The sequence below is a fragment of the Streptomyces sp. NPDC029164 genome (genome assembly GCF_055563995.1).
In genome coordinates this window covers 473,535-529,771 of record NZ_JBVHWW010000001.1, presented here as the reverse complement: position 1 = coordinate 529,771, position 56,237 = coordinate 473,535, and the positions used below count along the sequence as shown (strand labels likewise).

The 56,237-nt window shown below is 72.9% G+C and carries 48 protein-coding genes and 2 pseudogenes (2 of these 50 cut by a window edge); 20 read left to right on the top strand and 30 right to left on the bottom strand.

The annotated features are described in order from the left end of the window. Window positions 1–1,442: the 5' portion of a DNRLRE domain-containing protein gene (locus tag ACZ4VT_RS02360; protein WP_467945849.1), read on the bottom strand. It extends 1,291 nt beyond the left edge of the window; 1,442 of the gene's 2,733 nt are visible here — the first part of the coding sequence; the start codon lies at window positions 1,440–1,442; its stop codon lies off the left edge, out of view. A 181-nt stretch (window positions 1,443–1,623) separates the two neighbouring features. Continuing rightward, the gene (locus ACZ4VT_RS02355) at window positions 1,624–2,223 is read right to left on the bottom strand and encodes a helix-turn-helix domain-containing protein (protein ID WP_467945847.1); all 600 of its coding nucleotides are present in this window, start codon (window positions 2,221–2,223) and stop codon (window positions 1,624–1,626) included. 77 nt (window positions 2,224–2,300) lie between these two features. Between ACZ4VT_RS02355 and ACZ4VT_RS02350 the strand changes: the two are divergent. The 7 genes and pseudogenes from ACZ4VT_RS02350 to ACZ4VT_RS02320 all read left to right on the top strand — a co-directional run. Then, window positions 2,301–3,182, top strand: a pseudogene (locus ACZ4VT_RS02350) (MFS transporter); the annotation flags it as partial. 101 nt (window positions 3,183–3,283) lie between these two features. Beyond that, window positions 3,284–3,781 carry an MFS transporter gene (locus tag ACZ4VT_RS02345; RefSeq protein ID WP_467945845.1) on the top strand — a complete coding sequence of 166 codons (498 nt, stop codon included), beginning with the start codon at window positions 3,284–3,286 and terminating at the stop codon, window positions 3,779–3,781. A gap of 113 nt (window positions 3,782–3,894) precedes the next feature. Next, window positions 3,895–4,197 carry a hypothetical protein gene (locus tag ACZ4VT_RS02340; protein ID WP_362799906.1) on the top strand — a complete coding sequence of 101 codons (303 nt, stop codon included), beginning with the start codon at window positions 3,895–3,897 and terminating at the stop codon, window positions 4,195–4,197. 169 nt (window positions 4,198–4,366) lie between these two features. Then, on the top strand, window positions 4,367–4,828 hold the full coding sequence (locus tag ACZ4VT_RS02335) for a Crp/Fnr family transcriptional regulator (RefSeq protein WP_467945844.1): 462 nt from the start codon (window positions 4,367–4,369) through the stop codon (window positions 4,826–4,828). A gap of 113 nt (window positions 4,829–4,941) precedes the next feature. After that, window positions 4,942–5,739: a hypothetical protein gene (locus tag ACZ4VT_RS02330; protein ID WP_467945842.1), complete on the top strand. Its 798-nt coding sequence runs from the start codon at window positions 4,942–4,944 to the stop codon at window positions 5,737–5,739. Between the two features lie 200 nt (window positions 5,740–5,939). Beyond that, the gene (locus ACZ4VT_RS02325; RefSeq protein WP_467945840.1) at window positions 5,940–6,722 is read left to right on the top strand and encodes a DUF4190 domain-containing protein; all 783 of its coding nucleotides are present in this window, start codon (window positions 5,940–5,942) and stop codon (window positions 6,720–6,722) included. A 454-nt stretch (window positions 6,723–7,176) separates the two neighbouring features. Next, window positions 7,177–7,620 (top strand): SSI family serine proteinase inhibitor, encoded by a 444-nt coding sequence (locus tag ACZ4VT_RS02320; protein ID WP_467945839.1) that lies wholly within the window; start codon window positions 7,177–7,179, stop codon window positions 7,618–7,620. Window positions 7,621–7,723: 103 nt separating this feature from the next. Here the strand turns inward: ACZ4VT_RS02320 and ACZ4VT_RS02315 are convergent. From ACZ4VT_RS02315 to ACZ4VT_RS02305, 3 genes and pseudogenes are all read right to left on the bottom strand, one after another. Further along, a pseudogene (locus ACZ4VT_RS02315) lies at window positions 7,724–8,569 on the bottom strand (GNAT family N-acetyltransferase); the annotation flags it as partial. Then, complete coding sequence (locus tag ACZ4VT_RS02310; RefSeq protein ID WP_467945837.1) at window positions 8,566–9,513, bottom strand: ATP-grasp domain-containing protein; 948 nt, start codon at window positions 9,511–9,513, stop codon at window positions 8,566–8,568. The pseudogene ACZ4VT_RS02315 and the gene ACZ4VT_RS02310, both read right to left, overlap by 4 nt. Before the next feature lie 42 nt (window positions 9,514–9,555). Then, window positions 9,556–10,017: a hypothetical protein gene (locus tag ACZ4VT_RS02305; RefSeq protein WP_467945836.1), complete on the bottom strand. Its 462-nt coding sequence runs from the start codon at window positions 10,015–10,017 to the stop codon at window positions 9,556–9,558. Between the two features lie 251 nt (window positions 10,018–10,268). Between ACZ4VT_RS02305 and ACZ4VT_RS02300 the strand changes: the two genes are divergently transcribed. Then, the gene (locus ACZ4VT_RS02300; RefSeq protein ID WP_467945834.1) at window positions 10,269–10,997 is read left to right on the top strand and encodes an SIR2 family NAD-dependent protein deacylase; all 729 of its coding nucleotides are present in this window, start codon (window positions 10,269–10,271) and stop codon (window positions 10,995–10,997) included. Window positions 10,998–11,055: 58 nt separating this feature from the next. On the opposite strand, the gene ACZ4VT_RS02295 is transcribed toward ACZ4VT_RS02300, so the two are convergent. The 8 genes from ACZ4VT_RS02295 to ACZ4VT_RS02260 all read right to left on the bottom strand — a co-directional run bounded on the left by ACZ4VT_RS02295 (window position 11,056) and on the right by ACZ4VT_RS02260 (window position 18,674). After that, window positions 11,056–11,538 (bottom strand): VOC family protein, encoded by a 483-nt coding sequence (locus ACZ4VT_RS02295; protein ID WP_467945832.1) that lies wholly within the window; start codon window positions 11,536–11,538, stop codon window positions 11,056–11,058. Between the two features lie 126 nt (window positions 11,539–11,664). Continuing rightward, window positions 11,665–15,243, bottom strand: a complete 3,579-nt coding sequence (locus tag ACZ4VT_RS02290) for a bifunctional glycosyltransferase/CDP-glycerol:glycerophosphate glycerophosphotransferase (protein ID WP_467945831.1) — start codon at window positions 15,241–15,243, stop codon at window positions 11,665–11,667. Window positions 15,244–15,412: 169 nt separating this feature from the next. Continuing rightward, a complete protein-coding gene (locus ACZ4VT_RS02285) occupies window positions 15,413–15,787 on the bottom strand; it encodes a hypothetical protein (RefSeq protein WP_467945830.1) in 375 nt (124 codons plus the stop codon). A 105-nt stretch (window positions 15,788–15,892) separates the two neighbouring features. Beyond that, window positions 15,893–16,339: a roadblock/LC7 domain-containing protein gene (locus ACZ4VT_RS02280; protein WP_467945829.1), complete on the bottom strand. Its 447-nt coding sequence runs from the start codon at window positions 16,337–16,339 to the stop codon at window positions 15,893–15,895. Window positions 16,340–16,410: 71 nt separating this feature from the next. Next, window positions 16,411–17,202: a transcriptional regulator gene (locus ACZ4VT_RS02275; RefSeq protein ID WP_467945828.1), complete on the bottom strand. Its 792-nt coding sequence runs from the start codon at window positions 17,200–17,202 to the stop codon at window positions 16,411–16,413. Continuing rightward, a complete protein-coding gene (locus ACZ4VT_RS02270; RefSeq protein ID WP_362799953.1) occupies window positions 17,199–17,594 on the bottom strand; it encodes a hypothetical protein in 396 nt (131 codons plus the stop codon). Before ACZ4VT_RS02270 ends, ACZ4VT_RS02275 begins: the two co-directional genes overlap by 4 nt. Before the next feature lie 160 nt (window positions 17,595–17,754). Then, complete coding sequence (locus ACZ4VT_RS02265) at window positions 17,755–17,997, bottom strand: helix-turn-helix domain-containing protein (protein WP_467945826.1); 243 nt, start codon at window positions 17,995–17,997, stop codon at window positions 17,755–17,757. A gap of 113 nt (window positions 17,998–18,110) precedes the next feature. Further along, complete coding sequence (locus ACZ4VT_RS02260; protein ID WP_467945824.1) at window positions 18,111–18,674, bottom strand: TetR/AcrR family transcriptional regulator; 564 nt, start codon at window positions 18,672–18,674, stop codon at window positions 18,111–18,113. Window positions 18,675–18,816: 142 nt separating this feature from the next. Between ACZ4VT_RS02260 and ACZ4VT_RS02255 the strand changes: the two genes are divergently transcribed. Then, window positions 18,817–20,133, top strand: coding sequence for an RsbRD N-terminal domain-containing protein (locus tag ACZ4VT_RS02255; RefSeq protein WP_467945822.1), 1,317 nt, complete (start codon window positions 18,817–18,819; stop codon window positions 20,131–20,133). Here the strand turns inward: ACZ4VT_RS02255 and ACZ4VT_RS02250 are convergent. From ACZ4VT_RS02250 to ACZ4VT_RS02235, 4 genes are all read right to left on the bottom strand, one after another. Next, the gene (locus ACZ4VT_RS02250) at window positions 20,051–21,991 is read right to left on the bottom strand and encodes an APC family permease (RefSeq protein ID WP_467945821.1); all 1,941 of its coding nucleotides are present in this window, start codon (window positions 21,989–21,991) and stop codon (window positions 20,051–20,053) included. The two genes, ACZ4VT_RS02255 and ACZ4VT_RS02250, sit on opposite strands and share 83 nt — an antisense overlap. 51 nt (window positions 21,992–22,042) lie before the next feature. Continuing rightward, a complete protein-coding gene (locus ACZ4VT_RS02245) occupies window positions 22,043–23,464 on the bottom strand; it encodes a PucR family transcriptional regulator (RefSeq protein ID WP_467945819.1) in 1,422 nt (473 codons plus the stop codon). A gap of 160 nt (window positions 23,465–23,624) precedes the next feature. Next, a complete protein-coding gene (locus ACZ4VT_RS02240) occupies window positions 23,625–24,080 on the bottom strand; it encodes a (2Fe-2S)-binding protein (protein WP_467945817.1) in 456 nt (151 codons plus the stop codon). A 58-nt stretch (window positions 24,081–24,138) separates the two neighbouring features. Next, on the bottom strand, window positions 24,139–26,457 hold the full coding sequence (locus ACZ4VT_RS02235; protein ID WP_467945815.1) for a xanthine dehydrogenase family protein molybdopterin-binding subunit: 2,319 nt from the start codon (window positions 26,455–26,457) through the stop codon (window positions 24,139–24,141). A 485-nt stretch (window positions 26,458–26,942) separates the two neighbouring features. Here ACZ4VT_RS02235 and ACZ4VT_RS02230 point away from each other — a divergent pair, with 485 nt between their 5' ends. Then, a complete protein-coding gene (locus ACZ4VT_RS02230; protein WP_467945813.1) occupies window positions 26,943–28,364 on the top strand; it encodes a PP2C family protein-serine/threonine phosphatase in 1,422 nt (473 codons plus the stop codon). 140 nt (window positions 28,365–28,504) lie between these two features. On the opposite strand, the gene ACZ4VT_RS02225 is transcribed toward ACZ4VT_RS02230, so the two are convergent. Then, entirely contained in the window at window positions 28,505–29,992 is a 1,488-nt protein-coding gene (locus tag ACZ4VT_RS02225) for a DNA-binding protein NsdB (protein WP_467945812.1), read from the bottom strand. A 230-nt stretch (window positions 29,993–30,222) separates the two neighbouring features. Here ACZ4VT_RS02225 and ACZ4VT_RS02220 point away from each other — a divergent pair, with 230 nt between their 5' ends. The 3 genes from ACZ4VT_RS02220 to kstD all read left to right on the top strand — a co-directional run bounded on the left by ACZ4VT_RS02220 (window position 30,223) and on the right by kstD (window position 33,848). Next, window positions 30,223–31,347, top strand: coding sequence for an aminoglycoside phosphotransferase family protein (locus ACZ4VT_RS02220; protein WP_362854934.1), 1,125 nt, complete (start codon window positions 30,223–30,225; stop codon window positions 31,345–31,347). 190 nt (window positions 31,348–31,537) lie between these two features. Continuing rightward, complete coding sequence (locus ACZ4VT_RS02215) at window positions 31,538–31,930, top strand: MmcQ/YjbR family DNA-binding protein (RefSeq protein ID WP_467945810.1); 393 nt, start codon at window positions 31,538–31,540, stop codon at window positions 31,928–31,930. 127 nt (window positions 31,931–32,057) lie between these two features. Continuing rightward, complete coding sequence (kstD, locus tag ACZ4VT_RS02210) at window positions 32,058–33,848, top strand: 3-oxosteroid 1-dehydrogenase (protein WP_467945809.1); 1,791 nt, start codon at window positions 32,058–32,060, stop codon at window positions 33,846–33,848. Window positions 33,849–33,882: 34 nt separating this feature from the next. Here the strand turns inward: kstD and ACZ4VT_RS02205 are convergent, their stop codons facing one another. Both ACZ4VT_RS02205 and ACZ4VT_RS02200 read right to left on the bottom strand, forming a co-directional pair. Then, the gene (locus ACZ4VT_RS02205) at window positions 33,883–34,383 is read right to left on the bottom strand and encodes a hypothetical protein (protein WP_030714404.1); all 501 of its coding nucleotides are present in this window, start codon (window positions 34,381–34,383) and stop codon (window positions 33,883–33,885) included. A gap of 87 nt (window positions 34,384–34,470) precedes the next feature. After that, a complete protein-coding gene (locus ACZ4VT_RS02200; protein ID WP_467945807.1) occupies window positions 34,471–35,253 on the bottom strand; it encodes a maleylpyruvate isomerase family mycothiol-dependent enzyme in 783 nt (260 codons plus the stop codon). Between the two features lie 185 nt (window positions 35,254–35,438). Here ACZ4VT_RS02200 and ACZ4VT_RS02195 point away from each other — a divergent pair, with 185 nt between their 5' ends. Next, window positions 35,439–37,079 (top strand): PKD domain-containing protein, encoded by a 1,641-nt coding sequence (locus tag ACZ4VT_RS02195; RefSeq protein WP_467945806.1) that lies wholly within the window; start codon window positions 35,439–35,441, stop codon window positions 37,077–37,079. A 16-nt stretch (window positions 37,080–37,095) separates the two neighbouring features. On the opposite strand, the gene ACZ4VT_RS02190 is transcribed toward ACZ4VT_RS02195, so the two are convergent. The 8 genes from ACZ4VT_RS02190 to ACZ4VT_RS02155 all read right to left on the bottom strand — a co-directional run bounded on the left by ACZ4VT_RS02190 (window position 37,096) and on the right by ACZ4VT_RS02155 (window position 45,917). Further along, complete coding sequence (locus ACZ4VT_RS02190) at window positions 37,096–39,966, bottom strand: ATP-binding protein (RefSeq protein WP_467945804.1); 2,871 nt, start codon at window positions 39,964–39,966, stop codon at window positions 37,096–37,098. A gap of 90 nt (window positions 39,967–40,056) precedes the next feature. Continuing rightward, window positions 40,057–40,500, bottom strand: a complete 444-nt coding sequence (locus tag ACZ4VT_RS02185; RefSeq protein WP_467945802.1) for an ACT domain-containing protein — start codon at window positions 40,498–40,500, stop codon at window positions 40,057–40,059. A gap of 69 nt (window positions 40,501–40,569) precedes the next feature. After that, window positions 40,570–41,040: a hypothetical protein gene (locus ACZ4VT_RS02180; protein ID WP_467945801.1), complete on the bottom strand. Its 471-nt coding sequence runs from the start codon at window positions 41,038–41,040 to the stop codon at window positions 40,570–40,572. Window positions 41,041–41,350: 310 nt separating this feature from the next. Then, window positions 41,351–41,590 (bottom strand): DUF397 domain-containing protein, encoded by a 240-nt coding sequence (locus tag ACZ4VT_RS02175; protein WP_030714395.1) that lies wholly within the window; start codon window positions 41,588–41,590, stop codon window positions 41,351–41,353. Window positions 41,591–41,719: 129 nt separating this feature from the next. Continuing rightward, a complete protein-coding gene (locus tag ACZ4VT_RS02170; protein WP_467945799.1) occupies window positions 41,720–42,895 on the bottom strand; it encodes a thiolase domain-containing protein in 1,176 nt (391 codons plus the stop codon). Beyond that, window positions 42,892–43,950, bottom strand: a complete 1,059-nt coding sequence (locus ACZ4VT_RS02165; protein ID WP_467945797.1) for a thiolase domain-containing protein — start codon at window positions 43,948–43,950, stop codon at window positions 42,892–42,894. Before ACZ4VT_RS02165 ends, ACZ4VT_RS02170 begins: the two co-directional genes overlap by 4 nt. Continuing rightward, a complete protein-coding gene (locus tag ACZ4VT_RS02160; RefSeq protein ID WP_467945795.1) occupies window positions 43,950–44,909 on the bottom strand; it encodes a Zn-ribbon domain-containing OB-fold protein in 960 nt (319 codons plus the stop codon). Before ACZ4VT_RS02160 ends, ACZ4VT_RS02165 begins: the two co-directional genes overlap by 1 nt. Before the next feature lie 207 nt (window positions 44,910–45,116). After that, on the bottom strand, window positions 45,117–45,917 hold the full coding sequence (locus ACZ4VT_RS02155) for a crotonase/enoyl-CoA hydratase family protein (RefSeq protein WP_467945793.1): 801 nt from the start codon (window positions 45,915–45,917) through the stop codon (window positions 45,117–45,119). A 187-nt stretch (window positions 45,918–46,104) separates the two neighbouring features. On the opposite strand from ACZ4VT_RS02155, the gene ACZ4VT_RS02150 reads away from it, so the two are divergent. After that, window positions 46,105–47,742: an acyl-CoA synthetase gene (locus tag ACZ4VT_RS02150; RefSeq protein ID WP_467945791.1), complete on the top strand. Its 1,638-nt coding sequence runs from the start codon at window positions 46,105–46,107 to the stop codon at window positions 47,740–47,742. Window positions 47,743–47,838: 96 nt separating this feature from the next. After that, the gene (locus tag ACZ4VT_RS02145) at window positions 47,839–48,576 is read left to right on the top strand and encodes an SAM-dependent methyltransferase (protein WP_467945790.1); all 738 of its coding nucleotides are present in this window, start codon (window positions 47,839–47,841) and stop codon (window positions 48,574–48,576) included. 142 nt (window positions 48,577–48,718) lie between these two features. On the opposite strand, the gene ACZ4VT_RS02140 is transcribed toward ACZ4VT_RS02145, so the two are convergent. Beyond that, on the bottom strand, window positions 48,719–49,570 hold the full coding sequence (locus ACZ4VT_RS02140; protein ID WP_467945788.1) for an alpha/beta fold hydrolase: 852 nt from the start codon (window positions 49,568–49,570) through the stop codon (window positions 48,719–48,721). Window positions 49,571–49,676: 106 nt separating this feature from the next. Here ACZ4VT_RS02140 and paaK point away from each other — a divergent pair, with 106 nt between their 5' ends. The 3 genes from paaK to ACZ4VT_RS02125 all read left to right on the top strand — a co-directional run bounded on the left by paaK (window position 49,677) and on the right by ACZ4VT_RS02125 (window position 52,770). After that, window positions 49,677–51,005 carry a phenylacetate--CoA ligase PaaK gene (gene paaK / locus ACZ4VT_RS02135; RefSeq protein WP_467945786.1) on the top strand — a complete coding sequence of 443 codons (1,329 nt, stop codon included), beginning with the start codon at window positions 49,677–49,679 and terminating at the stop codon, window positions 51,003–51,005. A gap of 70 nt (window positions 51,006–51,075) precedes the next feature. Then, window positions 51,076–51,930, top strand: coding sequence for a YhjD/YihY/BrkB family envelope integrity protein (locus ACZ4VT_RS02130; protein WP_467945784.1), 855 nt, complete (start codon window positions 51,076–51,078; stop codon window positions 51,928–51,930). A gap of 99 nt (window positions 51,931–52,029) precedes the next feature. Then, window positions 52,030–52,770: a class I SAM-dependent DNA methyltransferase gene (locus ACZ4VT_RS02125; RefSeq protein WP_467945783.1), complete on the top strand. Its 741-nt coding sequence runs from the start codon at window positions 52,030–52,032 to the stop codon at window positions 52,768–52,770. A 17-nt stretch (window positions 52,771–52,787) separates the two neighbouring features. On the opposite strand, the gene ACZ4VT_RS02120 is transcribed toward ACZ4VT_RS02125, so the two are convergent. Beyond that, the gene (locus tag ACZ4VT_RS02120) at window positions 52,788–54,338 is read right to left on the bottom strand and encodes a fatty acyl-CoA synthetase (RefSeq protein WP_467945782.1); all 1,551 of its coding nucleotides are present in this window, start codon (window positions 54,336–54,338) and stop codon (window positions 52,788–52,790) included. Between the two features lie 157 nt (window positions 54,339–54,495). Between ACZ4VT_RS02120 and ACZ4VT_RS02115 the strand changes: the two genes are divergently transcribed. Beyond that, a protein-coding gene (locus ACZ4VT_RS02115; protein WP_467945780.1) for a penicillin acylase family protein crosses the window boundary here: on the top strand, window positions 54,496–56,237 show its 5' portion. Its footprint extends 718 nt past the window's final position; only the first 1,742 of its 2,460 coding nucleotides appear in the window; the start codon lies at window positions 54,496–54,498; the stop codon falls past the right edge of the window.

The window sequence follows — 56,237 nt, the reverse complement described above, 5'->3', positions numbered from 1 at the left end:
GCTGCCGCGGTGGTGTCGGTCCAGGAGGCCTGGGGGCGCTTGAAGAAGAGCGAGTCGGCGGTGACCGTGGCGATGGGCGCGGCCGCGCCGTTGCGGTAGATCTTGTAGGTCAGCGCGCTGTCGTCGAGGTCGAGGCTGGTGCGCCAGCGCACCTGGACCTCGCCGGGCTTGAAGCCGACCGCGCTCGCGACGGGCACGGTGGGCGCCCCGGTGTCCCCGGTGGAGGCGAAGCGCGTCAGGCTCTGCTGCGCCGCGCCGTTGACGGTGGTGAACTCCCCGCCGACCCACAGGTACTGCACGCCGCCCTTGGAGCCGACCGTCATCACGCGCGGGCCGATGCCCTCGCCGACGCCGTCGTTGGTGTCGGGGGCCCAGCCCAGCTTGCCGGTGCCGCTGGTGGGCTGGGCGAGCAGGTGGTGGCGCTGGCCGTCGGGGAACTCGCCGACGCTGGAGCAGTCGTGTGCGTGCGAGGCGCTGTAGAGCACGTCCTGGTACGGCAGCACGGCCTGGGTGGCGCCGAGGCAGGTGTCGCGCCAGCGCTGGCCGAAGTCACCGAGGTTGAGGGCGATCCGGCCGTCGAAGACCCCGCCGCCGGTGCCCTCGTTGGCGGTGTAGAAGCCGGTCGCGTCGGTGGCGATGTCCTTGACGACGGAGTTGGCCTCGATGAAACCGGCGTACGACGTGGTGAGCGCGCCGCTCGTCGCGTCGACGACGGCCAGCGCGTGCGTGTTCGTACCGTTGACGGTGAAGAAGTCACCGCCGAGGACCACGCTGTTGCCGTCCGGGGTGACCTCGACGGCGCGGCCGGGTTCGTCGGCGTTGGCGGTGAAGGGCTTGAGCGCGCCGTCGGCCGCGCCGACGGCGGCGAAGCGCTCGCGCGGCCGGCCGGCGACGCTGAGGAAGTCGCCGCCCGCGTAGACGGTGTCGTCGGTGACGGCGAGGGCGCGGACGGTGGCCGCGAAGGCCGGGCGGAAGCCGGTCTTCACCGTGCAGCTCGCCACGTCGATGGCGGCGAGGCTGGACACGGCCGTTCCGTTGACGGCGCCGAAGTAGCCGCCCGCGTACAGGGTCGTCTTGTCCGGGGAGAGGGCGAGCGCGCGGACCGTGGCGCTGCCGGAGGCGATGGTGAAGGACAGTTTGCAGGAGGTCGGGGCGCCGGTCGCGGCGTCGAGGGCCACGAAGTTCACGGCCGGCTGCTCGCTGCCGGCGCCGCCCGCGGGCGGACGGACGGTGGAGAAGGTGCCGCCGGCGAAGACCTGGCCGCCCGCCTCGGCGAGGGCCCAGACGACGCCGTCGGGCTGCCAGGTCGACAGCGGGTCGGCGGTGAAGGCGACGGGCGGGGTGACGGCCGCCGCCTGGGGGACGAGGCCGAGGCCCAGCCCTGCGCCGGTTCCGGCCAGGGACAGGGCGAGAGCGGCCGCCAGCTTTCTGGATCTACGCATGAACCCCCCAGTTCGGTGTGCTGTGCGGCCGTGTGGCGCGGCCGGGTGAGTCATGGCCGAAAACAGCCGAACAGCAGTCCGCGACCATGCGTACGGGCGCACCTTAGGGCGATTTTGCGCTCGGTTCATCCCACTTGACACATCGGATGCCAAATCGCGCCGGGCTGCGCGGGCGCCGCCGTCACGCGCGCGGTTTGGCGCGGAGGTGCATCCGCTCCCCCTGGCGCCCGAAAAGGCTCAGGATCTCCACGGGCCGCCCGTCCGCGCTGGTGAACCAGTGGGGCAGCCGGGTGTCGAACTCGGCGGCCTCGCCGGGGCCGAGCACCAGGTCGTGGTCCGCGAGGACGAGCCGCAGCCGGCCGTCGAGCACGTACAGCCACTCGTACCCCTCGTGCGTACGGGGGTCCGGTTCGGTGCCGCGGTCGGTGATGAGCATCTTGAAGGCCTGGAGGGGGCCCATGCTGCGGGTGAGCGGGACGGCCGTGCCGCCGTTGGGCATGGTGCGGGGCGTCAGCCGCACCCGCGGGTCCCCCACTTCGGGTGCGCCGACGAGGTCGTCCAGGGGCACGCGGTAGGCACTGGCGAGCGGCAGCAGCAGTTCCAGGCTGGGGCGGCGCTGTCCGGATTCGAGCCGGGAGAGGGTGCTCTTCGAGATGCCCGTCGTCTCGGAGAGCGCGGCCAGCGTGAGGCCACGCTGGGCGCGCAGCCGTCGCAGCCGGGGAGCGACCTCGTCGAGTACCGCCTGGTGGGGTGCCGGCTTGTCCGTGCGGTCGTTCGCCATGCCCCCATTCCATCGCGCCGTCCCGGAAACGGCAACAAGGTTTGCCGCTCGTGCGCCGAGGCGGACACGCTCCCGGCATGAGCCCACACAGTGATTCCAGACCCGCACAGGGACAGCCGTACGCCGCCACCACCGCCACTGCCACGGCGGGGCGGCAGGCACCGGCGGTGCGTGGGGTGCTGGCCGGCCTGTCGCTCTCGATGCTGCTGTCCTCGCTCGGCACCAGCATCGCGAACGTCGGCCTGCCGACCCTGGCGCAGGCGTTCTCCGCGTCCTTCCAGCAGGTCCAGTGGATCGTCCTCGCCTATCTGCTCGCCATCACCACCCTGATCGTGAGCGTCGGCCGCCTCGGTGACCTGATCGGCCGCCGCAGGCTGCTCCTGGGCGGGATCCTGCTGTTCACCGTGGCCTCGGTCGGGTGCGGCGCCGCGCCCACGCTCTGGCTGCTGATCGCCGCCCGGGCGGCGCAGGGGCTCGGCGCGGCCGTGATGATGGCCCTCACCATGGCGTTCGTCGGGGAGACCGTCCCGAAGGCGCGCACCGGCAGCGCCATGGGGCTGCTCGGCACGATGTCCGCGGTCGGCACCTCGCTGGGCCCTTCGCTGGGCGGCGCCCTGATCGCCGGGCCCGGCTGGCGGGCGATCTTCTTCGTCAACGTGCCGCTGGGCCTCCTGACGTTCCTCCTCGCCCACCGCCATCTGCCCGTCGACCGGCAGAGGACGGCGGGGGCCGGCCGGCCCCGTTTCGACCACCTCGGGACCCTGCTGTTCGCGCTCACGCTCGCCGCCTACGCGCTGGCCATGACCCTCGGCCACGGCCGCCTCGGCCCGGTCAACCTCGCCCTGCTGTCGGCCGCCGCCCTGGGCGTGGCCCTCTTCGTACGCACCGAGGCACGAGCGGCGGCACCGCTGATCCGGGGGACGGTGATCCGTGATCCCGTGCTGCGCGCGGGCCTCGCCACGAGCGCGCTCGTCTCGACGGTGGTGATGGCGACGCTGGTGGTCGGGCCGTTCTACCTCTCCCGCGCGCGCTCGGGCTCGACGAGGTCCTCGCAGGACTCGTGCTGTCGGCCGGTCCGCTGGTCGCCGCGCTCACCGGGGTACCGGCCGGCCGCGTCGTGGACCGGATCGGTGCCCCGCGGACGACCGCCGCCGGGCTCTGCGCGACGGCGCTCGGCGCCCTCGCCCTGTCCGTGGTGCCGGAGACCTCCGGCGTCCTCGGCTACGTCGTGCCCCTCACGGTCCTCACCGCCGGCTACGCGGTGTTCCAGACGGCGAACAACACCGCCGTCATGGCGGACGTCGGCCCCGATCGGCGGGGCGTCGTCTCGGGCATGCTCAACCTCTCGCGCAACCTCGGGCTCGTCACCGGTGCGTCCGTCATGGGCGCCGTGTTCGCGTTCGCGTCGGCGACGACCGACATCACGACGGCGGGCCCGCACGCCGTCGCGGTCGGCATGCGGGTCACGTTCGCGGTCGCGGCGGTACTGGTCCTCCTCGCACTCGCCATCACCCTGGCGGGGCGCTCGGGGAAGGACCGCCTGCGGCGCGGTCACTGAACGCCCGCCCGTTCGGGGGTCACGCAGGGTCACACCGCGGAAACGCCCCCGCGCGGGCCCGCGCGCCTCTACCGTGCCCTGAGGTGATGGGCACGGCACCGGAGGTGGGGCGGATGGACGAAGAAGAAGACATGCGGCTGGCGGGGATGACCCCGGAGATCTCCCGCCGTACCCTCACCATGCTGCGCGGCCTCGCGGGCCTGGAGCCGCCCGAGCAGGTTCCCGAGGACGCCATGGTCGTCGCCGACGCCATCCTGGCCGAGCACGGCACGGACGGGCTCCGGGTGCTGGTGATGACGCTGGCCGCCTGGGCGACGGCGCAGATCGAGAACGTCGCCGAGCTCAGCGGGCGCAGCCACGAAGCGGTGCTGGACGCGATGGAGCTGGCCTGCCTGGAGGCGAACGATGGGGAATAGGACCCGTCTGCGGGCCGACGTCGGGCAACGGGGCCCGCCCGGGTGGCCGGAGGAAAGGGTTCTGCGGCCGGTCCGGAAGAAAGACGGTCCGGGCCGGCCGGGATCGGGCGGGTGTCAGCGACACTGGGAGGGCAGGAGCGTCGCCGGGGGGTCGTGATCGGAGGCCGTCGTGAGCACACCTTCCCCCATCCGCATCGCTGCCGTCCTGTCCACGGAGCATCGTGGACGTCTGATGTCCCAGGCCCGCGAGGTCAATTTCCCGGAGAACGCGCGGATCTTCGACGAAGGAAACCGGGCGGAGTCCTTCTGGATCGTGCGCTCCGGCACGGTGACCCTGGAGATCCCCGTGGCCGGCCGCCGGCCCGCGGCCGTGGAGAACCTCGGCCCCGGTGAGCTGGTGGGCTGGTCCTGGTTGTTCCCGCCGTACGTGTGGCAGCTCGGCGCGGAGGCGATGACGCCGGTGCGCGCGTACGAGTTCGACGCGGCGGCCGTACGGATACTGATGGACGCCGATCCCGCGTTCGGGTCCGCGATCGGGCACTGGGTCGGGCGCGTGCTCGCGATGCGGCTCCAGCAGACCCGCACCCGGCTGCTGGATCTGTACGCCCCCCGCCTGAGCGCGGCGGGTTAGGGCCGTCTCGTTCGGATCTGGCCGCCGGGCCGGTGAAGCCGGCCGTACGGGTCCCGGATCGGCGGTCCGGTGCCCGAATGGCCGGTCGGCGGACGGCCGCGCACGATGGAGGGGTGCGAACCGAGGCTTACGGCACGGGCAGCGGACCGGTGTCCCGATTCCTGGAGAACCCGATCGTCGGGATGGCTCCCTGGATCCTCTTCTCCCTCCTGGTCGGACCGGGACGCTTCGAGATCTCGGTCGGGATCGCCCTGGCCGCCGCCGTGGCCCTGGTCGTCCTGAGCCGCGTGATCAACCGCGGCAGCTCCTGGAAGCTGCTGGAAGTGGCCGACGTGGTGTTCTTCGCCGCGCTGGCCGTGGTCGGCGCCCTCGCGAGCGAGGGCACGCTGCGGTGGTTGGAGACGTACGCGGGCGAGGTCGCGAACATCACCCTCGCCGTGATCGCCTTCGGCTCGATGGCCGTGGGGATGCCCTTCACCCTCCAGTACGCCCGCGAGCAGGTCGATCCGGCCCTGTGGCACACGCCCGGCTTCGTCCGCACCAACTACGTCATCACGGCGGTGTGGGGACTCGCCTTCCTGGTGGCGGCCATCGCGGGCGCGTACGGGGACCTGGTCCTGCACAACCCGAACAACATCTGGACCGGCTGGATCATCCAGATCCTGGCGATCGTCGCGGCGCTCCGCTTCACCGTCTGGTACCCGGACGTGGTCCGGGCCCGCGCCGCCCGCGAGGCGGCCGGCCAGGCGCCCGAACCGCTGCGCCTGGCGGGGCTGCTGCTGCCCCTGGCCGGGCTGTTGGTGCCGATCGGGATCGCCGTCCTCGTCTTCGACGGCACCGTGTGGTGGCTCGGTGTGGCCCTGATCGTCGGCGGCGGACTCCTGACGAAGGCACTCCAGTCGCAGAACTGAGCCCCGCCGCACGCCCCTGCGGGTTTCTTCATCCCGACCCCACGGCAACTCCCGCCGTCTCAGAGGGTAGCGTAGGCGCGACATAAAACCATGGGCAGCTATGTATCGGTATGGTCCGATCCGTGGTGCCCGTCGCCGGCCGCGACGTCACGCCTGGCTGGTGGTTGCGTCTCACCCTCTGAGCAAGGAGCTCCACACGCATGTCCATACCACCGCAGCCGCCGTCGTCCCCTCAGCCCTACCCGCAGTCGGGACCGTACGGTCAGCCGGGGCAACCGGGGCCGTACGGCGGCCCGCAGGGCTGGCAGGGGCAGCCGCCGGTATCGCAGAAGACCAACGCGCTGGCCATCGTCGCGTTCGTCATGTCGCTCGTCTGCGCGCTGCCGCTGGTTCCGCTGATCCTCGGCATCATCGCCCTCTCCCAGATCCGCACCCGGGGCGAGAAGGGCAAGGGTCTGGCCATCGCGGCCATCGTCGTCCACTGCGTGAGCATCGTGGGCGCCGTTCTGGTGCTGGTCTTCGGGCTGGCCGGGGCGCTGGACACCGGCCCCGCGCCGAAGCGCGACACCGGTGGCCAGGTCACCGGGTCGGGCTCCAGCAAGGTGCAGGACATCCGCAAGGGCGACTGCTTCACCACGGGCGGCGATCTGGCGGAGTACGAGGACGAGGACGGCGGCCAGGCCGGCTACTCGGTGAAGATCGTGCCCTGCGACCAGCCGCACGAGGGCGAGGCGTTCGCCGTCTTCAACCTGGACGACGGTGCGTACCCGGGCAAGGACAAGGTCGTCTCGATCGCCGAGGAGAAGTGCTCCGGTACGGCGCTGACCGATTACGTGGGCAAGAACGCGAACGTCTCGGACAAGCTCGGCGTGTTCTACTACTACCCGCAGCCCAGCACCTGGGCGTTCGGCGACCGCGAGGTCACCTGCTTCGTGGGCGACTCCAGCGGCACGAGCACCGGCTCGGTCCACTCCGCTTCCTGATCCGGCGTCTTCCGTCCGGACAACGCCTCGTTGAGGCGCGCCAAGGGGTGTCCTGCCGATCGGCAGGACACCCCTCAGTCGTGCACGCCGGCCCGTTCGGCCGGGCGGCGTCGCAGGACCTGCGCGGCCGGGGTGACGGCGGCGACCCCGCGAGGGCCGCGCAGGCCGCGACGGTCTCCCCGAGGACGTCCCACGGGTGGACTTGCCGGAGCCGGAGGGGCCCCGTCCGGGCCGATCACAGCCGGAAATTCAAAGGTTTCGGGGGGATTTCGTGTCGGTGTTCGGCCGATTCGGCGGGCTGCTCCCGCACAGGTCAGCTCGTTCACGCGGCTGCGGTCTGCGCTCATCCGTACACGATGGGTGACGAAAAATGGGGGTGCGAACGGGCGTTCGCGGCCCGCGTGGGCAAGACTCTGTCCGCTATCCGAAACGCCAACCCAAGGGAGTGTTCGAAATGCGGTCCATCGCAAGGGGTCTCGGGCTCGGTTCCGCCGCCATGGCGCTCACCGCGCTCACCGCACTGGCCTGGCCGGGTACGGCCGGAGCCGCGCCGACCGGTACGGAGAGCCTGTACGCGCCGTCCGCGCTCGTGCTCGGCGTGACGGCCGGTCAGGACGCCGGAAGCGGCACGGTGCTGCGTGCGGTGACTCTCGTCTGCTCGCCGACGCCGGGCGGGACGCACCCGAACCCGGTCGCCGCGTGCGCCGAGTTACGCGCGAACGGTTCCCGGCTGGACGCGCTCGCGGCCCCGGCCGCCGACGCGGTGTGTACCAGGGAGTGGAACCCGATGACGGTGACGGCTGACGGGGTGTGGCAGGGCCGCCGGCTCAACTACACGTACACCTTCGCCAATCCGTGCGGCTTCCGGAACACCACCGGCGTGCTGTTCGACTTCTGATCCTGCACGGCACGAAGGGCCGGGCGGCGCCGTGCGACCGCCGTCCGGCCCCAGGTGCCGTGCGCACCACACGGGTGACGCGGCCAGGCACCCTCCGTGCGCAGCCCAGTTCGAGGCTGGTCACCCCGAACAGCTCGGTCAGCGCGAGGTCCGGGACCGGGCCGGTGTACATCCGGGCGGTCTCGAAGACCGGGACCAGGCCCAGGCCGGCGGCTAGTTCCGTGGCCCGCGGGTTCACGTCCGGCACGTCCACGGAGACCAGACCACCGGGCGCGTGCTCGGCGAGCCGCCTCAGCAGCGCGGCCGCCACCGCCGGATCGGCCGCGTACAGCGGGCCGATCCGGTGGGCGGCGCTGCACGGGCGGATCACGCCGAGCCCCTCGATCCGGCCGTCGCGGACGGCGGCCAGTGCCGTCCGGCCGGGCAGCCCGGTCCAGGCGGACAGGAAGGCGGCGCGCGGTTCGGGGAAGAACCGCCGGTCGTAGGCGGCGAGCAGACCGAAGGACAGCGAGGCCGCGTCGACGATCGCGATCCCGGCCCTGCCGTCGTCGACCCCCTGCGGGACGCCCTCGTGGCGGGCGTTGTTCCAGGCGTGACGGAAGCCGGACTTGCGGTAGTTGTCCTGCTGGGCGACGACCCCGTCGAGTCCGACGAGCCGGCCGTCGAGGCGCCGCATCCCGGCGTCCCACAGCCGGATGCCGTAGCCCTGGCCGCGGAAGGCGGGGCGGGCGATGTAGAAGCCGATGAAGCCGAAGCCGGCGCCGTACCGGACGGCGGAGACGCAGGCCACCGGTTCGCCGTCGAGCCGGCCGACGAGGAAGCCCTCCGGGTCGGCTACCGCGAAGGCGAACCGGTCCGAGTCCCCCGGGTTCCAGCCCTCCTCGTCGGCCCAGCCGCGCATCAGTTCCATGTCGGCGGCGCTCGCGCCGGTGATCTCGAATCCCGTCATGCCGGTGTTGTACCAGATGCGGACGGTGTACGCAGGAGCGTCTGATCAGTCGTCAAGAGCCTGACGAAAGCGGTCCGATCGGCCTGCCGGTGAAGGTCGCTGACCTGTCCGTCACCCACTTCGACGACCCGCCAGACCCCGTCCGCGCGCAGCGCGAGATCGGTGGTCACGAAGGGGCAGTCCAGCGCCCCGACGGCCGCCCGGACCGGTGCGAGGTCCGGCTCGGGGAGCTCCGGGACCTCGGCGACCGGACTGTCGGGGTGGGCGGTGACCAGCCGGGGCACCCCGTCCCGCCACCAGACCCGCACCTCCGCGGCCTCCGCCGGCGGCGCGACGAAGGTCTCGAAGGCCCTCAGCACCACCCCGCCCGCGAGGAACTCGTCCTGGAGGGCGACGAAGCGTGCGACCACCCGGTGCAGGGCGGCCGGGTCGCCGAGGTCGGGCACGTAACAGGCTTCGCCCCACTCGTGCTTGCGGGACTTCACGTAGTCCTTGACGACGGCGGCGCCCGGCGGCAGGCCCGCGGCGAGAGCCGCGAGCCGCCGCGGGTCCGGGACCTCTCCGGGGGCGGCCGGCAGCCAGCCGCTGACGGGAGTGAGGCCGGTGAAGGTCCCGTACCAGCCGGGGAGTTCGTGCGCCCTGCGGTACGCCTCGGGAGTGACGACGAGTTCGGCGCCGCGCCGGCGCAGGGCCGCGTCCAGTGCGGCGTACCGCTCCGAGGGGACCATCCAGCCCCGGTACCAGACGGCACCCGCCCCCTCGGGCACCCGCGCCACCGCCCGTTCGGGGTCCCCGGCGAGCAGCGCGTCGTGGTCGACGAGCAGGACCGTGCCGCCGGCGGCGCGCAGCTGCCGGGCCTCCGCCGCGAAGTGGGCGTCGGCCCGGCGCTCGTTCATCGGGTCGCGGCAGTGGAGGACGGTGGCGGTCGCGGTCGTCGTCGGCATGCGCCCACCCTACGGAAGGCCCCGCGGCTCACCGTACGGGTGTCAGCCCGCGCAGATGACGTCGTCGAGCCGGATGGGCGTGGAGTCGAGGCGGACGTACGCGGTGAAGGTATCGGTGACCCCCTCGGCCCACTGGGTGGTGACGGTGGCCCAGCCGACCCCGGCCGCCTGGGCGACGGTGACCGGGCCGATACCGATGCTCTGCGGTTTGTTCTGGGAGCAGAGCAGGACGTCGGAATCGGTGTTCAGCTGCTGTCTGTCCTTGAGGGTCTGCGAGACGTTGTACTCGCGGTCGTGCGGGGAGGGGCCGTGCTGCCCGTAGAAGGTGGCGAGGAAACGGCTGATCTGATCGGCGGTATGCGCCTCCGCGATCGCGACGGGCGCGACGGGTGCGACGTGCGCGGGCGGCGCCGCGTGGGCGGGGGCGGACGGCAGGGCCGGCAGGGCCGGCAGCGCGAGCAGGGTCACCAGCAGGGCGCCAAGGCTGTGCGGCTTGAGCATCATGCCCGGTTTTGTACCCGGCTGGCCGCTGCACGGGGAGGGAGCCGCGCGGATCTCACTCCTGTGGGGGGCGGGATTCACCGCAGAAACGACCCTCCGGCCCGCTCGCGGCCTGCACTCGGTCCGCTCACGTCCTGCTCGCGGCGGGCGCGCGGTCGAGGCGTGACCGGGGTGCGACCGGCGTACGAACGGGGCGCGACCGGGGCGCGGAAATGCGGTCGCGGGCGCGAGGCGCCGGTACGTAGGGTCGGTGCATGGGGAAGCCGCTCGTCGCAGTGTTCAGTGGGGCCGGGATGTCCACCGACTCCGGGATTCCGGACTACCGGGGGCCACAGGGCCTGTGGCGCCGGGAGCCGGACGCCGAGAAGCTCGTGACGTACGCGTACTACATGGCCGATCCGCAGATCCGGCGCCGGTCCTGGCTGATGCGGGCCGAACTCGCCGCCCTCGGAGCACGGCCGAACGCCGCGCACCTGGCCGTGGCCGCACTCGAACGCGGCGGCACCCCGGTCCGGGTCGTCACCCAGAACGTGGACGGGCTGCACCAGCTCGCCGGGATGCCCGCGCGCAAGGTGTTCGAGCTGCACGGCACCGCCCGGTCGGTCGTGTGCACGGCCTGTCACGCCCGCTCGGGCATGGACGAGGCACTGGCCCGGGTCGCCGCCGGGGAACCGGATCCCGCCTGTACGGCGTGCGGGGGGATCCTGAAGGCGGCGACCGTGATGTTCGGGCAGCGGCTCGATCCGGTGGTGCTGGGGCAGGCCATGGCCGTGGCCAAGGGGTGCCAGGTCTTCATCGCCGTCGGTTCCACCCTCCAGGTGCAGCCGGCCGCCTCACTGGCCGGGATGGCCGCCGAGGCCGGAGCCCGGCTGATCATCGTGAACGCCGAGAAGACCCCGTACGACGCGCTGGCCGACGAGGTCGTCCGCGAGCCGATCGGCACCGCCCTGCCCGCGCTGCTGGCCCGGATCGCGGCGGGCTGAGCAGGATTCGGGACCGCGCCGACGACAAGACCACCGCATCGCCCCGGCGGTTGCGGTGCTACACCGCGTCGGCCGCCCGGCGCATTTCGGCCACGTCCAGCTTCTTCATCCGCATCATCGCGGCCATGGCCCGGGCGGCGCGCTCCGGGTCCGGGTCGCTGACCAGGTCGACGACACCGGGCGGGATGACCTGCCAGGACACCCCGAACCTGTCCTTGACCCAGCCGCAGGCGGACTCCTGGCCGCCGTCCTTGGTCAGCGTGTCGTAGTAGTAGTCGGCCTCGGGCTCGTCGGCGCAGTCGATCATGAAGGAGATCGCCTCGGTGAAGGAGAACTGGGGTCCGCCGTTGAGACCGACGAACCTCTGCCCGTTGATCTCGAACTCGACGGTCATGACCGATCCCGCCGCGTCGGGGTTCGCCTCCGTGTAGCGGGCGATCCGGCCGAGCCTGCCGTCCTTGAACACGGACACGTAGTACTCGGCGGCCGCTTCCGCGTCCCCGTCGAACCACAGACACGTGGTGAAACCGTTGCCGCTCATCTCTGCCTCCAGGCCGGTGTGTGGACGGTGGATACCGTTCCTCACATACAGACCGGCCCCGGGCCCGAAATTCATCGGTGGGCCCGGGGCCGGTTCGCGTTCAGCCGGGAATTTCGCCCGTACGGCCTACTTCGCGGGCGCCGCGCCCATGGCGAGCATGCGGTCGACCACGCGCTCGGCGGCGTTGCCCTCGTCCAGGTCGCAGAACTCCTCGCGGAACGCCGCCCGCGCCTCGGCGTACCGCGCCCCGACCTCGTCGGCGTTGCGCACGGCCTCGATCAGGCTCGCCGAGTCCGCCAGCAGCGGGCCGGGCGCCTTCTCCTCCAGGTCGAAGTTGAAGCCGCGCAGCGTGCCGCGGTAGTGCGCCAGGTCGTACGTGAAGAGCAGGATCGGCTTGTCGGTGTGCGCGAAGTCGAAGATCGCGGAGGAGTAGTCCGAGATCAGCACGTCGGCGACCAGCATCAGGTCGGTGGCGTCGGGCCAGCGGGACACGTCGACGACGAAGCCGTCGCGGACGCCCTCGCGGACCTGCTCGGTCACGTGGTGGTGGCCGCGGACCAGCAGGACGTGGTCCTCGCCCAGCTCACGGCGGGCCTGCTCCAGGTCGATCCGCAGGTCGAGCTTGTAGCCGCCCGACCAGCCCTCGCAGTTCTCCCGCCACGTCGGCATGTAGAGGACGACCTTCTTGCCCTCGGGCAGGCCGAGCCGCCTCCGGACCTCCGCGATCCGCTCGGCGTCGGGCCGTACGAGTGCGTCCGTACGCGGGCTGCCGGCCTCGATGACCTCGCCGTCGTAGCCGAGGGCACGCTTGAGGATCGGGGTGGCGTACGAGCTCGGGGAGGCCAGCAGGGTCCACTGGGCACTGTCGTGCTCCAGCCCCTCCAGGATCTCCGGGCTCGTGTAGTAGTCGTGCACGAAGTCGTGCCCGATCTGCTTGATCGGCGTGCCGTGCCAGGTCTGTACGACGACCTGGCCGGCGCGGCGCTGGAAGAGCTGCGGCACGTTGTCGTTGGTCACGACGTAGCGGGCGCGGGCCAGCACCTCCCACCACTCCACGCTGCCGTACTGCACGGCGCGGGCGGTCGACGGAACCTCGGTGCGGCCGTCACGGACCAGCCAGATGTGCTCCAGCTTCTCGCCGCGGCGCACGAGCTCCTCGTGGATGGCGCGCGGCGAGTCGCCGGCGCCGTGCCCCTGGAAGGTGTCATAGACCACGATGTCCTTGACCGGCAGGGCGCGCTGCGCCGGGTAGGTCTCGAACCGGGCGACGCGCTGGGCGAAGTGCGAACGGTCGTGCGGGCTCAGCAGCGGGTCGGCGACCAGCACCATGCGGTCGTGGAAGCGGGTCTCGATCCGCATCCGGCGGCCCTGCGTGCTGAAGGGGTGCGGGCCGGCGAAGAGCAGGCCCGGCCCCATCTGCACGGGGGCGCCGCGGTCGACGCCGAGCAGGCCCGCGGTGGTTCCGCCCTGGGCGGCCGGGCGCAGCGTGGGCCACCAGCGGCCCTCGGGGATCGTGGTCCGGCCTGCGTACGCCTCGGGGAGCACGGGCTGGAAGGTGGTCGTGAAGGCGTCGCCGTCACGGGTGACCGGGTAGCTGAACTCCACGCCGTGCGCGTTGTGCAGCACGAGCTCGTACGGCTCGTCGGCGGGCGCCACGAACCGGCCCCGCAGGGTCACGGTGCCGTCCTCGGCCGTGACCTCGTCGACGAGCGGCGGGGAGGGCTGGACGGAGAGGGTCAGGTGTCCGGTGTTGCCGCGCTTGGCGAAGAGGGCGCGGTCGCCGCTCTCGCCGGGCAGGGGCAGGACGAGGCCGTTGAAGCCGCCGCGCTCGTCGTGGACCAGGCGGTGCTCGGTGCCGTCGGCGCCGAGCACGGAGAGGCTCCAGGGCTCGGGGGCCCACTCGCCGGGCTCTACCTCGGCGTCCGCCACGGCGGCCAGGTCGGCCAGCGGGACGCGCGCGGTGAACGGGACGCGGCCGGAACGGGCCGCGGCGGTCTCCAGCGGGAAGCTGAGGACGGCGCCGGTGGTGACGTGGACGGCCCGCAGTGCGGACGCGGTGCCGGCCTCGGCGGAGAGCTCGCCGGTGATCTCGACGGCGTCGTCACCGGCGGGGTGGACGTCCAGGGCGCGGGCGCGGGCGATCTCCACCTGGATGGTGAGGGCGCCGGAGACGGCCGGGACGATCCGGACGTCGGGGGCCACCCAGTACGGGGGCGGGTTCTGGCCCGTGTCGTGCTCGCCGCCGCGCAGGCGGGCGCGGTGCAGGCCGCCGGCGCCGGTGACGGCGATGGACGTGGTCCATATCCCCTCGCGCCACTTGCCGCCCGACTGGAAGATCGAGGGGTCGACGGTGGCGGTGAAGCCGGCCCAGTCGGCGTGCCGCAGGGCGAGGTGCGGGGACTTCACGGTGGCCATCGGGGAGGCGACCGTACGGGTGCTGACGACGGAGCGGCGGCGCTTGCCCCCCTCGCGGAAGACCAGCATCTTGCGCGAGCCGAGGCGGCTCTCCGCGCCGAGGTGGCCGGGGAGGGCGTAGCCGCGCAGCTGCAGCTTGCCGTCGGCCCAGGCCGCCTGCTCCAGGCGGCTGACGACCCGGCGCTCGCGCGGGCCGAGGGTGAGGACCCTGGCGGGGACCGGCGGGCGGCCCTGCAGGAAGGGGTAGTCGGCCTGCGGGCGGGCGAGGCCCTTGACCGGCACGCTGTAGTGGTAGTCGCGCTGGTGGTGCAGGAGCGCGATGAAGTCCTCGACGCGGCCCTCGCCGGCCAGGTAGGCCTTGAGGCGGTCGGCGACGGTCAGGTCGGGCCAGGGGCCGGTGCCGATCTCGCGGACGAGGCCGCCGACCTCCTTGACGAAGGCGGCGCGGAAGTCGGCGCCGCCCTCGGCGACGTACTTGTAGATGAGCGGGAGTTCCTCGCTCAGCACGTTGTAGTCGTAGTCGCGCAGGTAACGGACGTACTTGGCACCCTGCTTGGCCTTGAGGGACTCGCGGACCAGGCGGACGGACTTCACGCGGTCGATCAGGGAGATCGGGTCGGTGGAGCGCTGGGTGATCGAGCGCTCGCCCGTCTCGCGGACGCGCCAGTGGTAGACGCAGTCGCTGATGATGTCGACGCTGGACGCGAAGTAGTGCGCGGGGATGCTGACCGGGGCGTCCTCGTAGAGGATGCCCTCCGGGTACTGGAAGCCGTGCTCGTCCCAGAAGGTGCGGCGGTAGACCTTGTTCCACGCGGTGCGGTCGGTGACCAGCGCCGGGAACTTGGAGATGTGGGTCTTCAGCTGGGTCTTGGCGAACGCCGCCCGGTGGCCCCAGGACTGCTGCATGCCGACGGAGCGGAAGCGCTTGACGTTGCCTCCGGCGAAGTCGGAGCCCGTCTCGTCGAGGGCGTCGATCATGCGCTGGTAGGCGTAGTCCGGCATGGTGTCGTCACTGTCGACGAACGCCAGGTACTCGCTGTCCGGGTGGGCGTGGCGGGCGCCGACGTTGCGTGCCGCGCCGAGGCCTGCGTTCTCCTGCATCACGACGCGGAACCGCTTGTCCCGGGCGGCGAAGGCCTTGGCTATGACGGCGCTGGTGTCCGTGGACCCGTCGTCCACGAGGATCGCCTCGAAGTCGCCGAAGGTCTGAGCGGCGATGGATTCCAGGCACTCGTCGAGGTAGAGCTCGACGTTGTAGACGGGGACGACGATGCTCAGGCGCGGGGGCATGGGTGGCGGGTTCTCCAGCGTTTTGTGCTTTATCGATGATCAGCTGCTCACAGCATCCTACTAGGTGGCAGAATCATGAACTCCTCCCTTATCGGGCATACCACGGCTGATCGCCGGGGCGGACGGCAAAGATTTAAGCCGCCCGCCACCTCGACGTCCCGGTTCCGGGTCAGACCTCCAGGTCTGCCTCGATGTTCTTCAGCTGGTGGCGGGCCATCGCGAGGTTGGCCCGCTTCTTGTCGAGGGCGAGGTAGAGGAAGAAGCCCGAGGTGCCCCGGCCCTTCAGCAGACGGATCAGGTGGTACTGGCTGCCCAGGGTGATGAGGATGTCCTCGATCTCGTCCTTGAGGCCGAGCATCTCCATCGTGCGGACCTTGGCCCGGACCACGTCGGTGTTGCCGGCGGCGGCGACCGCGAGGTCGAGGTCCTTTCCGCCTCCGACGGTCCCGAGGGCCATGCCGCTGCCGTAGTCGACCAGGGCCGCGCCGAGCGCGCCTTCGATCGTGGTGGTGGCTTCCTTGAGCGTGGTCTCGACGTTTGCCATGAGGGGTTCCTCTTTCCTCGTTCGTTGTGTCGTTCGTTGTGTCGTACGTCAGTCGTTCGCTGTCGTGGTGCAGGTTCCGGTTCGGTCCGGTGGATTCGTCCGGGGTCAGGTGGGAGGAGCGGGCGGCAGCGGGGGCAGCGGCGGGACGCCGGAGCCGCGCCGCCCGAGGGTGTGGTCGATCAGCTCGGCTATCCGGAGGCTGGAGCGGCGTGCCTCCAGGTGGAGGCGCCCGACGTTGACGCGGGGCTCCGCGGTCAGGGTGAGGACGGCCGCCGTGCCCGCCGCGTAGGTGGCCACGTATCCGTCCTCGCCGCGCACCAGCAGTTCGCGGAACGCACCCTGCCCGGTGCTGTCGCTCAGCCGCTGGGCCACCCCGAGGGCGGCCGCGGTCAGCGCCGCGACGGATTCGGCCTCGGCGGCGGCGCTGTCCTGGGCGAGGACGAAGCCGTCGGCGCTCGCCGCGAGCGCACCGGTGAGCTGGGGTACCCGGGCCCGCAGCCTGCGGAGCTCGGCGAGTATCTCGGCCTCCGCCTCGGGGGGCACCGTACTCATGTCGGCCTTTCTCCTTTCGGGCTGTCTCCGCTCGGAGCGGTCGGCGCGCAGGGCCGGTCGCAGCGGGAGCCTCACAGGCTTGCCTCCAGTGCGTCGCGTAACCGGCGGAGCAGCGCCACGTCCGGGGATTGGGCCTGGGTCATCCAGTCGGGCAGGGGTACCGCGACCGGCGGCGGAGCCGGGGTGTGCGGGGTTTCGACCAGTCCGGCCGCCGCGAGGCGGCGTACGTCGAGCAGCGTGTGGAAGGCGGGCCGGCCCAGCACCCACGCGAGGTCCGCCGGGGTGCGCACGCCGTCGGTCTCGCGCAGCAGGATCCGCTGCCGGGCGCTGACCGTCTGGCCGGGCGCGGCCGCCCGGGGCACCACGGGGGCGGTGTCGAGCAGCGGGTAGGGCCAGACCGCGTCGAGCAGTTCCCTGCGGCGGCGCGTCTCGCGTTCGACGGCGGCGGCGGGCACGGAGCGGACCGAGCCGATCCAGTGGGTGGCGCCGCGGCGGAACCGGGAGGGGCCGCTGCCGGGTGACAGGGCGAAGAACGCGGCGTCGAAGATGGCGGCGAGGTGGCAGATCTCCAGCTCGCCGCCGGCGAGCCCGCCGCTGTCGACGAGGAAGCGGGCGACCTGGCGGCGGGCGCCGGCCCGGTCGACCGCCTCGCGCCAGCGCTCGGGGGCGAGGCCGCCGCCGGTGGTGAGCAGGACGTCGAGGCCGGGGGTGGCCGGACTCTCCGCGTGCACGATGCGGCCGTCCTCCAGGAAGAGGGTGCCGCGGTCGCGGAGCAGGGCGCCGGTGGCGCGTTCCGCGGCGAGCCTGGTGAGGAGCGGGGAGACGGCCGCGAAGGTGTTCGCGGCCGGGGCCGGGGTGGTCATCTGAGCACCAGCCCTTCGGCCAGGGTCCTGAGTCTGTGGCGGGCGAGGGCGAGGTTGCCCTCGGTACGGTCGAGCCACAGGTGCAGGAAGACGCTGCTGTCGAAGCTCGTGTCGACGAAGCGCAGGACGTGGTACCCGGCGCGGGTCGTGACGATCAGGTCTTCGACGGGCGGTCCCGCCGTGTCATCGCCCGGCGCCGTCGAGGCGAAGGACTCGTACTCGGCGGCCGCCCGGGCCAGCTCGGCGGTCTCGGCGGCGGTGGTCTCGTGGTCGCCCACGGGCGACTCCCCGGCGGTGCCGAGGGCCAGTCCGCTGCTCCAGTCGACCAGCGCGGCCCCCCGCGCACCAGGCAGGGCCATGGCTTCGAGCAGGCATTCGTCGATCCCGGGCACGCGGGCTCCCCTCCCGGCCGGACGTGCTGTTTGCACGGTCGTACGGCGCGACAGGAGGGAACTTACTCAACTTCCACAGTACGAAAGGGCGTTCTGGCATTTTCCGCTGGAACATGCCATGAAGCGCGTGAGACCTTGGCCGGAACGCGTCGATATTTGATCACGAAGCGAGCGGGAGATCGTCCGCGAGGCGGAAAGAGCCGCCCTCGCGCTGGACGTAACCCTCGTGGCTGAGGGTGCGGAGCAGGTGGTAGACGGTGGGCAGGGGGATCCCGGTGACCCGGGCGAGCCGTTTGGCCGTCGCCCCGCCTTCGGCGTACATCGCTTCCACGAGGCGCAGTGCGCGCTGCACGGAACAGATCAGGGTGGGTGCGCTGTCCTTCTGCGTGTGGTCGGTACTCATGATGAGTCCCCCTGCTCGGTACGAGGCCTGGCGAACCCATCAAAGTCGCTCACCGGCCGCAAAACCAGCTGACTCGCGTATACCTGAGCATAAGATCACCGGATACCTCCCGGTCAGTCCGCGGACCGCTGCGGGAGGAGGCGCTCGACCATCGCCTCGATGAGCCCCTCCACCGGGTGGGCCTCCAGCATCGCCGGCGCGGTCAGGTCGTCCACGATCAGGCCCAGCATCGCGAGGTACAGCAGGACCACGCCCTGCCGGTCCCCGGGCAGCCCCGCCTCCAGGTGCCAGGCGATGTTCGCCTCCAGCTCCTCGCCCTGGAATCCGGCCAGCTCCGCCTGGAGTTCGGGGCGCCGGGTGCCCTCCAGCCTCAGCTCCAGCATCGCGATGTGCACGCTGCGCTCGCGCCGCATCCGCTCCAGCAGCCGGGTCAGCAGCACCTTGGTGTCCAGCGGGCCGGCCAGGTCCTCCGGCTCCGGCGTCAGCCGTTCCCGGGTGCGGTGCAGGATCTGTACGAGCAGCTGGGCCCGGTTGGCGAAGTAGTTCGAGGCGGTGCCCGTGGGCACACCGGCCTCGGCGTCCACCGCGCGCAGCGTCAGGCCGCGCGAGCCCTCGCGTGCCAGGACTTCGATGGCGGCGTCGAGCAGTGCGGCACGGCGCTGCGGATTCTGGCGCATGGGCGGTCCCTGGGGGTGGGTGCGGCACATCGCGTGAGGCACATCGGGGGATCACTGCAAGTGCAGTGCTTCGCCCACGGTAGCGGATGTGCCGTCTCCGCGCCCTCCCCACCGTCCCCTCCCCCGTGTCAGGCTGCCCGGCATGGAGCGGATCATCGAGGAGATACGCGAGGACCTGTCCCGCCGGCTCGCCGTCGCGGCGGACCGGCTCGCCGACCGGACGCTGACCGAGGATCCCGCCTACGCCGCCCTGCTCGGCCGGGCCGAGCTGCGCGAGCGGATCCACCACCACCTCCGCCAGGCCGTCGAGGGCCTGGTGCGCAGCTCGCGGGGGCTGCCCGTCGAGCTCGCCGACGCCCGGGCGACCGGCGCGCTGCGGGCCGAACAGGGGCTGCCGCTCGCCTCTCTGCTGCGCACCTACCGCCGTGGCGGCCGGCTGCTCTGGCAGACCCTCACCGAGGCGGTGGCCGCGCACGACCGGACGGCGCTGCCCCGGCTGCTGCCCGGTGCGCCCGCGTTATGGGACGTCCTGGACCAGCTGACGGACGCCCTCACCGAGTCGTACCACCGCACCGAGGCCGTACGCGCCGACCGCGACAGGGAACGCCGGGCGGCGCTGCTGGACGTCCTGCTCGACGGGGCGGCGGCCGACGGGGGGCCGACGGCCGCGGAGGCCGCGGCGCGGCTGGGCCTGCCGGAGCGGGGCCGCTTCGCGGTGGTCGTGGTGGGATCCGGCGGCGAGGGCCTGTCCGCCGGCCCGGCGGCCGCCAAGGCCGGGGCCGCCGCTCCGCGCGTGCTGTGGCGGATCCGCGGCGACGGGGAGATCGGCCTGGTGGAGCTGGGCCACCATCCGCTGGAGTCCGTACGGGAGCTGCTCGCGCCGCTCGGGCTGCGCGCCGGGGTCAGTCCGGTCGTCGGGGCGGCGGCCGAGCTGGCCGGGGCGCACCGGCTGGCGGTCCTGGCACTGCGCACGGCTCCAGAGTCCGGCGGTCCGCGCACGGCGCTGCTGGACGAACGGCTGCCGGCCGCGCTAATCGCCGCCCAGGCCGAACTCGCGGGCCGGCTGCGGCGGGTGGTGCTGGGCCCGGTGCTCGCGCTGCCCGCCGAGGACCGGCGGACGCTGCTGACCACCCTCGGGACCTGGCTCGCCTGCCAGGGCTCGACCACGTACTCCGCGCAGCGGCTGTACTGCCACCGCAACACCGTCTCCAACCGGCTGCGCCGCCTGGAGCAGCTCACCGGCCGCTCCCTCACCGACCCGCGGCACGTGGTGGAACTGGCGCTGGCGCACGCGGCGGTGGTCCAGCACACCGGGGCCCCGCAGGCGGCGGGCCCGCCCTCCGCGGTCCGGCAGGCCGCCGCGGCCGGGGAGGTGCCTACCCCTCCTGCCCCGCGGGCTGGGCGGACTTCGCCGACTCCAGCAGGTACGGGACGTCGATCACCGCGACGCCCGGCGTGAACAGCAGCCGCGCCTTCAGCCGCAGGGCGTTCTGGTTGTGCAGCGGCTGTTCCCACCAGTGCCCCACGACGTACTCGGGGATCACCACCGACAGCACGTCCGTGGCGTCGTCCGCGGCCAGTTCCTGGACGTGGGCCATGATCGGGCCCACCACCTCGCGGTAGGGCGAGTGCAGGATCTTCAGGGGCAGCCCCGGATCGTGCGCGGCCCAGGCCTCCCGCAGCCGGGCCGCCTCGCCCTCGTCCGCGGCGACGGTGACCGCCGTCAGGCTGTCGGGGCGCAGCCCTTGCGCGTAGCCGATGGCCTTGAGCGTCGGGGCCTGTACGGCGGCGACCAGTACGAGGACGTGGTGGCGGGCCGGCTCGCGCGGTTTGGCGCCGGGGGCCACGGCGACCTGCAGGGCGACCTGGTCGTAGTGGCGGCGTACGCCCTTCATGCCGAGGAAGAGCAGCGGCATGGCGATGACGACGAGCCATGCCCCGTGCGTGAACTTGGTGAGCAGGACGATGACCAGGACCAGCGCGGTCATGGAGGCGCCGACCGCGTTGATGGCGCGCCTGCGGTGGATGTGGACGCGCTCCTCGCGCGGGGTGGCGGGTGAGGCGAGCTGCTTGCCCCAGTGCCGGACCATGCCGGACTGGGAGAGGGTGAAGGAGACGAAGACGCCGATGATGTAGAGCTGGATGAGGCGGGTCAACTGGGCGTCGAAGGCCACGATGAGGGCGATCGCGGCGAGGGCGAGGAGTACGACGCCGTTGGAGTAGACGAGCCGGTCGCCGCGGTTGGAGAGCTGGCGGGGCGCGTACCGGTCCCTGGCCAGGATCGAGGCGAGCATCGGGAAGCCGTTGAAGGCGGTGTTCGCCGCGAGGATCAGCACGCCCGCGGTGACCGCCTGGAGCAGGTAGAAGAGGAAGTGCCAGCTGCCGAAGGTGGCACGGCCGATCTGGGCGAGGGCGGTGGAGGTCGCGGTGCCGGGCGGCAGGCCCAGTTCGGTGGGGTCGGCGGCGACGTGTACCTGGTACGACATGGCCAGGGCCGTGATGCCCGTGAACATCGTGGCCGAGAGCGCGCCCATCGCGGCGAGCGTGGTCGCCGCGTTCTTGGCCTTGGGCTTGCGGAAGGCGGGTACGCCGTTGCTGATCGCCTCGACGCCGGTGAGGGCGGTGCAGCCGGAGGCGAAGGCGCGCATCGCGAGGAAGACCAGGGCGATTCCGGTGTAGGTGCCTTCCGCGGTGATCGGCAGGTCGGCGGACTCGGCGCGGATGGTCTCGCCGGTCCCGAGGCGTACGGCGGCCACGGCGAACATCAGGTAGATGACGAGGACGAATCCGTAGGTGGGGATGGCGAAGATCCGGCCCGACTCCCGTACGCCGCGCAGGTTCATCAGGGTGAGCAGCACCACGGAGGCGACCGACAGGGCCACTTCGTGGTCGTTCAGCGCGGGAATGGCGGAGGTGATGGCGGAGACGCCGGAGACGACGGAGACCGCGACGGTCATCACGTAGTCGACGAGCAGTGCGCTCGCGGCGGTGAGCGCGGCGGTCTGGCCGAGGTTCTCCGCGCTGACGACGTACGCGCCGCCCCCGCCGGGATAGGCGTGGCAGGTCTGCCGGTAGGAGGCGACGACCACCAGGAGCAGGAAGACGATGGCGGCGGCCGCGTACCAGGTCAGGTGGAGCAGTGCGACGCCGCCGAGGGCCAGGATCAGCAGGATCTCCTCGGTGGCGTAGGCCACGGAGGAGAGCGGGTCGCTGCAGAAGATCGGCAGGGCGAGCCGTTTGGGCAGCAGGGTCTCGCCCAGGCGCGCGGTGTCCAGCGGTTCACCGACCAGCACGCGTTTCGCATGGATTCGCCTCATTCGGGCATGATCGTCGATTCCTTTCGCCGATCATCCCTTTTGCGGCTTGTGTCACCCTGCGAGCTCCTCCGCCCGGTGAGCCAGCCACAGGTCGTGCCGGGCGCTCGGGGACTGGAGCAGGGAGCGCTCCAGCAGCACCTCGATACGGGTCAGCCGCTTGCGGGCGCCCGGGACCGAGACGCCCAGCGCCGCGGCCGTCGCCGCGAGTTGCGCGTCGTGCGCCAGCCAGGCGCGGACCGTGGCACGGGCACCCGACGGGGCGTCCGGTCCGCTCAGCGCGCTCAGCTGGGCGCGGGCCCAGGCGGTCACGCGCGGATCGCCCAGCACCGCGTCGAGACCGGGCGCGGCCGCCGCCGCGTCCGCCCCCTTCCCCCGCCACGCCCCCGGGGTCAGCCGCAGCGCCAGCGAGAGCGCCGCCTGGTCCCCGAGCCGCGCGAGGTCCAGCCCGAGCAGCGCCTCGACCAGCCGGAGCCTGGCGGCGAGGGTGTTGCGGTGGATCTTCAGCAGCCGCGTGGCGTGCGAGGTGAAGTTCAGCCAGGCGTGGGCGGTGGCGCGCAGTTCCTGTCCGCCGGGGTCCTGGGGACGCCGGGGCTCGTACGCGTACAGGGGCGCGAGCAGAGCCTGCGCCCAGCCGGCCCCGGCCTCGTGCGCGGCGAGCACCAGCTCGGGGCCGGGCCCGAAGCGGGCGTGCCGCTCGCCCCGCTCCCGGGCCACGGCCAGGGCGTGGAAGGCCTGCTGGTAGGCGGCCGGGGCCTCGCGCAGGCGCAGCTCCCCGCTGACCCCGACCGTGCAGTCCGGGGCCACCGCCACCAGCGCCTCGGCGAGGGGATCGTGGCCGGCGGACACCGCGGCCGGCCCGGCCGGGACCAGCACGATGAGGTGGCGTACGTAGACCGGGCAGCGCACGATCCAGGCCCGGCCGTCCGTCAGCTCCTCGCACCGTCGCGCCACTTCGGCGCGCCGGCCGGTGCGGCATTCGACGACGTACATCCGCATCGGCTCGGGCAGCGAGGGCCCCAGCGCCTCGGCGATCTGGTGGGCGGTGGAGAGCCGCCCGTTCATCAGCAGGTGCAGGACCGCCTCGCGGGCCCGCGACTCGGCGAGCGCGGCCCGCTCCTCCCGCCGCGCGGCCTCCTCGGCGCGCAGGACGAGCGCCAGCGGTACGGCGGCGTCCGCGAGCAGGGCGGCGGCGTCGGGGTGGTGCGGCTGTTCGAGTACGGCGGCCAGCGCGCGCCCGCCGTCCAGCGCGAACAGCAGCGTCGCGGAGCCGGGGGCGTGCAGGACGGCCGACCGTACGCCGCGGGCGCTCAGCTCGGCGGCGCCCCGCACCGCGGTCTCCGGCCCCGGGCCCCGCCCGGCGTCCACGACCCCGGTCCATCCGCCGAGGCGGGCGCAGAGCCACTCCAGCAGCGCGGCCGATCCTCCGGCGTGGGCGAGCCGGTGCAGCTTGAGGACGTCGTCGGACCGGGGCACGGGCGCATTCAACCACCCGCCGCTCACTGTGCGCTGTGATACCCGTCTCGCCGGGTCACTGGGCACGGCGAACCCTGCCAACGGCCTTTCGGCCGCGTAGGTTTGGCCAGGAGCGGCCGGGTCCCGGCATTCACGGGGGAAGACCGGGATCCGCCGCCGCTCACATCGTGGCGGCCGCGCTGCGGATGGCCTCGCGGATGCGGAAGTACGTACCGCAACGGCAGATGTTGGCGATGGCGTCGATGTCCTCGTCCGTGGGCTCGCTGGTGCGCTGGAGCAGGGCGACGGCGGCCATGATCTGGCCGGGCTGGCAGAAGCCGCACTGGGCGACGTCCTGTTCGAGCCAGGCCTCCTGGACCGGGTGCAGGTCGTCCCCGTTCGCCAGCCCCTCGATGGTGGTCACCGACCTGCCCGCGCACGCGGAGACGGGCACCACGCACGGGCGGACGTCGACGCCGTCGAGGTGGCTCGTGCAGGCCTTGCAGACGTCCACCCCGCAGCCGTACTTGGGGCCGCGGACTCCCAGCATGTCGCGGAGCACCCACAGCAGGGGCAGATCGTCGGGCGCGTCCACGGTGACGCTCTGCCCGTTGACGGTGAAGGTGTGCGAGGGCACGGCGTACTCCTGGGTCCGGGGCCGGCGAGGGGAGTGGGGAACGGGCGGGGGAAGCGGGCTAGCGGGGGTAGGGGGTGAAGTCGACGTCGAAGTCGAGGGGGAAGCTGCGCGGCTTGGAACCGGTGGCCCGGGCCCACGCGTTGGCGATCGCGCCGACGGCGGCGGGCACGCCGAGCTCGCCCGCGCCGCCCGGCTCCTCACCGGTGGCCGGCAGCACGAAGACCCGTACGTCGCGCGGGGTGTCCCGCTGCTGCGCCCAGTGGAACTGGCTGTAACTGCCTTCCAGTGGGAGCCCCTTGTCCAGGTGCAGGCCCGCGCGCAGGGTGGTGGAGATGGCATCGGTGAGACCGCCGATCATCTGGGCCTCCAGTCCGCGCGGGTTGACCGGAAGGCCCACGTCCACGGCGATGACCGCCTTGGTGACGCGGACGTGTTCCGGGTCGCGGGTGTCGATCTCGACGAGGCACGCGGTGCGGGACTTGTACTCCTCGTGGAAGGCGATGCCCTGCGCGCGGCCCGCCTCCATCGGCCGCCCCCACTCCCCTTCCGCGGCCACCTTGTCGAGTACGGCGCGCTGGGCGTCGGTCTTCAGGAAGGTGCGGCGGAAGCGGTAGGGGTCCCGGCCCGTGCGCGCGGCGAGTTCGTCGACCACGATCTCCTCGGCGCCGCGCGTGTTGGCGGAGTACACCGAGCGCCAGGATCCGGTGGGGATGCCGGTGGGCACCTCCGTGAGCGCCTGGGTGGTGAGCCCGAAGTGGTAGGGGGACTTCACCGTGGTCAGGAACAGGGTCTGGGCCAGGGTGGCGTTGCCGATCCCCAGCGGCAGGTTCGCCGCGGTGGCGGTGATGATCTCGCCGAGCCCGTGCCGGAAGTCGGTCTCGGCGGCGGCGACCCGGTGCTCGAAGCTGAGGACCTCGCCCAGCAGGTGGGTGGCCCGGATCTTGTGGTGGGTGGCGGGGCGCATCCGGCCGTGCCGGGTGTCGTCCACGCGGGTCCACATCAGCCTGACCGGGCGGCGGCAGGCCTTGGAGACGCGGGCGGCCTCCAGGGCCGCGTCGAAGAAGAGCCGCCGGCCGAAGGAGCCGCCGGCCTGGACCACGTGCACCCGCACCTTGGACAGGGGCAGGCCGAGGTCGGCGGCGATGGTCTCGCGGGCCACGATCGGGGACTTGAGGCCGGACCAGATCTCGGCGCGGTCGTCGCGGACGTCGGCGATGGCGGAGTTGGTCTCCATCGGGGCGTGGCTGACGAAGGCGAAGTCGAACTCGGCGTCCACGTACGGGGTCAGCAGCGGCGGCACCAGCAGCGGCGGGGTGGCGGCGCGCAGCTTGGCGCGGATCTGGGTGTCGGACAGCTGGTCGGCGGGACCGGGTCCCCAGGTGACCTGGAGGGCCGACTTGGCGGTGATGGCCTGCCCGAAGGTCTCGGCGACGACGGCGACCCCGGTGGGGACGGTCACCACGTGCAGGACGCCCGGCATGGCCCGGACGGCGGCGAGGTTGGTGACGGTGCGGACGGTGCCGCCGAGGGTGGGCGGGCGGCGCACCACGCAGGGTTTGGCGCCGGGCACGTCGAGGTCGAGGGTGTACTGCTGGGCGCCGGTGACCATGGCGCGGGCGTCGACGCGGCTGGTGGGCCTGCCCACGAGCGTGTGCTTCGCGGTCTTCTTGGGGGTGGCGCCGAGGACGATCAGGCCGGGGTCGGCGGCGGCCGCGGCGAGGGAACCGTAGTCGGCGCTGCGGCCGTCGGGGGCGCGGACGGCGCCGTTCGCGGTGGTCAGTGACGCCGCGGAGAGGCCCCAGCGGCGGGCGGCGGCCGCGACGAGCCGGGCCCGGGCGGTGGCGGCGCACTGGCGGACGGGCCCGTAGAGGGAGCGGATCGAGTTGGAGGATCCGGTGAGCTGGTTGAAGAGCAGCTCGGGCCGCGCGTCGTCCAACTCCACGCGTACGCCGGCCAGGGGCGCGTCGAGTTCCTCCGCGACCAGCATGGCGACGGCGGTGGTGAGGCCCTGGCCGACCTCCTCGCGCGGCAGCCGGAAGCGGATGGTGCCGTCCGCCTCGACGGCGAGCGCCAGCAGGGCGGAGGTGGGCGCCCCGGCCAGGATGAACAGGTCACCGAGGTCGATCACGTCGGCGATGGCGGGCAGCGACGGCACCACGGCGTGGGCGGGCTGCGGGGCGAGCGCGTCGCCGCCGGCGCGGGTGACGAGGGCGAGGGTCGGCGCGGCCACGAGGTAGGTGAGGAAGGACCGGCGGCTCTGCCCGGCGCGACGGGTCTGCCCGGTGGTGCCGTCCTGACGCGTGGCCCGGTCTTGCCCGGGGGCGTGATCCTGCCCGGCGGCGTGGTCCTGCCCGGCGGCGTGGTCGTACCCGCTCATGTCCGTCGTCCCCACGCTGCCCGGGCCCGCCCGCGCGGACCTCCCCCGGTTCGTTACCGGCACGTAGAGTAGCGACCCGCCGGTGCGGTGGGAAGCCTCGGCTCCGCACCGACTCGCGGCAGGGGGTCCTCCGTTCGGGGGTATCTCGCCCAGGCTCGTTGATCCGGGCCCGGTACGAGTACGCCGCCCGGCCGGCCTCGCACGCCTCGGCCGTACGATCGAGCGACGGCCGGCGAGGGCCGGTTTCCGGCCGCCGCCACCGGCCCGCCCCGGCCCCCACCGGCAGGTGCCGGCCCCGTCCCGCCGAAGGGCGCTGACCGGATTCGTTCGCACACGAAACAGCCGCCGGAAGGCCTACGGCATATGCCAAAAGCAAGAACGTTGCGGATGTTGCCAAACGCCTTACACGCCGTCGCGCCCTGTGCAACAGTCATTACCGGTCCTTCCTTCAGACTTGGCCGTGCCGCGCCTGTATCGGAGTTCTCATGCCGTCCCACCTGTTCGCGGACCGTTCCGCGCAGCCGCCAGAGCCGGGGTCGGTGGACGCGCTGATCTCTCAGACCCGGCGGCTGCGGGGAGAAGTGGACGCGGTCCGCCGCGACACCGTCGTGGACGACGACGACGCCCAGGGCCGCTGGCAGCGCGCACTGTGCGATCTCGCCGTCCACCACCTCGACGACCTCCGCGAGCACCTCGGCCAGCTCAAGGAGGGCCTGCCGCCGGTGCCCGAGACCGTCGAGCTCCCCCAGGCGGCGCCCGAGGCGGGGCCCGAGGCCCAGACCCGCGTCGGCAGCGCCGAGTGGAACCTGCTGACGGACGAAGTCAGCTGGTCCGACGAGCTGTTCCAGATCTTCGGCCGCTCGCCCGAAACCGGCGCGCTCCCCCTCGACGAACTGGGCTCCACCCTGTTCTCCGAGGACCAGCCGCTGCTCACCGCGTGGGTCACCGCCTGCCTGGTGGACGGCAAACCGATCGACGGCGAGTTCCGCATCGTCCGGGCCGACGGCCGCGTCCGGACGCTGCACATGAGGGGCGAGCCGGTACTCGACTCCGACGGCTGCACGGCCTCCATGTGGGCCGTGCTCCGCGACGTGAGTGAACTGCGCCGGAGCCAGCGCGCGGTGCGCGAGTCCCGTGACTCGCTGCAGCGCCAGCGGGAGATCGCGCAGACCGAGCACCGGCTGGCGGTCGAGCTGCAGGAAGCCGTGCTCCCCCCGTGGCGCGGCTCCCTGCGGTTCCCGCACAGCAGCGCGGGCACTCTCGACGTGGCCGCCCACTACCTGCCGTCCGCGACCAGCGCGCTGATCGGCGGCGACTGGTACGACGCGCTCGAACTCCCCGACGGACGCTCGATGCTGACGGTCGGTGACCTGACCGGGCACGGGGTGACCGCCACCTCCGGGATGGCGATGATGCTGGGCGCCCTGCGCGGGATGGCCATGGCGGGGATCGAGCCCGGCCCGCTGATGGGCTGGCTCAACCAGCTCCTGGAGACCTCCGTGCAGCCGGCGCTCGGCTCGGCCGTGTGCTGCCGCTACGATCCCGCGCGCCGGGTGCTGTCCTGGGCTCAGGCGGGCCACCCGGCACCGCTGCTGTTCCGCCGCGGGGCGGGCCGGTCCCTGCTGCCGCCGGAGGGCGTCCTGCTGGGCGCGACCTCCGGAGCCTCGTACGGGCAGGCCGAGGAACGGCTGGAAGTCGGCGACCTGTTGGTGCTGCACACGGACGGACTGACCCCGCGCAGCATCGAGTTCAGCCGGGCCGACGGCACCGAACGGCTCCTGGCGCTCGCGCCGCGGTTCTCGGCGGCGCGGTCGGCGCAGGACTGCGTACGGCTCGTCATCGAGGAGTTCGGCGAGAGCGAGCGGGAGGACGACGCCTGCGTGCTCGTGGCCAGGGTGGGCGGGTAACGGGCGCGAACCGTCCGGGCTTCAGGGCCCACGGGTCGCCCACGGCTTCAGGGGCCGCGCCGGAAGGCGCGGCCTTTCTCGTCTCCGTACACGTACACGGTGTGGGGGGGCACTCGGGGCGGACGGGGGCCGGCGTGGGACTACACCCCCGTGGCGCGCGGCGCCGGGCTGTCCGGGAGGGCCAGCTTGATCTCCTGGCGCAGGTCCTCGATGCGCGCGGAGCCGGAGTACTGGGCGGTGAGCCGGTACATCTCGCGCAGCCGGTCCCAGGTCCGGTGCGAAGAGGTCTCGTTCATCGAGACCAGGGCGAGGCGCGCGTACCGGTCGGCCTGTTCCGGCTCGTCGGCGATGAAGCAGGCCGAGGCCATGGAGATGTAGTCGAAGATCTGCGAGCGCTGGTAGCCCTCGCCGCGCAGCCGCAGGGCCTCACGGGCGTGGCGCGCGGCGATCGGGGCCGCCGAGGCGTCGTGGTCGGCGAGGGTGCGGTAGGCGAGGGCCTGCATGCCGTGCAGGTCGGCCTCGTCGAAGTGCTGCATCCAGCTCGGCGGCGGTACGTCGCCCTTGTCGGAGACGAACAGCTCCTCCGCCTCGCCCAGGGTGCGGCGCATCGCCTGGCCCTTGCCCAGGGCGGCCTGCGCCCAGGCCTCGATGGTGTGCAGCATGGCGCGGGTGCGCGGCAGGGTCTGCTCGCCCGAGCCCGACTGGGCGAGCTTCATCAGGTCCAGGGCCTCGTTCGGCTTGCCCAGGTGGACCATCTGACGGGCGGCGCGGGACAGCGCCTCACCGGCGCGCGGCCGGTCGCCCCCCTCGCGGGCGGCGTGCGCCGCGATGACGAAGTACTTCTGCGCCGTGGGCTCCAGGCCCACGTCGTGGGACATCCAGCCCGCGAGCACGGCCAGGTTGGCCGCCACCCCCCACAGGCGCCGCTGGAGGTGGTCGGGGTGGTGGTAGGCGAGCATCCCGCCCACCTCGTTGAGCTGGCCGACGACGGCCTTGCGCTGGAGTCCGCCTCCTCTGGAGGCGTCCCAGGCGCGGAACACCTCGACGGAGCGCTCCAGCGCCTCGATCTCCTGGGAGCCGATCGGGGCCGCCTCGTAGCGGTCGTATCCCGCGGGATCGGCCTGGAAGGCCTCCCCGAAGTGCCGCGCCTCCTTCGCGAGGGCGGGGTCGGTGTGCAGCCAGTCGTACATGGCGTTGCTGAGGGCGGAGCCGGCGGTGAGCACGGCGCCCGCGCCCATCAGACCGCGACGGTTGAGCATGAGGTCCATTCCCGTGAATTCGGTGAGGACCGCGGCTGTGCGTTCGGGCGCCCACGGCATCCCGTCGGGGTTCTCTCGAGCCCCTTCCGGCTGCCGTCTGGAGGTGCGCCGCTGCCGTACGAACCCGAGGTCCTCGATGGTCACGACACGACCGAGCCGCTCGGTGAACAGTGCTGCCAGTACCGTGGGCACCGGTTCGCGCGGGGTCTCCCCCATGTCGATCCAGCGCCGCACCCGCGAGGTGTCGGTGGCCAGCTGGGGGTGGCCCATGGCCGCCGCCTGCCGATTGACCATCCTCGCCAGTTCGCCCTTCGACCAGCCGGCCAGGCCGAACAGGTCGTTCAAGCGGGTGTTTGGACCTTTGCTCACGTCAAGCCCCCAGGTTCTCGGCTGAGTTGACAGTAGCCCCCCGTCAGATGCCCAGCGACTATTCGCCAGGCTTCGCCAGGGCACGCCCGATGGTTCGCCACCTTGCGCCGGGTGTCAGGTAGGAATGCGCCTCCCCGACCCGGTCACCGGCGGAACTCCCCAGGGTGAAGCACGGGATCCGGCGGGGCGGCGTACGCAACTCGTCGGCGCACGAAGGGATCCGTATCACCATGTACGCAGCAACGTCCTCCGTGTCCGCACCGGTCCGGCCGCACCGCACGCTTCCGGCGGGCGGCGGCCCCTACCTCGAACCCGGCCGCCCGTCGGCACCGGTGCAGGGCACCGTCCGGGCGCGGCGCATGCCGGGTACCGGGTCACAGCCCGTCAGCGGCAGAATCGACCTCTCGGGGCCGCAGGGGGCGCAACTGCGCACCGCCCTCGCCTCGGTGCAGCGGATCTGTCCGGAGTTCGCGCCGGTGCAGGTGCTGCGGCGCAGCGGCCGCTCGGTCCTCCTGGTGGGCACCACAGGGCGGATGACCGCCGTCGCGAAGGTTTTACTGGACCACTCGCCGGAGTGGCGCGAGCGCTACCGGCACGAAATAGCGGCGTACCGGACGTTCGTCCGGCACCGCCCGCCGGTCCGGGTGCCGCGGCTGATCGCCGCCGACCCCGAGAACTGCACGCTGGTGGTGGAGCGGATGGCGGGCCGGGTCGCGGCCCTGCAGCGGCACCCGGTGGAGCCGCCGCCGCGGGTGGACCTGCGGGCGGCCCTGGGCGCGGTGTGCCGGGTCAACCAGTGGCGGCCGCCGGCCGAGCTGTTCGGCACCCCGATGAACTACGCGCGGCGGATCGCCCGCGACTACGAGTTGGGGCTGCTGACCGACCGGGACCTCGGCGACCTGCAGAAGCTGCTGCACGGCGTGAAGCTGTCGGGCACGGCGCTGCAGTTCAACCACGGTGACGCCCTGCTGTCGAACCTGCTGCTGTCCCCGGCCGGTCCGGTGCTGCTCGACTGGGAGCACGCCGGCTGGTACCTGCCGGGCTACGACCTCGCCACCCTGTGGACGGTCCTGGGCGACGCCCCGGCCGCCCGCGCCCAGATCAGCCGGCTCGCCCAGTCGGCGGGTCCGGCCGCGCGGGACGCCTTCCTGGTCAATCTGATGCTGGTGCTGACCCGGGAGATCCGGATGTCCGAGACGGCGGTGCAGCGTTCGATGCTGGCGACCGCCCCGACCCAGCCGCTGCCGGCGGGCTCCCTGTCCTCCGGGGAGGAGCAGCGGCTGCTGCTCCGCCGACTGCACGACGACGCCGGGATGGCGCGCAGAGCGGTCCGCGCGGCGGTCGGCACGCGCTGATCCGCCCGATGGGCCAGGCGTCCCCTGTACGCGAAGTCCCGTGGCCCCCACCGCCACGGGACTTCGCTCGTTCGCGGGTGCGCAGACGCCCGGGGGCGGGGCGGGCGGCTTCCCGGCCGCGCGGTGCGGTCGTGCCCCGGTGTCCCGTCGGGCTCCGTTAGCGTGGGGAGACCATCGACGGGAGGCGCTGATGAAGTCCGGAGTGCGCAAGTGGGAGGCGGTGCGGGAGTTCGCCCTCGGTCTTCCGGAGGCCGTGGAGGATCACCCGTGGGGTCCCGAGGACTGCGTGGTGAAGGTGAACAAGAAGATCTTCGTCTTCCTGGGCAGCACCGACGGGCCGGGGCAGCCCGGTCTGTCCGTCAAGCTCAAGGACGAGGCGCTGCACGGGCACGCGATGACGGCGCCGGGAGCGGAGCCCACCGGATACGGTCTGGGCCGCTCCGGCTGGGTGTCCGTTCCGCTGGCGGAGAAGGGGGCGCCCTCCGTGCAGGTGCTGTGCGAGTGGGTGGAGGAGAGCTACCGGACGGTGGCCCTGAAGCGGCACGTGAGGGAACTGGATACCCGGATCCAGGGGGAGGGCTGAGGTCTCGGTCTTGTGCTCGGGCGCCGGATGCCTTGACATCACATGATCCCCCGAAGACCTTTTCTGACTCAGCATCAGACGTGCTGGAGCCGAATCCCCGTCCTCCCCACACCGCTGGAGCCTGCCCATGTCCGCAAGCGCTTCACGCACCTCCCCCGAGACCCTCCCGTCGAGACGTACGGTCCTCGCCGGTACGGGGGCCGGGGTGCTCGCCGCCACCGTCCTGCCGTCCGCCGCGGCGCGGGCCGCCGCCCAGGACGGCCCCTCGCTGGGCGAGTTCGACGTCGTCGTGGTCGGGTCGGGGGCCGCCGGGATGACCGCCGCGCTCACCGCCGCCAAGCGGGGGCTGAGCGTGCTGGTCGTCGAGAAGGCCCCCACCTTCGGCGGTTCGGCCGCCCGTTCGGGGGCCGGCATCTGGCTGCCGAACAACTCGGTGATCCTGGGCGCCGGGGTGCCGGACACCCCGCAGAAGGCGGCGGAGTACCTCGCGGCCGTGGTCGGGCCGGAGGTGCCGGCCGACCGCCAGGCGGCCTTCCTCTCCAACGGTCCGCGGATGCTGGACTTCGTGATGGCCAACAGCCCGCTCACGTTCCGGTTCATGGAGGGGTACAGCGACTACTACCCCCATCTGCCGGGCGGCCTGCCGAACGGCCGGTCCATCGAGCCGGACCAGCTCGACGGCAACGTCCTCGGCGCCGAACTGGCCCGTCTGAACCCGGCGTACCTGCCCGTCCCCGCCGCGATGGTGGTCTTCAGCCAGGACTACAAGTGGCTGAACCTGGCGGCGGTGAGCGCCAAGGGGCTCGCGGTGTCCACCGAGTGCCTGGCGCGCGGCACGAAGGCGGCGCTGCGCGGGGAGAAGCCGCTGACGATGGGCCAGTCCCTGGCGGCCGGGCTGCGCGCGGGGCTCCAGCGGGCGGGGGTCCCGGTGTGGCTGAACAGCCCGCTGGTCGACCTGGTCCAGGAGGGCGGCGCGGTCACCGGCGTGGTGGTGGAGAAGGAGGGCGTACGGGGGACCGTACGGGCCCGGCGCGGGGTGATCGTCGGCTCGGGCGGCTTCGAGCACAACGCGGCAATGCGGGCGCAGTACCAGCAGCAGCCGATCGGCACCCAGTGGTCGGTGGGCGCGAAGGAGAACACCGGCGACGGGATCCGGGCGGGGCAGCGGGCCGGGGCGGCGCTGGCCCTGATGGAGGACGCGTGGTGGGGGCCGTCGATCCCGCTGCCGGGGGAGCCGTACTTCTGCCTCGCCGAACGGACTCTGCCGGGCGGGCTGATCGTGAACGCCAACGGGGCGCGGTTCGTCAATGAGGCGGCGCCGTACAGCGATGTGGTGCACGTGATGTACGAGAAGGACCGGGGCGCCACCGGTTCGCACATACCGGCGTGGCTGATCGTGGATCAGAACTACCGCAACAAGTACCTGTTCAAGGACATCCTGCCGACCCTCGCCTTCCCCGACGCCTGGTACCAGACGGGCGCGGCGAAGAAGGCGTGGACGTGGGACGCGCTGGCCGGCCAGATCGGGGTTCCGGCGGGCGCGCTGCGGGCGACGCTGAGCCGGTTCAACGCGCAGGCGTGGAGCGGTACCGACGCCGACTTCCACCGGGGCGACACGGCGTACGACCACTACTACACGGACCCGAACGTGCACCCGAACTCGTGCCTCGCGCCGATCTGGGCCCCGCCGTTCTACGCGTTCAAGATCGTGCCGGGGGACCTCGGGACGAAGGGCGGCATCGTGACGGACGCGCGGGCCCGGGCGCTGCGGCCGGACGGCTCGGTGATCCGGGGCCTGTACGCGGCGGGCAACGCGAGCGCGGCGGTGATGGGCCACAGCTACGCGGGGGCCGGGTCGACGATCGGGCCCGCGATGACGTTCGGCTACGTGGCGGCGAACGACATCGCGGACGCGTGACGTCCCGGCGGAGCGCTCAGCGCGCGGAGAAGGCCTAGCCCTGCTGGAAGAGCTCGGCGGGGAGCGGCTTCAGGAGGGCGTAGAGGTCATCGGTGATCGGGCGGTCCCAGCTGGCGATGGTCACCAGCACGTTGTCGCTGCGGTCGAACTGGACGCAGGAGATGCGGGACTCCGACAGCTTGATCTTCCGGACGATGAGGAGGTTGTCGCCCTGCATGACGGGGCAGTCCTCGACGCCGGTGACCTCGACGTCCTCGTCGTTCTCCAGGGCGTCGAGGAGCTGGGCCACCTCGAAGGGGACCTCGCCGTCGGAGAGCTCCCGGGCCGGGGAACCCTCGGGGAGGTTTCCGATGATCATCGCGGGGCCGCGTCCGCCGAACAGGTCGTAGCGGAGGAAGACACCCTGGCAGCTGCCGTCGGGCGCGGGCAGCAGCCCGGCCCCGAGATTGCCCGGCCAGTCCCCCGGGTCCATGGCCAGGACGTCGAAGTCCGGGCCGGCGGGTGTGGCGGCGCGGTGGCGGCGGAGGAAGGACATGCCGCCATGGTACGTGGCCGCACGGGTTTTCCGGCCCGGGGGCCCTGATCCCGGCGCCGTCCGGGCCGGGTGCGCCGGACCGGCCGGTCAGACCGGCGGAACCAGGGTGAACCAGCGCGGGAGCAGGGCGGCGTCACCACCCGTGACCCGCAGGGCGGTGGCGGGCAGCCGTCCCCAGAGGAAGAGGGCGAGGTCCGAGGCGGTCCCGGCGGCCTCGACGTCCGCCGGTGCGGTGGGGCCGGGCTCCGGGGCGGGGCCGCACTCCGGCAGGACCGCGTCCCCCTCGAAGACGACCGTCCAGTTTTCCGGTCCGTCGGTACTCCGGAAGCGGTACCGCTCCCCCGTTCCGGCGGGGGCCGCCTTCCACGAACGGCGCGCCGGGGCCATCACCTCGATGGTCTGGGTGACGGCGTCCGCCGCGACGGCCCGGTCGAGCGGGCCCGGGGTCCCCGTCGCGGACTGCGCGTCCCAGCGGTGGACGGCCAGCTCGATGAGCTGCATCCGCAGCCAGAAGCCCGAGGTCTGCTCGGCCGACCAGGTCCAGACCGGGGTGTCCGGCCCCAGCTCCCGGAGCAGCTCCGCCAGCTCCCGGGCGCCGTGAGCGAACCACTCCGTCAGCTCGTCCGGCGCGGCCGGGACCTGCGGGAGGTCGAGGCCGCCGGGGTCCGGCGGGGCCGCGAGCCGTTCCCGTAGGACGTGGGCCAGGTAGCGGTGCACGCCCCCCAGGTGGGCGACGAGGTCGGAGACCGTCCAGCCCGGGCACGAGGGGACCGTCGGCACCGGCTCGCCGGGGTCGAGGGCACGGCGGACGGCCTTCTCGAAGGCCATTGCCTCGCTCTGGAAGCGGGAGATGCGTTCACTGTGATCCATACGGTTGACCCTGCCCGCCGGACGGCGGAATCTCCCGCTTCGCGCTCCGGGGAAACATCTTCGGCGCGACACGCCGACCAGCCGGTACGAGCCAAGGCAACGGAAATCGGACGGCCCTGTAACCTGATCATGACCATCTGAACAAGTTCAACAACACTGGGGGGCCGGTGTACCGTCACCGCGTCATGATCTCCGCCGCCGTCGTCGCGGCAGCCGTCGGACTCGTCGTACCGAGCGCGGCCCACGCGGCCGGGCCGGCCGCGAACCACACGCAGGACGCGGGCAAGAAGCTCGCGGCAGCCGTGGAGGAGGCGACGAAGACCGCCACCTTCAGCAGCCCGCCCGAGCGGTCCGTCCGCACGACCCCGGCCACCGCGTCGGCCGCCAAGGGCGCTCCGGCCGCGGCCGCGGACCACTATGTCGGCCTGGTCACCACCGGCTCGGGTGCGCGCACCATGAAGCTCTCCACCTGGGTCGCGAGCGAGAAGCTCGACGTGTTCACGGTGACCGTCGACTGGGGCGACGGTCAGACGGCGACTCCCGGGTTCTCCGTCACGGACGAGTTCCTGCGCTTCCAGCACACGTACGCCAAGGTCGGCACCCACAAGATCACGGTGACGGCGACCGATTCGCTGACCAAGACGACCGTCACCAACAGCGTGGACATCGTCGTGGCCGGCTCCGACTTCACCCCGCACGCGCCCACCCGGCTGCTGGACACCCGCAACGGCACCGGGACCTCGTCGTCCCAGCCCGTCGCCCCGTACGGAACGACCCGGGTGAAGGTCGGCGGCAACAGCGGCATCCCCGAGGGGGTGACCGCCGTGGCCCTCAACATCACCGCGACCGGCGCCGCCGCCGACGGGCACATCGCCGCGTACGCGTCCGGCACCGAGCAGCCGACCACGTCGAACGTCAACTTCACCGCGGGCCGGTCCGTTCCGAACCTGGCGATCGTGCCGGTCGGCGCGGACGGCTACGTCGAACTGGTCAACCGCAGCCCCGGCCCGGTGAACCTGATCGCGGACGTCACGGGCTACTTCGCCCGCGCCGCCTCCAGCGGCTACACCCCCATGGACCCGTTCCGTCTCGTCGACACCCGGGACGGCAAGGGCGCCGCGAAGGGCCAGGTCGCCGGGCAGGGCTCCTTCGGTGTCCAGGTCGCGGGCCAGGGCGAGCTGCCGGCCGCGGGCATCACGGCCGTCGCCCTCAACGTCACGATCACCGCCCCCAAGGACTCCGGCCACCTGACCGTCTTCCCGAGCGGGCAGCAGGCTCCGATCACGTCGAACGTGAACTTCACCGCCGGCCAGACGGTCGCCAACTCGGTGATCGTGCCGGTGGGCCCGGACGGCAGGATCAACATACGCAACGGCTCCTGGAGCCCGACCGACGTGATCGTGGACGTGACCGGCTACTACAGCGCCGACGGCAAGGCCGCCTACCTGCCGCTCGCGCCGGAGCGCCTGCACGACTCGCGGAGGTTCTTCTGGCCGGTCGACGGCCAGGACTACCGGTACCAGACGCTCTTCGAGCCCGACGTCACGCTCGCGGGCGCGGTGATGAACGCCACCGTCACCAACACCGAGGGAAGCGGCCACCTCACGGTCGCCCCGGACCCGAACACCCGGGAGCAGTACGGCCGGAGCAAGGCCGTCAAGCCGACCCCACCGAACTCCTCCAACCTGAACTGGACGAAGGGCGAGACCGTCTCGAACCTGGTCCAGGCGAGCACCGGCAAGAACGACATCGTCGACTTCTGGAACCGGGGCTGGGAGCGCACCGACCTGATCATCGACCTGTTCGGCGTGTACGCCAAGAACTGACGCGCGTCCCGGAGGCCTACGGCGCGTAGGCCTTCAGGGCGGCCGGCAGTCCTGGGAGGTCGGTGCCGAGCTTGCGGCAGGCCGCGGACAGGGCCCATCGCGGGCCCTGTCCGGTGCGGCCGGAGCCGTCCGGGCCGGACGCGCCCGCCGCCCACCGCGCCGCCCGCAGCTCCTCCTCCTTGAGTCCTTCCGGCCCGGGGCCGTCCTCCCCCGCCTTCGCGTCCGGCCCGCACGGCACGGTGGCGCCCAGCCCGAGCAGGACGTCGGTCGCCCGGGCCACCAGCCCGTCGGCCCCGCATTCCCGGGCCGTCACCACCGCCCGCGCCAGCAGGTCCGCGTCCCGCAGCTCACTGCCCAGCGCCGCCAGGGCGCGGGCCAGTTCATAGCCCGCCGGTGACTGCGCGAGCAGGGCGACCGCCTCCCCCAGCAGCCCGGCCCGGTCCTCCGGCGCCGCGACCTCGGCCGCCACGCGCAGGGCCTGGCCTATGCCCGAAGGGGCTCCGAAGGCGCGGGCCCGCCGGACGGCGTCGCCCGCCAGGGCGCGCGCCCGGTCCGGATCGTCCGCGGCGACGGCGCGGGCCAGGTGCAGCTGCCACGGGCACCACGCCGGGTTCTGGATGCCGCGCGGGGTCAGCCGCCGGTCGGCCTCCTCCAGCTCGGCGACGGCCGCCCGTACCTGGCCCCGGGCGAGCAGCAGTTCGGCGTAGACGGTCTGGGAGTCGGGGAAGACCACGGCCGCCGGGAAGGGCCTGCCGTACTCGTGCTCCCGTGCCAGCTCCCAGGCCTCGTCGAGCCGGCCCCGCGCGAGCAGCGTGGTGAGGAGGATGGCTATGGCGTACCAGTGCACGGGGGTGCGCCGGCCCACGCGTTCGGCCAGCCGCAGGCCGGCCCGTGCGAGCTCCTCGGCCTCGGCGAGGCGCCCGCGCCGGTAGCGGATGTAGGCGCGCAGGCTGTACGCGAAGGACAGGTGCGCCCCGCGCCAGCCCTGCCGCTCGAACTCGGCGGTGCCCGCCTCGAACAGCTCCTCGGCCCGTCCCGGCCGGTCGGCGTACATGTGGGCCATCGCGACCAGGACCGGGACCTCGAAGCCGCGGTCCTCGTGGGCCCAGCTGAAGGGCCGCTCCAGCACCCGTCCGGCGTGGTGCAGCACCACGTCCACCGGCTCTCCCCGCAGGCAGGCGTCCCAGGCCCGCAGCGCGATGACGTACCGCTCGGTGAGGTCGCGGCCGGCCAGCCGGTCGGCGAGCCGGGCGAGGCGCCGCGAGCGGGCCGGGGAGTCCGTCTCGGCGGCGTTGAACGCGTCCCACATGAACTGCTCCGACTGCAGGCGCAGCCGGGCGCGGACGTCCTGGGTGTTCGGGATCTCCCGCGCGAGGGATGCGGAGGCCTCGGCGAGGCGGTCGCTGTGCGCGAGCACCTGGGCCAGCCGGATGACGATGCCCTGGCGCAGCGCCGGGTCGTCGAAGGGCTCGGCGAGGGCGGCCCGCAGATGGTTGACGGTGTTGGCGGGCTCGGTGAGCAGGGAGGCGCAGCCGAGTTCGTACAGCACGGCCGCGCGTTCGTCGAAGTCCGGGGGCTCGCGCAACGCACGGGCGAGCTGGCGGCGGGCGGCCTCGGGCGCGCCGGCGCGGATGTTCTCGCCGGCTGCCTCGCGCAGGACGCGCACCACCCAGGGGTCGTTCTCGGGGTGGGTCTCCAGCAGGTGGCGGGCGGCGGCGGAGGCGCCGAGTCCGGCGTCGACGACGGCCACGGCGGCCTTGCCGTGCAGGGCGACGCGGAGCGCGTCGGGGATGGCGCGGTAGATGCCGGTGGCGATGAGCGGGTGGACGAACTCCAGTCCCGCGTCGGGCTCTTCCGCGGCGGCGGACAGGATGCGCGCGTCGCGCAGCCGCCCGGTGGCGTCCACGGCCTCCTCGGCGCCGAGGGCGGCGACCCGGGCGGCGAGGTCCTGCGGGATCGCGGTGCCGAGTACGGCGCAGGCCCAGGCGAAGCGGACGGTGGAGGGGCCGAGGCGTTCGAGGCGGGCGGCGAGGCCACTGCCGCGCAGGGCGGCGACGAGGTCGCTCAGCAGCGGGGCGTTCGCCTCGACCGGGGGCAGGCCCTTGTCGCGGACCTTGGCGGCGAGTTCGACGGCCTCGAAGGGGTTGCCGGTGGTGACGGCCCAGGCCTCCTGGCAGAAGGCGTCGTCGGCGTGGTCGCCGAGCCATTCGCGGACGAGGGCGGCGACGGCGGCCGGGGTGAGCGGCGCGAGGGGCAGCGGGCGCTGACCCGCCCGGCCGGGCAGCGTACGGAAGGCCTCGGCGTCCGCGGGCAGTTCGTCGGGCCGGTAGGCGACGACGAGGAGGAGCGGGAGGTGTTCGGCGCGCGGGGCGAAGGCGGCGAGCCAGCCGAGGGACTCGGGGTCGGCCCAGTGGGCGTCGTCGAGGACGAGGGCGACGGGGGCGCGCTTGACGACGAGGTGGGTGAGGACCCAGTCGAGTCCGTCGCACAGGCCCTGGGGGTCGGGCGGGGCGCCCTGTTCGGGGGCGCACAGCCCGAGGGCCGGTCCGACGATGGAGTACCAACTCCCGAGGGCCGCGCGCAGTTCCTGCTCGGAGGTGCCGGCCAGCTGGGGCTGGATCAGCTGGCGGGCGACGTGGAAGGGCTGGGTCTGCTCCTGCTCCCCGCCGCGAGCGGCGAGGACGGTGCAGGAGCGTGCGTGGGCGCGGCGGCACAGTTCGGCGAGCAGGGTGGTCTTGCCGAGTCCGGCCGGGCCGGAGAAGGCGAGCAGCGCGCCGCCGGCGTCCGGCCCGGGACCGGTGAGCTGGTCCAGGGCCTCGTCGACGGTGGCGAGTTCGGCCTCGCGTTCGACCATCGTGCGCCGCATACGGGGGCGGCGGTCCGTCATGGCTGGTACCCCCCAGGCCTGTTCGGGAGATCAGCGTACGCCCGCGCACAGGGCGAGGTGCCCCACAGTCAGGAAAGAATCCGATCTTCTTTACAAGCGACCTTCCGGGGGGTATCCCGGGGCGTGTCGGTCCCGTGCCGAACGCGCCGCGAGCTCTTCCAGGACGGTCACCGCCTCGCCGGCCCGGTCCGCGGCCACGAAGAGGTGGTCGTGGTGGTAGCCGGCGATGACGTTGCAGCTCAGGCCGTGTGCGCCGAGTTCGGCGGCGAAGGCCGCGGTGAGGCCGACGGCGTCGAGGGCGGAGTGGATCCGCAGGGTGATCCAGCCCGCGGTGTAGTCGTAGGCGAGACCGGCGGCGTCGGCGTCCTCCTGGCGCAGGACCAGGGTGAGCCCCTCCCGCTCCAGAACGGTGGCGACGGGCGCGGTGCCGGCGGGCACCGCGCCTCCGGGCACGGTGCAGAACACGTACCGCCCCTCGTTCAACTCGGGTCGCATACCGCTCAGGAGCTTGCGCAGATCGTTCTCTCCGCTCATGCCCCCACCCTACCCATCATCCCGATATGCCCGATTGGGCACCGCCGGCCGGGCGTCCCGGCCGCCGGCTCAGGTGTCCTCGTAGAGCCGCCGGTGCCACCAGGCGCGCGGGCGGCCCCGCCAGTCGGCCCACCGGTCGGCGGGCGGGTCGGGGTCGGGAAGCGTGCGACGGAGGAACCGCGCGTCCAGGTACCGCAGTACGCGGCCCAGCGCGATCCGGGCGACGGGCGGCAGGGCCCGCTGGAGTTCGGCCAGTTCGTCGCGGACGACGGCGATGTCGTCGCGTGCGCAGCCGGGGCAGGCCGGGCACGGGGAGGGGCACAGGAGCAGAGTGCCGCCGGGGCGGCGCAGGAAGCTCCGGTACCCGCTCAGCAGCTCCGCGATCTCGGCGGCGCGGCCGGGCCGACCCCAGTGGGCGGCGGCAGCGGCATCGGGCGGCAGCCGGTCCACGGGCGGGAGGGGCCGCGTCCAGGAGGGCGGCCGCCGGCCCTCGTACGTTCCTCGTTCGGCGCGCAGCGCGCCGGGCCGTCTACGCGGCATCGCCCTTTCGGCGGATGATCGTCATGGGCCCATCCTGCCGGGGCGCTCCGCGGGTGGCAAGGGGATCCGGGCCGCCGGCGCGGCGATGCGGGCGGCCACCGGGGCGGCGGCTCCGCGCCCGGTGGTGCCGCGCGTACGAGATCGGCCCAGGTCGTCTCTTTCGGATCTGGCCGGTTGAGCCCGCGTCGTCTGGCGCCGTGCATCGCAAGGCGGAGGGGCGCCCGAGTACTGGACGTACTTGGGCGCCCCGACAACGCGGCGAGGTGCGGCGCCAGGCGGCGCGGGTCAGGCCAGATCCGAAAGAGACGGCCTAGGTCAGGTCGAACTCCCCGCCCCGGGCGTTCAGCACGAACTTGTGCCACTCGTCCGGCGTGAAGATCAGCGAAGGGCTCTCCGGCCGCTCGCTGTTGCGCATCGCGATGAAGCCCTCCACGAAGGCGATCTGGACGTCACCCGCTCCCCGGCTGCTCGACTGCCAGTCCGCCTCGGTGAGATCGAGGTCCGGCTTGCCCCAGCCGGCGAGGGGTTGCGAAATCATGCTCTCGGCCACGTGTGCTCCTCCCGGTACGTCGTCCGGGGGCAAGGTTAACCACCGCAGCGCGTGGCGCACAGGCCACGGTGGGTCACCGTGGCCTGTCCCGTACCCCGGCCCGCCGCTCCGGCGCCGGCCGGGTCGCCGTCAGGACGTGGGTTCCTCGGCCCCCACCAGCCACATCGCGAAGAACTGGGCGCCCCCGCCGTACGCGTGGCCCATCGCCCGCCGGGCTCCCGGAACCTGGTGTTCCCCGGCCTGGCCGCGGACTTGGAGGGCCGCTTCCGCGAAGCGGATCATGCCGGAGGCGCCGATCGGGTTGGTGGACAGGACCCCGCCGGACGGGTTGACCGGAAGGTCCCCGTCGAGTTCCGTCACGCCCGCCTCGGTGAGCTTCCAGCCCTCGCCCTCCTCCGCGAATCCGAGGTTCTCCAGCCACATCGGCTCGTACCAGGAGAACGGCACGTACATCTCCACCGCGTCGACCTCCCGGCGCGGATCGGTGATCCCGGCCTGCCGGTAGACGTCGGCCGCGCAGTCCTTGCCGGCCTGCGGCGAGACGAAGTCCTTGCCCGCGAAGAGGGTGGGCTCGCTGCGCATCGCGCCGCCGTGCACCCAGGCGGCCGGCCTCGGCGAACGGGCCGCGCCCGCCCGGTCGGTGAGGATCATCGCGCAGGCGCCGTCCGAGGAGGGGCAGGTCTCGGAGTACCGGATCGGGTCCCACAGCATCGGCGAGGCCTGGACCTTCTCCAGGGTGATGTCGTGCTCGTGCAGGTGCGCGTACGGGTTCTTCAGCGCGTTGCGCCGGTCCTTGTAGGCGACGAGCGAGCCCACCGTGTCGGGCGCGCCCGTGCGCCGCATGTACGCGCGCACGTGCGGGGCGAAGAACCCGCCCGCGCCCGCCAGCAGCGGCTGCTGGAAGGGGACGGGGAGGGAGAGCCCCCACATGGCGTTCGACTCGGACTGCTTCTCGAAGGCGAGGGTGAGCACGGTCCGGTGGACGCGCGCCGCGACGAGGTTGGAGGCGACCAGGGCGGTGGAGCCGCCGACCGAACCGGCCGTGTGCACGCGCAGCATGGGCTTGCCGACCGCGCCGAGGGCGTCCGCCAGGTACAGCTCCGGCATCATCACCCCCTCGAAGAAGTCGGGGGCCTTGCCGATGACGACCGCGTCGATCTCCGCCCAGGTCAGCTCGGCGTCGGCGAGGGCGCGCGCCGCGGCCTCGCGGACCAGTCCGGCGATGGAGACGTCGTGGCGGGCGGCCACGTGCTTGGTCTGGCCGATCCCGACGACGGCCACCGGCTCCTTGCCCGTGGTGCTCATGCTCGGTCCCCTTCCAGGACGGCGACCAGGTTCTGCTGGAGGCAGGGGCCGGAGGTGGCGTGGGCGACGGCCCGGTCGGACTCGCCGCGGTGGATGCGGGCGGCCGCCTCGCCGATGCGGATCAGGCCGGCGGCCATGACCGGGTTGGCGGCGAGCGCGCCGCCGGAGGGATTGACGCTCACGCCGTCCCCGAGCCCGAGCGCCTTGCGGAGCACGACCTCCTGGGAGGAGAACGGGGCGTGCAGTTCCGCCGTGTCCACGGGCGCCTCGAAGACGCCCGCGTGTTCGGCGGCGATCCGGGTGGACGGGGAGTCGGTGAGGTCGCGCAGGCCCAGGCTGTGGGCCTCGATGCGGTGGTCGATGCCGGTGATCCAGGCCGGGCGTGCGCACAGCTGCCGGGCGAGGTCGCCGGCCGCGAGGATCACGGCGGCCACGCCGTCGCCGATGGGCGGGCAGTCCCCGGTGCGCAGCGGCCGGACCTGGTAGTCGCCCTGGGGCACCGAACCGCTCAGCTGGGCGTGCGGGTTGGTCTCGGCGGCGGCCCGGCTGCGCGCTCCGATCGCGGCCAGGGCGGGCTCGTCGGTCTCGCCCGCGTCGATGAGGGCCTGGGCCTGGAGGGCGGCGAGGGCCACCGAGTCGGGCCAGAGCGGAGCGACGTAGTACGGGTCCAGCTGGCGGGTCAGTACATCGCGCACCGACCCCGGCGAGGACTTTCCGTACGAGTAGACGAGCGCGGTGTCGGCCTCGCCGGTCTGGATCTTGACCCAGGCCTCGTAGAGGGCCCAGGCGCCGTCCATCTCCACGTGCGACTCGGAGATCGGCGGCCAGGCGCCGACCCCGTCGAGGGTCATGGTGAAGGAGAAGGCCCGGCCGGCCAGGTAGTCGCTGGAGCCGGAGCAGGTGAAACCGATCTCCCCGGCCTTCAGGCCGGTCGCGGCCAGCACCTGGTGCAGGACCGGCATGACCATCTCGACTTCGCTGAGTTCGTCGCTGCGGCGCAGGTGGTCGCTCTGCGCGAAGGCCACCACCGCGACCTCACGGGCGTATCGGGTCATCAGATGAGCTCCTTGTACGCGTCGTAGTCCGCGTCCGGCTCGCCGGTGGGGCGGTAGTGGTCGGGGTAGCGGCCGCCCTCGGTCCACACGGGCTCGACCCGCAGGCCCATGCGCACCTGGTCGTACGGGATGCCGCCGATCCGGCCGTGGAGGGCGAGGCCGGCGCCGTCGAGGGCGATGTGGGCGTAGACGTACGGGACCTCGATGTCGAGGTTCCTGGCCTTGATGTTGACGATGCAGTACGTGGTGACCGTGCCCGCCGGGCCGACCTCCACCTGGTCGGTGGTGGCCACCCCGCAGGTGGGGCAGGCGCCGCGCGGAGGGACGTACACCTTGTGGCAGGAGGGGCAGCGCTCGCCGACGGTCTTCTGCTCGGAGAGGGCGGTGATGTACGCGGTCTGGGCGCGGCCGGGGCTGTAGACGTAGTCCAGGCGGGCCTGCGCGACGATGCCGGTGACGGCGTCGGCGAACTCCCCGTGGTGGGGCGCGGCCCGGCCGCCGGCCGGGCCCTCGTACGGTTCGAAGCAGGCGATGTCGGTGATGGCCCCGGTGCGCTCGGCGGCCCAGCGGACGCGTACCCGCATGCCGGTGCGCACGGCCTCGGGGCCGGGCGCGTCGAGGGCGTGCAGGAGGGCGGTGTCCGCGCCGTCGAGCTTGACCAGCACCCAGGCGAAGGGGGTGGCCAGGGGCTGGTTGGGGCGGGGCAGGCCGTTCCAGGCCCAGGTGGTGACGGTGCCGGTGGCGGCGACCTCGACGAGCTCGCGGATCTCCTCGGCGGTGACGGGGTCGTACTCGACGGGCGGGACCATCACCTTCCCGTCCGAGGTCCTCACCCCGAGGACGACGCCTTCGCGCAGCCCGGTGAGGAAGGCACTCTGAACGGGCCCGAGGGACCGGGTGAAGGGAAACTCGACGACGAGAGGCGCGCGGAGCACCTCCGGTGGGGAAGCGGCTGTCATGGTGGCTCTCCGATGCGATCGATTCCGGTACGGACGGTGGTCGGGGCCCCATCCAGCCCCGCCGGCACATCCCAGCCCCGCCGCCCAATCCAGCCTCGCCGGCGTTTGAGGCGCGGGGTCTGGGGCGGAGCCCCGGGTCTTTGAGCCCCGCCGGCGTTTGAGGCGCGGGGGATCGGGGGCAGCGCCCCCGGCACGGCGGCGCGGCGGCTACTCCCGCCGGTACACCGCGGGCCGCTTCTCCGCAAAGGCCCGCGCCCCCTCCTTCGCATCCGCCGTCTCGAAGACCGGCCATCCCCGCAGCAACTCCGAGGCCAGCCCCTCCGTCTCCGTCAGCTCGGCGGTCTCGTAGACCGACGCCTTCACCGCCTCCACCGCCAGCGGCCCGCACGCGTTGATCCGCTCCGCGGTCTCCAGCGCGGCCGCCAGCGCCGTGCCGTCCGGCACCACCCGCCCCACGAGCCCGATCCGCGCCGCCTCCTCCGCGGAGTACGGGCGCCCGGTCAGCAGCATCTCCAGGGCGTGCGTACGCGGGATCTGGCGCGGCAGCCGCACCGTGGAGCCGCCGATCGGGAACAGCCCCCGCTTGACCTCGAAGAGCCCGAAGGTGGCCCCCTCGCCCGCCACCCGGATGTCCGTACCCTGCAGGATCTCGGTCCCGCCGGCCACGCAGTACCCCTCCACCGCCGCGATCACCGGCTTGCGCGGCCGGTGGTGACGGAGCATCGCCTTCCAGTGCAGGTCGGGATCGGCCTTGAGGCGGTCCCGGTACTGGTCGCCCGCCATCCCCTTCCCGGCCAGCGCCTTGAGGTCCATGCCTGCGCAGAAGTCGCCGCCGGCGCCGGTCAGGACGACCGAGCGGATGGTGTCGTCCGCGTCCGCCTCCAGCCAGCCGTCGTACAGTCCCACCAGCAGCGGCAGCGAGAGCGCGTTCTTCGCCTCGGGCCTGTTCATGGTGAGCACCAGCGTGGCGCCGTGCCGTTCCACGGTCAGGTGTTCTGTCCCACCCATTGCCGTCCTCCCGTCTCAAGACCTAGAACAGGTTGCAGTAGGGGCGGGTGCAGTTCAATAGTTTTCTGACACTCAGTCAGATTTCTTGGGCGGTGCCCTTCCCAGTTGCCGGCTCCGGCGCTCTAATGACCGCCGAGCAGACCAGCCACGGGGCCAGTCGTCGGGAACATCGGGGTCAGGAGGAACGGTGGAGTACAACCTTGCCGACCTGTTCGAGTCGGTCGTGGACGTGGTCCCGGACCGTGAGGCCCTCGTCTACGTGGACCACCCCGGGACCGGCGCGGAGCGCCGCCTCACGTACGCGGAGCTGGACGCGGCGGCGAACCGGATCGCGCACCACCTGCTGGACAGCGGGCTGAAGCCCGGCGAGCACCTGGGGCTGCACCTCTACAACGGGATCGAGTACCTCCAGACCGTACTGGCCTGTCTGAAGGCCCGGCTGGTCCCGGTGAACGTCAACTACCGGTACGTGGCGGAGGAACTGGTCTACCTCTACAACGACGCCGATCTCGCCGCGCTCGTCTTCGAGGGCGAGTTCACCGAGCGGGTGACGGCGGCGCTGCCGCAGACGACGCGGCTGCGGCACCTGATCCGCGTCGGCGAGGTTCCCGAGGGCGCCCCGGAGCCCTCGATCTCCCCGGTCGCGTACGCGGACGCCGAGGCGGCCGGCTCGCCCGAGCGCGGGTTCCCGCCCCGCTCCCCCGACGACCTGTTCATCATCTACACGGGCGGCACCACCGGCATGCCCAAGGGCGTCATGTGGCGGGCGGAGGACCTCTTCTTCGCCGGGCTCTTCGGCGGAGAGCCGTCGGGCGAGCCCGTGAAGCGGCCGGAGGAGCTGGCCGAACGGGTCGCGTCGAAGGGGGCCGGGCTCACCTTCTTCCCCGCTCCCCCGCTGATGCACGGCACGTCGACGCTGACCTCGTTCATCGCCTTCAACTACGGCCAGCGGGTGGTCATCCACCGCAAGTACGCGCCGGAGGAGGTGCTCCGTACGATCGAGAAGGAGAAGGTGTCGAGCGTGTCGCTGGTCGGCGACGCGATGCTCAGGCCGCTCATCGACGCCCTGAAGGGCCCCCTCCAGGGCACGGACCTGTCCTCCCTGTTCAGCGTGTCCTCGTCCGGGGCGATCATGTCGGAGACGGTGCGCGCCGAGTTCCAGCGGCTGGTGCCGAACGTGCTGCTCCTGAACAACTTCGGCTCGTCCGAGTCCGGCTCCAACGGCCGGGCGGCGGACGACTCCGGCCCGGAGAAGGGCTTCCGCCTGGTGGTCAACGACCGTACGCAGGTGGTGGACCCGGTGACGCACGAGCCTGTCGCGGTGGGCGAGCCGGGGCGGCTCGCCCAGCGCGGGCACGTACCGCTCGGCTACTACAACGACCCGGCGAAGACCGCCGAGACCTTCTTCCAGAAGGGCGCCGAGCGCTGGGTGCTGCTCGGTGACATGGCGACGGTCGACGGGCAGGGCATCGTCACGGTGCTCGGGCGCGGCTCGCAGTGCATCAACACGGGCGGCGAGAAGGTGTATCCGGAGGAGGTGGAACAGGCGCTGAAGTCGCACCCCGACGTGTACGACGCCCTGGTCGCCGGCGTCCCGGACCCGACGTGGGGCAGCCACGTGGCCGCGGTGGTCCAGGTCCGCTCCGGTTCCCCGGCGCCCACGCTGGACGAGATCCAGAGCCACTGCCGCACCCGCCTCGCGGGCTACAAGGTTCCCCGCCAACTGGTCATCACCCCCGCCATCCAACGCTCCCCGAGCGGCAAGGCGGACTACCGCTGGGCGAAGACGGTTGCGACGGAGGCCGACACGGCCCCCCAGGGGTAGGCAACGGTGGAGGGGCCGGATCGCCAGAAACCGCCCGGGCGGTCCGGCTCCCCAAAACAAGATGCGAGCGGCTCCCGGCGCTGACAACGTGTCCCGGTGAACCGTGAACAGATATCCCACATCGCCCACACCGATCACCCGATCAAGTCCCCGCTCGACGACGACTCCGTGAGCCGGCTCCTCGAACGCGGCGCCCCGCGCGGCGACGAGCGCGTGCTCGACCTCGGATGCGGCACGGCGGAATGGCTCCTGCGCGCCCTGGCCACGCGCCCCCGGCTGCACGCCGAGGGCGTCGACATCTCCGAGGACGCCCTCGCGCAGGCCCGCTCGGAAGCGGACCGCCTCGGCGTCCGGGAGCGCCTCGTCCTCCATCAGCGGGCAGCCGAGGACTTCGTCTCGCGGCAGCCGTTCGACCTCGTGGTGAGCGTCGGGGCCACGCACGCCTTCGGCGGTCTGCTCCCCACCCTCGCGGCGGCCCGCAAGCACCTGGCCCCGGGCGGCCGCGTCCTGATCGGTGAAGGGTTCTGGGACCGCACCCCTTCCCCGGAGGCCGTCGAAATGCTCGGGGAGTTCACCGACTTGGCGACCACCGTGGAGCGCATTGAGGCCGACGGGTGGACCCCGGTCACCGGGCACGTCAGCACGCGGCGCGAGCTGGACGACTACGAATGGGCCTGCTGGGGGTCGCTGGCCTCGTGGGCCCTGGACCACCCCGCCCATCCGGACAGCGCGCAGGCACGCGAAACGGCCGCGCTCCGGCGCTCCGAGTGGCTGCGGGTCTACCGGGACACCTGGGGCTTCGTCTCCCTGGTCCTGCGCCGGACCGCCGACTGACCGACCCCGGGGCCCGGGCGGGCCCGGCGGCTCGCGGCTCGCGGCCTGGCGGCTCGCGGCCCGGCGGCTCGCGGTCCGGCAGTTCGGCGGCCCGGCGTGCTCGCGGCCCGGCAGTTCGGCGGCCCGGCGTGCTCGCCCGCCGTCAGGTGCCGGAGGCGAGGAAACGCTCCACCCGGGCCGCGAACCAGGCGGCGTCGTCCAGCCACGGGAAGTGCCCGGCCCCGGGCTGGACGTCGAGCGATCCCGCGGGGAACAGCGCGGCGAGCCGGGCCGCCAGCGCCGGACGGGGGTTGCCGTCCAGCTCCCCGGCCAGCACCAGCACCTCGCCCGTGACCTGCCGCAGGCCTTCCCGGGTGGCGGGCGGGTCGAAGGCGCCGGGGCCCGCGTAGGCGTCGGCGGCCTTCTCGTTCTGCTGCCGTCCGTTCGCCGCGCAGTGCGCCCGGGCCGTCTCGTCCCAGCGCCCGTAGAACAGCGGAGCGGCCCGGTCCCAGTCCGCCTCGCCGCGGCCGTCACCCGCGAGGATGCGCTCGTAGGCCTCGATGGCCGTGTCGTACGGCTCGGTCCCCGCGCGCAGCCGGGCTCCCTCCAGCCGCTGCTCCGGGGTGACCGGGAGGTCCACCGCCCACGCGGTCGGGGTGACCAGGACGATGCGGCACAGCCGCCGCGGGTGCGCGGCCGCGTAGAGCTGGGCGAGGTTGCCGCCGGCCGAGTGCGCGAGGAGGTCCACGCGCTCCAGGCCGAGGTGCGTCCGGAGCGCCTCGACGTCGGCGACCTGGTGGTCGACGCGGTAGGTCGACTCGTCCGCCGGTATCGCGGAGTCGCCCGTACCGCGCAGGTCGAGCAGGATGAGACGGCGGCCGGCGGCCAGTCCGCCGAGGTCGCCCAGGTACTCGGAGGCCCGCATGGCGCCGCCCGGGAGGCAGATCAGCGGTTCGCCCTCGCCTCGCAGGTGATAGGCGAGTTCGGTTCCGTCGTAGGTGGTGAAGGTAGGCATGGGGCCATCACAACAGACGATCACTCGTTCGAGTCATTGATTTGGCGTGCCGGGTCCTGGCAATCTACCGAATGATCGTTCGGTTGACTCAGGATGAGGTGACGGCATGGCGGTGTACGCGGATCTCCACGACGAAGGCGAGCGGCTGAGTCGCGACGAGCTGGCCGCCCTCCAGCTGACGCGGCTGCGCGCGACCCTGCACCGCGCCTACGGGAAGGTGCCGTTCTACCGGCAGGCCTTCGACAAGGCGGGCGTCCATCCGGACGACTGCCGCTCGCTCGCCGACCTCGCCCTGTTCCCCTTCACCGCCAAGGCCGATCTGCGCGACCAGTACCCCTTCGGGATGTTCGCCGTGCCGCGGTCCGAGGTGCGGCGCATCCACGCCTCCAGCGGCACCACCGGGCGGCCCACGGTCGTGGGGTACACCGACGGGGATCTTTCCACCTGGGCCGATGTCGTCGCCCGGTCCATACGCGCGGCGGGCGGCCGGCCCGGCCAGATCGTCCACATCGCCTACGGCTACGGGCTCTTCACCGGTGGCCTCGGCGCGCACTACGGTGCGGAGCGCCTCGGCTGTACGGTCGTGCCCGCCTCGGGCGGGATGACCGACCGCCAGGTCCGACTCATCGAGGACTTCCGGCCGGAGGTCATCATGGTGACCCCTTCCTACATGCTGACCCTGCTCGACGAGATGGAGCGCCAGGGCATCGATCCCCGCGCCACCTCGCTCCGCACCGGCATCTTCGGGGCGGAGCCGTGGACCGAGGAGATGCGCCGGGAGATCGAGGAGCGGCTGGGCATGGACGCGGTGGACATATACGGCCTGTCCGAGGTCATGGGCCCGGGCGTCGCGCAGGAATTCGCGTCGCACAAGGACGGCCTGCACATCTGGGAGGACCATTTCTACCCGGAGGTGGTCGATCCGCTGACGGGCGCGGTCCTGCCGGAGGGCGAGCAGGGCGAGCTGGTGTTCACCTCGCTCACCAAGGAGGCCATGCCCGTCATCCGTTACCGGACGCGCGATCTGACGCGGCTGCTGCCCGGCACGGCCCGGCCCGCGTTCCGCCGGATGGAGAAGATCACGGGCCGAAGCGACGACATGATCATCCTGCGCGGGGTGAACCTGTACCCGACACAGATCGAGGAGATACTCCTGCGGACGGCCGGACTGGCTCCGCACTTCCAGCTACGGCTGACCCGGGAGAGCCGGATGGACGCCCTGACGGTACGGGTGGAGGCGCGCCGGGAGACGGACGCGGACGGGCGGGAGGCCGCGGCCGCCCAGGTGATCCGGGCCGTCAAGGAGGGGATCGGGGTCTCCGTCCGGGTCGAGGTGGTCGACCCGGAGACCCTGGAGCGTTCGGTCGGGAAGATCAAGCGGCTGGTGGACCTCCGCGGTGCGGGGGAGGCGGCGGACACGCGTCCGGGCGGCTGAAACCACCCTTCGGGCCCAATTCGGGGCGGGGGCCGGGAGCGCGATCGCCCTCGCGGGTAGTGCATGACCTGTGACCTCGTTCTTCCGGCAGCTGCACGACCGGCTCCAGGGCTCCCACATCGGGCTGGCCTGGAGCCGGGGCCGGGAGATGGAGCTGATGCACCGGGCGATGGGCTTCGCGGCCCTCGGGTTCCTCACCCTGGTGCCGCTGCTGGTGGTCGTGGCGGCCGCCGCACCGGGCAGCGGTTCCGGCTTCGGCCGGTGGCTCGGCCAGGCCCTCGGGGTGGCGCCGTCCTCGCGGGCCCGGGTCGAGATGCTGTTCGGCGCCGCGGACCTGGCGCTGGAGCGGACCACCGCCTTCGGTCTGGCCGCCCTCGCCGTGTTCGGCCTGACCTTCGGTTCGGCCGTGCAGACCGGCTACGAGAAGGTCTGGGACCTGCCGACCGCCCGCTGGCACACCATGTGGCGGCACGTCGTCTGGCTGGCCCTGCTGGTCTGCTACCTCGCCCTGCTCGTGGAGATCCCCGCGCCCTCGAACGACGCCATCGGCACCGTCCTCGGCACGGTGGGCGACCTTCTCGGCACCTGCCTGTTCTTCATCGGCTCACAGCGTCTGCTGCTCGGCGGCCGGGTCCGCTGGCGCGCCCTGGTGCCGGGAGCGGTGGCGACCAGCCTCGGGCTGCTGGGGCTGCGGGTCTTCTCGCAGCTGGTGTTCTCCCCGCTCATCGCGTCCAACGCGGTGACGTACGGCCCCTTCGGCACCCTGCTCGTCGTCCAGTCCTGGCTGGTCGGCGTCGGCTTCGTCGTGTACGGCGGCGCCCTCGTCGGCCGCCTCGTACACGAACACCTCACCCTCCGCCGCCTGCGCCAGAGCGGACTCCTCCCACCCGAAGCCTTCCCCCCGCACACCTCACACCCGCAGTGACCGGACCCCGCGCCGGCCGCGCCGGCCGGCGCCCGGCCTGATCCGGAGGGCGGTAAATGCGTCGACACCACGCCTCGCTACCCGGCAGAGTGGCCGTCCGTGACGAGCAGTGAGCTGTGGACCCGTGCGACCGCCGACCGCTACGACGCCGAGGAGGCCGAGACGTCCTCGGCCGCCGTTCTCGGACCGACTCTCGCCTTCCTCGCCGAGCTCGCCGGAGACGGCCGGGCACTGGAGTTCGCCATCGGGACCGGGCGAGTGGGCGTCCCGCTCCGGGAGCGCGGCGTGCCGGTGGTGGGCATCGAACTGTCCGAGCACATGGCGGCGGTGCTGCGGCGCAAGATCGACGAGAACACACTCCCGGTGGTCATCGGGGACATGGCCACCACCGTCGTGCCCGGCGAGTTCACCCTGGTCTATCTCGTCTACAACACCATCACGAACCTGCTCACGCAGGACGAGCAGGTCGAGTGCTTCCGCAACGCCGCACGTCATCTGGAGCCCGGCGGCCGATTCGTCATCGAGCTGGGCGTGCCGCCGCTGCGGCTCCTGCCGCCCGGCCAGGTCGCGGTGCCGTTCGACGTCTCCGAGCAGCACCTCGGCTTCGACACCTTCGACCTCGTCGAGCAGATCCTCGTCTCGCACCACCTCACCCGCGACGGCGACGACGGCCGCTACCGCCGCGACGAGTCCCGGCACCGCTACGCCTGGCCGGCGGAGCTCGACCTGATGGCACGGATCGCCGGGCTCCAGTGGGAACGTCGCGTCGCGGACTGGGACGGGGCCCCGTTCACCCAGGACTCCGCGAAGCACATCTCCGTGTGGCGCAAGCCCACCTGAGGCCGGCCGCCGGGCCGTCAACGCAAGCCGTGGCCGGCCGATGAGGATCCGAAGCGGTCGCGGAGTTCGCGCTTGAGGATCTTGCCGCTGGCGTTGCGCGGGAGGGCATCCACGAAGAGGATCCGCTTCGGGGCCTTGAAGTGGGCGAGCTTCTCCCGCGCGTACGCCATCAGCTCCGCCTCCGTCACCGCCCCGCGCGGGACCACCACTGCCGTGACCGCCTCGATCCACCGCTCGTCCGGCAGCCCGACCACGGCCGCCTCGGCCACCCCGGGGTGCGTGTAGAGCACGTCCTCCACCTGGCGCGAGGCGACCAGCACCCCGCCCGAGTTGATGACGTCCTTCACCCGGTCCACGACCGTGAAGTAGCCCTGCGCGTCACGCACCGCGAGGTCGCCCGAGCGGAACCAGCCGTCCCGGAAGGCCTTCTCCGTGGCCACCGGGTCGTTCCAGTACCCGAGGCACAGCTGCGGCGAGCGGTAGACCACCTCGCCCGCCGTGCCGTCCGGCACGTCCTTGCCGTCCTCGTCGACGACCTTCGCCTCGACGTGGCGTACCGGCCGCCCGCAGGAGTCCATCCGCCCCTCGTGCTCGTCCGGTCCGAGCACGGTGGCCAGCGGCCCGATCTCGCTCTGCCCGAAGCAGTTGTAGAAGCCGAGCCCGGGCAGCCGCGCCCGGAGCCGTTCCAGGACCGGAACCGGCATGATCGAGGCCCCGTAGTACGCCTTGCGCAGCGCGCCCAGTTCGCGGGCCGCGAACTCCGGGTGGTTGGCCAGGCCGATCCACACGGTGGGCGGGGCGAAGAGGCTGTCCGCCTCCCCCGCCTCCACCAGGTCGAAGACCTGCTCCGCGACCGGCGCGTCCAGGATGGTGTTGCGCGCGCCCACCGCGAGGTACGGCAGCAGGAAGACGTGCATCTGCGCCGAGTGGTACAGCGGCAGCGAGTGCACCGGCCGGTCCTCCTCGGCCAGGTCCAGCGCCTCGATCGCGCTCTCGTACTCGTGGGCGAGGGCCCGGTGGGTCATCATCGCGCCCTTAGGCAGGGCGGTGGTCCCCGAGGTGTAGAGCAGCTGCGCCACCCGGCCCGGGTCCGCGTCCGCGTCCGCGTCAGGGACAAAGGCCGACGGCTCGGCCAGTTCGGCGAGGAACGAGCCGGGGGCGTCGCGCAGCGCCCGTACGGGATACCCGTCGGGGACCCGTCCCGCCAGGTCCGGATCGGCGAGGGCCAGGGCGCTCCCGGAGTTGTCCAGGATGTACGCGAGGTCCTCGCCGGTGAGGTTCTGGTTCACCGGGACATGGGTGAGTCCGGCCCGGGCGCAGGCCAGGAAGGCGATGAGGTAGGCGTCGCAGTTGTGGGCGAAGGTGGCGACGCGGTCGCCCGCGGCCAGGCCGTACCGCTCCCGCAGGACGGCTGCGCCCGTGGTGACGGCCGCGTCGAGTTCCGCGTACGTCCAGCCGCGGTCCCGGTATCGGACGGCGAGGCGGTCGGGGACCCTTCGCGCGCTGTCGCGCACCAGCCCGTCGACCGTGTTGTCCCGCACTGCTCGCCCTGCTCGCGCTGCCGTCATGGCGCGATCCTCGTCTCCCGGACTCCCCAGGTCAATGACCGGGATACCAAACGGGATGTTGACAGATCGTCGGACCGCCTGCATGAGTGTGGGGGCACGGACGCACCGCCTGTCCCACGGGCAACCACCCCCACCCGCAGGCCACTTGGGAGGCACCTTGCACCACAGCACCCGTCCGATACTCCGCCGTGTCGCCCTCACCGGCGCCGCCCTGCTCGCCGCGACGGCCGCGATGCCGCAGGCCTCCGCGGCGACCGGGGACCGGATACCGGCCGGCGGCGGCCTGTCCGCCGTCATCCGGTACACCGAGAACGGCATCCCGCACATCCTCGCCCGCGACTACGCCCAGCTCGGTTTCGGCACCGGCTGGGCTCAGGCGGCCGACCAGGTCTGTGTCCTCGCCGACGGGTTCGTGACCGTCGCCGGTGAGCGGTCACGCTGGTTCGGGCCCGACGCCGCACCCGACGGATCCCTCTCCTCCGCCACCCGGAACCTCTCCAGCGACCTGTACTTCAAGGGCGTCCGCGAGTCCGGCACGGTGGAGAAGCTGCTGGCGACCCCCGCCCCGGCCGGTCCCACCAAGGACCTCAAGGAGCTGATGCGCGGCTGGGCCGCCGGGTACAACGCCTGGCTCGCCCAGAACAGGATCGACGACCCCGCCTGCAAGGGCGCCGGCTGGGTCCGCCCCGTCTCCACCACCGACGTGGCCGCGCGCGGCTTCGCGGTCTCCGTCCTCGGCGGCCAGGGGCGCGGCATCGACGGCATCACGGCCGCGCAGCCGCCCGCCGCGCAGCCGCCCACCGCCGCTGAGCCGGGCTCACCGGCGACGGCCCTCGACCCGGCCTCCGCGCCCGATCCGGCGACGGCGGCCGAGGCCGCGCGGGAGTTCTTCGACACCAGCCGGTACGACATGGGTTCCAACGCGGTCGCCTTCGCCGGCTCCACCACGGCGAACGGCAGCGGTCTCCTCCTCGGCAACCCGCACTACCCGTGGCAGGGCGGGCGCCGCTTCTGGCAGTCGCAGCAGACCATCCCCGGCAAGCTGAACGTCTCGGGCGGCTCCCTCCTCGGCACCGCCGTGGTCAACATCGGCTTCAACGAGAAGGTGGCCTGGAGCCACACGGTGGCCACCGGCACCCCCGTCAGCCTGCACCAGCTCACGCTGGACCCGGCCGACCCGACCGCCTACCTGGTCGACGGCAAGCCGGAGAGGATGACCCGGCGGACCGTCACCGTCCCGGTGTCCGGCGGTGATCCGGTGACCCGTACCCAGTGGTGGACGCGCTTCGGACCGGTGGTCTCGAACCTCGGCGCGGGCCTGCCGCTGCCCTGGACGGCCGGTACGGCGTACGCGCTGAACGACCCCAACGCGGCGAACCTGCGCGGCTCCGACAGCGCCCTGGCGATGGGCCGGGCCCGCTCGGTCGCCGGGATCCAGGAGGCCCTGGCCCGCACCCAGGGCCTGCCCTGGGTCAACACGGTGGCCGCCGACTCCGCGGGCGGCACCCTCTTCACCCAGTCCCAGGTGCTCCCCCGCATCACCGACGAGCTCGCGGCCCGCTGCTCCACCCCGCTGGGCCGGGCGACGTACCCGGCCTCGGGACTGGCGGTGCTGGACGCCTCGCGCACGGACTGCGCGCTCGGCTCGGATCCGGACGCGGTGCAGCCGGGCGTCTTCGGCCCGGGGAAGGCGCCGACGCTGCGCGACGCCCCGTACGCCGAGAACTCCAACGACAGTGCCTGGCTGGCCCATGCCGACCGTCCGCTGACCGGCTACGAGCGGGTCTGGGGCAACGTCGCCACCCCGCGTTCCCTGCGCACGCGCGGCGCGGTCGAGGACGTGGCGGCGATGGCCGCGAGGGGCCGGCTGACCGTGACCGACCTGGAGAAGCAGCAGTT

Bases quoted from the DNA above. Each gene is read 5' to 3' on its own strand.
- ACZ4VT_RS02355 (WP_467945847.1), bottom strand. From the start codon at position 2,223: ATGGCGAACGACCGCACGGACAAGCCGGCACCCCACCAGGCGGTACTC.
- ACZ4VT_RS02340 (WP_362799906.1), top strand. From the start codon at position 3,895: ATGGACGAAGAAGAAGACATGCGGCTGGCGGGGATGACCCCGGAGATC.
- ACZ4VT_RS02325 (WP_467945840.1), top strand. From the start codon at position 5,940: ATGTCCATACCACCGCAGCCGCCGTCGTCCCCTCAGCCCTACCCGCAG.
- ACZ4VT_RS02320 (WP_467945839.1), top strand. From the start codon at position 7,177: ATGCGGTCCATCGCAAGGGGTCTCGGGCTCGGTTCCGCCGCCATGGCG.
- ACZ4VT_RS02310 (WP_467945837.1), bottom strand. From the start codon at position 9,513: ATGCCGACGACGACCGCGACCGCCACCGTCCTCCACTGCCGCGACCCG.
- ACZ4VT_RS02305 (WP_467945836.1), bottom strand. From the start codon at position 10,017: ATGATGCTCAAGCCGCACAGCCTTGGCGCCCTGCTGGTGACCCTGCTC.
- ACZ4VT_RS02300 (WP_467945834.1), top strand. From the start codon at position 10,269: ATGGGGAAGCCGCTCGTCGCAGTGTTCAGTGGGGCCGGGATGTCCACC.
- ACZ4VT_RS02295 (WP_467945832.1), bottom strand. From the start codon at position 11,538: ATGAGCGGCAACGGTTTCACCACGTGTCTGTGGTTCGACGGGGACGCG.
- ACZ4VT_RS02290 (WP_467945831.1), bottom strand. From the start codon at position 15,243: ATGCCCCCGCGCCTGAGCATCGTCGTCCCCGTCTACAACGTCGAGCTC.
- ACZ4VT_RS02285 (WP_467945830.1), bottom strand. From the start codon at position 15,787: ATGGCAAACGTCGAGACCACGCTCAAGGAAGCCACCACCACGATCGAA.
- ACZ4VT_RS02280 (WP_467945829.1), bottom strand. From the start codon at position 16,339: ATGAGTACGGTGCCCCCCGAGGCGGAGGCCGAGATACTCGCCGAGCTC.
- ACZ4VT_RS02275 (WP_467945828.1), bottom strand. From the start codon at position 17,202: ATGACCACCCCGGCCCCGGCCGCGAACACCTTCGCGGCCGTCTCCCCG.
- ACZ4VT_RS02265 (WP_467945826.1), bottom strand. From the start codon at position 17,997: ATGAGTACCGACCACACGCAGAAGGACAGCGCACCCACCCTGATCTGT.
- ACZ4VT_RS02260 (WP_467945824.1), bottom strand. From the start codon at position 18,674: ATGCGCCAGAATCCGCAGCGCCGTGCCGCACTGCTCGACGCCGCCATC.
- ACZ4VT_RS02255 (WP_467945822.1), top strand. From the start codon at position 18,817: ATGGAGCGGATCATCGAGGAGATACGCGAGGACCTGTCCCGCCGGCTC.
- ACZ4VT_RS02250 (WP_467945821.1), bottom strand. From the start codon at position 21,991: ATGAGGCGAATCCATGCGAAACGCGTGCTGGTCGGTGAACCGCTGGAC.
- ACZ4VT_RS02235 (WP_467945815.1), bottom strand. From the start codon at position 26,457: ATGAGCGGGTACGACCACGCCGCCGGGCAGGACCACGCCGCCGGGCAG.
- ACZ4VT_RS02230 (WP_467945813.1), top strand. From the start codon at position 26,943: ATGCCGTCCCACCTGTTCGCGGACCGTTCCGCGCAGCCGCCAGAGCCG.
- ACZ4VT_RS02220 (WP_362854934.1), top strand. From the start codon at position 30,223: ATGTACGCAGCAACGTCCTCCGTGTCCGCACCGGTCCGGCCGCACCGC.
- ACZ4VT_RS02215 (WP_467945810.1), top strand. From the start codon at position 31,538: ATGAAGTCCGGAGTGCGCAAGTGGGAGGCGGTGCGGGAGTTCGCCCTC.
- kstD (WP_467945809.1), top strand. From the start codon at position 32,058: ATGTCCGCAAGCGCTTCACGCACCTCCCCCGAGACCCTCCCGTCGAGA.
- ACZ4VT_RS02205 (WP_030714404.1), bottom strand. From the start codon at position 34,383: ATGTCCTTCCTCCGCCGCCACCGCGCCGCCACACCCGCCGGCCCGGAC.
- ACZ4VT_RS02200 (WP_467945807.1), bottom strand. From the start codon at position 35,253: ATGGATCACAGTGAACGCATCTCCCGCTTCCAGAGCGAGGCAATGGCC.
- ACZ4VT_RS02195 (WP_467945806.1), top strand. From the start codon at position 35,439: ATGATCTCCGCCGCCGTCGTCGCGGCAGCCGTCGGACTCGTCGTACCG.
- ACZ4VT_RS02190 (WP_467945804.1), bottom strand. From the start codon at position 39,966: ATGACGGACCGCCGCCCCCGTATGCGGCGCACGATGGTCGAACGCGAG.
- ACZ4VT_RS02185 (WP_467945802.1), bottom strand. From the start codon at position 40,500: ATGAGCGGAGAGAACGATCTGCGCAAGCTCCTGAGCGGTATGCGACCC.
- ACZ4VT_RS02180 (WP_467945801.1), bottom strand. From the start codon at position 41,040: ATGCCGCGTAGACGGCCCGGCGCGCTGCGCGCCGAACGAGGAACGTAC.
- ACZ4VT_RS02170 (WP_467945799.1), bottom strand. From the start codon at position 42,895: ATGAGCACCACGGGCAAGGAGCCGGTGGCCGTCGTCGGGATCGGCCAG.
- ACZ4VT_RS02165 (WP_467945797.1), bottom strand. From the start codon at position 43,950: ATGACCCGATACGCCCGTGAGGTCGCGGTGGTGGCCTTCGCGCAGAGC.
- ACZ4VT_RS02160 (WP_467945795.1), bottom strand. From the start codon at position 44,909: ATGACAGCCGCTTCCCCACCGGAGGTGCTCCGCGCGCCTCTCGTCGTC.
- ACZ4VT_RS02155 (WP_467945793.1), bottom strand. From the start codon at position 45,917: ATGGGTGGGACAGAACACCTGACCGTGGAACGGCACGGCGCCACGCTG.
- ACZ4VT_RS02140 (WP_467945788.1), bottom strand. From the start codon at position 49,570: ATGCCTACCTTCACCACCTACGACGGAACCGAACTCGCCTATCACCTG.
- paaK (WP_467945786.1), top strand. From the start codon at position 49,677: ATGGCGGTGTACGCGGATCTCCACGACGAAGGCGAGCGGCTGAGTCGC.
- ACZ4VT_RS02120 (WP_467945782.1), bottom strand. From the start codon at position 54,338: ATGACGGCAGCGCGAGCAGGGCGAGCAGTGCGGGACAACACGGTCGAC.